Here is a 57671-nt window from a genome sequence, read left to right on the forward strand (position 1 = left end):
CGGGCGACCCAGGTGCTGATCGTCAACATGGGGGTCAATATTGGACGCCGATAGGGGGTTAACTTTCCGCGCCGATTGACAGTCCGGCTCAAGCCGGCGAATTGGGAAACCTGAAGCTGGTTCACCGCCATCGCTTTGGCGGCGGCTTGTTCCGGTGTGTCAGAGCGAGCCGAAGTCGCTATAAGCACAAGCCCTGAGGTGCGATGGGAAGCCATCCTGGCCATTTCTCTTGCGATATAGCCACCCATCGAGAACCCGACCGCGACAAACTTGTCAGGGGCGCTGATCAAGGCCTTCGCGGCCATCTCGGAAATCGAATTTCCTTCACTGAGATCAGCATACGTGACGGCCCCGATTGAGGCGAAATCAGAAACGACATCATCCCAGAGAGAATTGGAAGCCATGAAGCCCGAGATCAAAAGAATGTTCATTGGAAAGTCCTGTCCACGCTCTGGCAGAGCGCCGTGGGTGCTTTGACTTCAATTTCAGGCTTCAACTGAGGACCACGGGGATCAGAGAAGCTAGCAGCAGCAGCGCCATCACAACGTTGAAAATTCTGAGCGCCCGAGTTGATCGTAGCACGTATCGCGCCGACGCACCCATCAGTGCCCAGCTCGCACCGCAAGGCATACTCACCGTCGCAAAAATTATCGCGAAGGCAACACTCATTTCCAAAGCGCTCCATCCATTGGAAACTGCGGCATAGGATAGGATACCGCTCGCCCCGCCCAACCAGACCTTAGGATTGAGAGCCTGAAAAAATACCGCCTGGACAAAGTTCAGCGGTCTGCCGCTGGTTTTAGCACTTGCAGACACTTGAGGACGGCCCGTTGCGATTTTGACAGCGAGCCATGCGAGGTAGAGCACACCTGCCCATTTCAACACGTTCCGGAAGCTTTCGTTCTGCAGCAACTGGCTTCCGAAAAAGGCGAGGCCGAGGAAGATAAGACAGATGCCCACGCCTGTTCCCAGGATGTGGGGCAGCGACCGAGAAAAACCGTAGCTCGCGCCGGTTGCTGTCAACAGCATATTGTTCGGCCCCGGCGATCCCGATGACGCGACAGCGAAAAATATTACGGACAGGATCCAACTCGCTGTCATCACCTAACCTCGTTCCAGTTCGAAGGCAGCCCGCGACGGCAGGCCGATTGGCTAAGCAGCATGCCGGAGGGCAGATCTGCTATCGGTGATCGACTGTCGGTTGGGGCCAGCATTAAACACTCATGTGATCGCCTATCTTCTACGAACTCTGCGGCAGCAATCAAACGAATAGATTTGTTGGTTGCTATTCGATATGCTGATAGCCATGACAAAAATCCTTGACCTTGAGCTTCTTCGCACTTTCATCGCCGTTGCGGAGACCGGCAGCTTCACCAATGCCGCACCCCGAGTCAGCCGCACCCAATCGGCGGTCAGCATGCAGATGCAACGCCTTGAGCAAAGCGTTGGCAAGCAGCTGCTGGTGAGGACACCCAAGGCAGTAATTCCCAATGCCGTCGGACGTGATTTGCTCGTTTACGCACGTCGACTGCTTAAGCTGTCTGACGAAGCCTTGACCAGTATCTCGGGAAAGGAGGAGGCGGGATGCGTTCGTCTCGGCGTTCCGGACGACTATGCTGCCTCACTATTACCGCAGGTTTTAAGACGCTTTGCCAACGAGTATCCGCATATTGACGTCGACCTAGTTTGCGAACCGACGGACAAGCTCAACCTCGCGATCAACGAGAACCGGATTGACCTCGCCATTGTCACCAGGGTCACGAACCAGAAAATCGCGGTACTGAGACGAGAGCGGCTGGTTTGGGTCGCTTCTCCCACACATATGGCCTGGGAGATCGATCCGTTGCCTGTCGCTCTGTTTGAAAGCTGCATGGCGAGAGGCAACACTCTGCGGGCTCTGGCTGAGAGTGAGCGGCCTTATCGGTGCACCTACTCGAGTCCAAGCCTGCTCGGGCTGGTGACAATCGTTCAAACCGGATTGTCGGTCGCCGCTTTGGCGCTTTGCAGCGTACCGGACACGCTTCGCATAATTGGTGAAAGCGAAGGTTTGCCAAAGCTCGATGACTTGGAGATCGGGATTGTTCAAAATCCTTTGTCAGAGGGGCTGGCAGTTGAAGCCTTGCTTGGAGCGCTTTACCGCGATCTATCGCATTGACGGCTGTCGGACTCGGCCGGGGCGATATAGTGCCATTCGACCTTTGTTTCCTGGCACCACTTGAGGATGGCCATGCTGGTCATGTCCGTGCCGTTGTCCGAGACAATCGCCCTCGGCTTCGCATTCTCGTCCTCAAGCGCCTTAGCTTGCCCACGTTGGACACGTCCATGCCGCCATACTTCGCGTTCCCCACTGGACTTGAACCAGTGGCGCTTCCAGTGGCTCCCTATTTGTAGAAGGCACCGGACCGTCGCTCCTCAATGATCTTTGCCAGCATAGATCCACATGGGGACAGTGCTACCAGCTTTGGAAAAGCCGAGGGTCTCATAGAATTGCGTGGAATTACCGTCCGCAGTGAGCATTATTTGATGAAAGTCAGCATATTTCTTTAGCATCGCCATCATCAACTGACGACCAATCCCCAGTCTATGGTAGTCAGGATGTACAAGCAGGTGCGGAAAGTAAACTACCAAGTGCCCATCGGAAATGGAATTTGCTAGACCGAGAAGTCGGTTATTGGAGCGCGCAGTTATCAGCGTGTGCGAATTTTGAAGGGCAGCCAGCAATTCTTTTGGCTTGTGTGCGGACGACCAGTTGTTGGCTTTATAAATCTCCACCACTTCGCCTTCAAAAATCGTATCATCGACTAAAATATCTATTTTCATATTTGCTCCAAGATAGACCGGAGCTCATCATTGCCTCGACGAGGTACTCAAGCGCAAGCCGGTCTGACATTCAAGGTTTGAGTGTAACACGTTGGCACGTTCAAGACTCGATGTCACTTTGGCGCGACAAGCCAACAATCAGGCGGAGGCCCCCTCCTCCGGGTCCTTGCAAACCAATTCGAGTGGGACGCCAATCTTTGGATTGTCATTCATGAAGATCTGCGCGCAACGCCAAATACCGTTTGATATTCAACACGCTGGTAGATCGACTGAAAGGTCCGGAAAATGATTGGCCTGGGGCGCTTGTCCAGCCACCAAGCTTGTCACTCCTTTCTTGCCCGACACCTCTCTCTTTTGAGCGTTCACCCGGCCGAATGCCATCGCTATGTCGTCGGCGCTGAGCATGCTTCGGATTCAGATAAAACGCTTAGCGTTTGGATGCCTTATCGGTCCACGACGGTGGAGCCCCAACGACCCCTGCTAGCGCCCCCGCTATACCCGGCGCTCGTCCGAAGGCCTCGCAAGCAGCATTCTTTGGCTTGCCCCCCAACTGGGACTTCAGCTTCTGTCCTGATGGCAGCGATAGATCAAGACCTGATGGCTTACGGTTCTTCACCAACATGTCCGAGAACTGTGCTGCAAATGAGGATGCAAGGCTGTAGGCGTCGCCGACTTCAGAAACGCGCGCTCCGTTCGTTATAGAGTTCGCGCCACGCGACCAGACGATAGCAGCCCGTTGTATCCCGCTTCCGTCTATGGCCTCCGCTTCGACTGCAAGACCACCAAGACCAACAGGGAGCCGCGGGACACCGACAGGAAGAACGACGGATGTCGCCAAAGTTGCCACTGTAGACAAGCCAGCAGCGGTTTTGCTCGTTGGCACAATGTCAGTGATCACAGCCTGCACCGTGATGTCCGCACGTTCACCCGGGCCAACGACCCGAAATTTATCACTGAGGTCAACGCACAACGCGCGGTCCAGAGCGTTAGAAACGAGCCTATCATTGCCCGCGTCGTGTATCCGCGAATAGGCAAGAGGGGACAACCGGGTGGGTGTGATGGCCACGGAGGTTGCGGTAGCCAGTGCAGACGTATCTAAAAAGCTGCGCGATTTGCTCACGCGTCCTTCGACTGGACCTAGCTTGCTGTAGGATCTTAAGGATCCCGCTTCAGTTAGAGGCACTGAGCTGCAACTGCCCAGACCAACGGCAAAGATAAGTGGCGCAATTCTTAGTGCCACATTGCGGCGTAAAGGGCTCGCTTTCGTTTTAGCTTCGCAGTCCGCAGGAAAAATGTTCATAGCTATCTACCTTTTATCGATTGTCTCGCGACTGTCGTCGCCGGTGGCTGGCACTTGGGCGCGCTTCGCATGGACGTTCAAAGCTGTTCGAGGGGTTGAAGCGAATTTTTGGGGACCGGTCGCCTGGTTTCGGCGGTTAACAGCAACGACATGGCCGCGGGCAGGAGCGTCAATGTCAACACCGTCGCAACAGCCAGGCCGCCGATGATGGCGAAAGCCATAGGTCCCCAAAAGATTTCAGACGCGATCGGGATCATTCCAAGGACTGCGGCACAGGCCGTCAGAACGATTGGACGGGCGCGATGGATTGCAGCGCCTGTGATGGCGTCCTTTATCGATTGTCCCTGCTCGGTGTTCTGATCGATCTCCTGGATCAGAATGACAGCGTTGCGAATGATCATCCCGGACAGAGCGATGACGCCGAGCTGGGCGACAAAGCCCATTGGCGTGCCGGTGGGCAACATGGCCCCGACGACACCTATGAGGCCGAAGGGTGCCATCAGTAGGGCTAATGCCATTCTGGAAAAGCTTTGCAGCTGGACCATCAGGAGAACTGCAATTACGAACAGCATCACGGGAATGACGGCGAAAATAGAAGAATTGCCCTTCTCCGCCTCTTCGGTAATGCCTCCAGCAATGATGGAATATCCTGTAGGAAGCCCCGCTCGCAAGCCGTTGAATTCCTTATTGACCTGTTCTGCAACTGTCGCTGCTAGTGCGCCTTTCTGTACGTCAGCCTGGACGATGATCATCGGTTTCCCCTGCTGGCGCCAAATGATCGGATCTTCCATGCCGTAAGCAATCGTCGCAACCTGGCGAATCGATACGTATTTTCCATCACCGGTTCTCAGCTCGAGGTTGCCGATCGCTGACAGAGACGTGCGGTCGGTTTCGATGCCTTTCACCACCACGTCGACAAGCTTGTCACGATCCCGAGCCGTTGTTACTTTTGAGCCTGAAAAGATCGAGGCGATCTCATTGGCGATGGACTCAGAGCTCATACCCAAGGCGCGCGCCTCGGTCTGGTTGACCATGATTGACACGCTTTTTTGCGGCTCTCCGGCGGTAAGATTGACGTCGCGAGTTTCGGGACTTTTTCCGATAATCGACGAAACTTTCGCTGCCAGCATACGAACCTCCTGGTAGTCAGGGCCAGAGACCCGGAACTTCAGCGGCCAGCCAACAGGCGGCCCGAGTTCGAGAGGTGAAACGCGCGTGACCAGATCCGAGAACCGCTGATTGAGGACGGCTTCAATCTTGCGACGGACGATCTCGCGTTTCTCGACGCTTTTGGCAACCACAACGGTTTCGGTAATGTTGTCATTGTCGAGTTGAAGATCCATCGGTAGGTAGAAGCGAATGGAACCGGACCCCACATAGGTGGTGAAATGATCGATGTTGTGATCGGCCCTTAGGATTGCTTCCAGTTCGCGGGCCCGAAGATCTGTCGCAAAGCGCGATGCGTTTTGAGGGAGCGTCAGGCTCACCAGCAACTCCGGCCTGTCGGAGGCGGGAAAGAATTGCGCATTCAGTCGGCCGAGGCCCGCCATAGACAGGAGCAGCGCCGCGGCCGCACAGAAGATCGTCACTCCGCGGTTCTGGAGGTTCCAATGGAGGATTTTACGATACGCGGAGATGATGATGCCTCTGTCTTTGTGCGCCCGGGCGAGGCTGCGGGGCAGCATCCACGTGCCGAGGATCGGTGAAAATAGCACCGCGACGATCCAAGATGCCGAAAGGGCAATGAGGATCACCATGAAGAGGGAGAAGGTATATTCACCTGCACCAGAAGCAGCAAAGCCGACGGGAATAAACCCGGCGATCATGACCAGAGTGCCGGTAAGCATGGGAAATGCGGTGGTCACATAAGCGTGGGTGGCCGCGACCAGACGGGATTTTCCCTTTTCCAGGCACGAAATCATGCTCTCGACTGTGATCATTGCGTCGTCGACCAGAAGACCTAAGGCGATGATCAAAGCGCCCAGTGAAATGCGTTGAAGCCCGATGCCCGTCAGTTCCATACCCAGGAACGTCAATGCAAGGACGAGAGGAATGGAGGCTGTTACAACCAACCCGGCTCTCATCCCCAATGACACGAAAGAAACCGCAAGGACGATGACAATCGCTTCGATGAGTACTTTCGTAAAGCCGTCGACAGCATCCTCGACAACCGTCGACTGGTCGGCAACCTGAAGCATCTCGATTCCGTGAGGAAGCTTGGAGGAAATTGCGTGCATGCGCGCCTTCAGGGCCTCGCCAAAGGCGACAAGGTTACCATCCTTTGCCATTGACACGGCGAGAGCGATCACGTCCTTGCCGTTGACACGTACCGATGGTGCAGGCGGATCCACGATCTGTCGGGAAATCTTGGCAATCGAGTCGAGCCTGAAGTACCGGCTGCCGAGCTTCAGGGTCAAATCTTTCAGATCGTTTTCAGAGCCAAAGGCGCCGCTGATGCGAACGGAGATTTTTTCTTCGGTGGTTTGAACAGTTCCAACGGGGTTGACGGCGTTCTGCGCGCGCATGGCTTCGATGGCGGCGGACGGATCGATTCCAAGGCTTGCAAGCTTGGCCGGAGAGAATTCAACAACGATCTGCTCTTCCTGGGCACCAAGGATGTTCACCTTGCCGATATCGGGCAGAGACAGAACCTCCTCTCGGATCGCCTCGACTTGGTCACGCAACTCACGTTGGCTAAAACCCTCCGCATGGAACGCGTAAATGCTGCCAAAGGTGTCGCCGAACTCGTCGTCGAAAAAGGGTCCCTGCACACCGTCCGGCAAGGTCGAGGCGATGTCCGATATCTTCTTGCGAACTGTGTACCAAATGCCGTCGACGTCGCCGGGTGGTGTATCATCGCGAAGGTTCACCATGATCACCGACTGGCCAGGCCGCGTGTAGCTTTGTGTGTAGTCGAGATGCGGAGTTTCGGAGAGCTTCTTCTCCAACTTGTCGGTCAGGAAATTGACCGTGTCCGTGGCGCTGGCGCCCGGCCAACGTGCCCCGACGACCATGGTTTTGATCGTGAAGGGTGGATCTTCATTTCGCGAAAGCCTCTCATAGCTCATGAAGCCAGCAACCAGCGTCGCAAGCATCAGGAAGATGACGACGGACTGGTGATCAAGGGCCCACCTGGATAGATTGAAGCGGGCACGGTCATCCTGCTTTTGATCGCTCATGAACGCTCGCCCTCTTCGACAGTAACCGCTTCACCGTCGCGCAACTTGGTGACCCCTGCTGTCGCGACGATATCGCCGTCGTTCAGGCCTCCGGAAATTACCATGGTGTTGTCGGCATATCGGTCGACCTTGACGATGCGAGCCTGAAGCGTCTTCGTTTCAGGTGCATAGACGAAAACGGCCTGGTCCTTGCCCCGACTGGTCAGCGCTGAGGCCGGTACCCGGAAGACCCGCTTGGGCGAAAGGATCACCTTGCCGGTGACCGCAGCCCCAAAAGGGGCTCCATCCACCGCGCCCTCTAGTGCTACCTTGACGCGGTAGCTTCGAGTTGCAGTGTCGGCGGACGGCGTGACCTCGCGCACTCTTCCTTTGGTGACGAGGGCGGGGTTGGAGAGCAGGCTGACCTCGACTTCAGTGTCATCCAGCTTTTCGTTCAGCATTTGCTCGGGCACGTCAAAGACCGCGTCAAGTTCGTCGTTCGAACTAAGGGTCAGGATCGTTTGTCCGGTGGCGATGACCTGACCTACGTTGGCGGACACTGCTGAAACGATGCCGTCTCTGCCAGCCTTAAGATCCGTATAGGACAAGGTCTGCTCTGCGCTTGCAAGCGCTGCCGTGGCGACCTCAAGCTTCGCTTTCGCCGACCGGAGATTGGCGTCGCTTTGCTGGACCTGTGCTCGTGACACCGCATTCTTTGCGAGAAGTTCCCAATTGCGCGCTGCAGTCATATCTGCAAGCGCGACATCCGATTTCGCGGCATCCACTTGCGCGGACGCAGACGAGACGTTGATCAAGGATGGCGTCTTTTCCACTGTTGCGAGGACATCGCCCTTCTTCACGGTCGTGCCTGTTTCGACGCGAAAGGCAAGCAATCCGTCGAGCCTGAAGCTCATCGGTGTTTCATACCGCGGCTGGATCTCGCCGGTCTGGCTAAAGGTCTCTCCGAGCACCTCCGATTTTACCTTTACTCCCTTGATCGGGCGTGGCGCATTATCGGACGGATCTTCATCGGAGCAGCCAGTTAAGAAAATCGCAAGTGCACCTGCGAGGCAGACGAATGTTGGGTGAACCATAAGCACTCCAGTGTTGGCTGGCGCGCCTCTTGGTCGAGAGGCCAGCAGATCGGACCACCGTTCTCTCTCACGCCACTGGCTGGTCACGTGTTGCTTAATGTTAAGTTTTGTTTCAGCCCCGGCGTCTGTTCATCATTCCTGCAACAAAACTTAATGTTATGCCGCCCCTAGCGATGCTCGATTATGATAGGAGGAGCTTCAAAATTCGGGAGATAACCAACCGATGGAGAACGGTGGGCGAGTAATGTCAGATGAGCCGAAGATCCTGATTGTAGAAGATGATGCGCAGATTGCGGATATCGTAAGAGATAGTCTCAGAGAGCAAGGAATGCTCGTCGAAGTCGCGGCCGACGGTATTGGCATGGATGCGAAGATGCGCGCGCTTGACTTCGACCTGATTGTGCTGGACGTCATGTTGCCAGGTGAAGATGGCTTCAGCATCTGTCGGCGGCTCCGCGGCAGCGGCGATATCCCGATCTTGATGCTGACCTCTGTCAGCAGCGATATTGATCGGGTCGTTGGATTGGAAATCGGCGCCGACGACTATGTCACCAAGCCTTTCGTGCTCAGAGAACTGATCGCTCGCATCAAGGGTCTCCTTCGGCGCTCCAGGTTGACTTCCTCACGGGTGGAGAGCCCGCGAAAGCGGCTGTTCCGCTTCGATGGATGGCGGGTCGACCCGATTCGGCGCCAGGTTCACGATCCCAGCCATGCTCGGATTGCGATGACGACCCACGAGTTCGATCTGTTGCTGGCGTTCTGTCAAAATGCCGGCCGCGTGCTCACAAGGGAGCAGCTTCTGGCTGTTACCCATGCGGGTTTAGCAGGCCCGATAGAGCGCAGTATCGATGTTCACATCAGCCGCTTGAGGCAGAAGCTAGAGGTCGATCCTCGAGATCCCGTTCTTTTGAAGACTGTTCGCTTGGGTGGCTACATCTTCACCGCCGTCGTGGAGGAGACAGATGGCTAGAAATATTCTGAGGGGGCCGATCACTCTTAGAGGCCAGATAATGGTCATCATTCTTTTGGCTTTGATCACCGTGATCGTCACCGGTCGGGCCTTGGAAAATTTTGCCAAACGTGATTATGCGATTCCAAATCTTGAGAATGCGGCAGAGCAGATCAAAACCGTCGCGCTTCTTATGAAGCAAGCCTCCCCCTCGGAGCGCGCATCCATTCTTGCGAATGCTCAGCGAGCGGGGCTGGATGTCTCGCTGGCCCCCATATCCTTGGTTGATAAATTCAAGTCGTCCCCTGAGATGCAGAGCGCTGCCGAAACTGTCGTGGACTTTCTGTTTCCACCAGACGGGGAGCCGCCTCTTGGTGGCTGGCGAGCGTTCCTGGACGGCCGGCGTGTCATTGCCGAAAGGGTCGATGCTCAGACGATGGTCGTCTTCTTTGGCTTCCCCGACACCATCCTCACCAGTTCATCCCTGAGTCAGGGTTCGTATTATTTTATCGCGGTCATCGTACTCATCGCCTTCTTCTTTATCTTCGCGATCAGGGCGGTGACCGAGCCGATCAAAAGGATATCGGAAGCCGCAATCGAGGCCGACATCAACAGTAGTTCTCAGATATTCGAGGAGCGCGGTACGATCGAGATCGTCTCCCTTGCACGCGCACTCAATAGCATGCGCAACCGCATTCATCTTATGGTGGAAGGCCGAACCCGCATGCTTCGGGGTATCAGCCACGATGTCCGGACTCCATTGACCAGGCTCAGACTCCGCACGGAGCGCATGGAGGACGAGGCTCTACGGGAGGCGTTGCTTATAGACATTGATCAAATCGACGGCTTGCTTGCTGAGAGCCTGAACTATCTGCGCGACGATTATGCGACCGAAGGACTGGAGCGTGTCGACGTTGCAAGCATTCTGCAAACTGTTTGCAGCGATTTTTCCGATGTGGGGTTCGAGGTGACGTACCACGGACCGAACAAGCTCATCGCAAACTGTCGCCCACTATCGATCACTCGTGCGGTGACCAATCTTTGCGAAAATGCGGTGAAGTTCGGAACAACAATAACGATTGAGCTAAATAACAGTGAAAATGGTTTCTCCATCCTCGTGTCAGACGACGGTCCCGGAATTCCGGAGAACTTGAAACATCGGGTACTCGAGCCCTTCTTCAAGGCTGATCAATCCCGCACCAATAGCCCTGGTTTCGGTCTTGGACTGTCGATTGTCTCAGATATCGCCCATTCACACCGCGGTAGCCTTACATTGCAAGACAACCACCCCCACGGCCTTATAGTGAGACTGGATGTCCCTAGACCAAGAAAATGAATAGTACTTTTGGGACATCAGACGAACTCCGCTCCAAGCTGTAGCAAATGCAGAAGGCTCACGATGCGTTCCGCATAGCCGACGGAACCTATTCAATTTCATCATCCAAGGCTTGAATTTCAATTTTCCGGAAAACCCGGATCAATGTGGTGAGGTATCCAACCGCCTTTGCAGCACCTATGCTTGAGGGCAACTAGTCAGCGCTAGCAACTGTATTTACGTCCGGTCGTCCCTAAGCGCGGCGAAATGGGCCAGTCAGTCGAACCGCTAGTCAGACGTGTACCGGAAGCAGCTGAAAGGGACGTGCGCTTTTACTGATATCTGACACTCTTGAACCACCAGCTCTCTGAATTATATCGTTATTGTTCGATTCCCCAATGGGAATAGGCAGTCCAGGAGGCGCCATGTTCTCTTGGCGTCTCCTTGTATCCATGTTGCTTGTGAGGATATGGCTATGAGGACAAACCTTGATTTTTCTCCCCTGTTTCGGTCGAGCATTGGTTTCGATCGAATGTTGAATGCGCTTGAAGCTGCAAGCCGGATGCCGCGCCAGATCTAGATTATGACCGACATGGCGCTGCCGAAGGTCGAAACCAAACAGATCGCGGCCGAGAAGCAAGCAGCTTAAGGCCCATCAGTAACAGCACAGTCAGCAAAGAGGGCGCCGGACACATCGTCTGGCGCCGCAGGAAAGGCTTTGCTTTTGAAACCAACGGAAAGGAGAAGACTATGAGCGTTCGTGATCTGATTCCCTGGGGCCGCAACAATGGCAACCAGATTCCGAGTGTCCTGCGCGACAATGACCGTGATCCTTTCATGTTGCTGCATCGCGAGGTGAACCGTCTGTTCGACGACGTCTTCCGCGGATCCGGTTACGGCCTGCCGGCCTTCGGTACCGGCACCGCATTCGGCGTCGGTTGGCCGAGTGTCGAAATCTCCGAGACCGACAAGGAGATCAAGGTGACGGCCGAAGTGCCAGGCCTTGAAGAGAAGGATATTGAGGTCCTGCTCAACGACGGCGTCCTGGCACTTAAGGGTGAAAAGCGCTCCGAGGCCGAAGACAAGGATCGTCAATTCTCCGAGCGATATTACGGTCGTTTCGAGCGACGCATCCCGCTCGGTGTCGAGGTCAAGGAAGATCAGGTCGATGCCCGCTTTAAGAACGGCGTCCTGACCGTGACCTTGCCGAAGACCGAGAAGGCGCAGTCTCAGGTCAAACGTATTGCTGTCAAAAGCTGATTGACCCGGCCTGTCTGGTGGTCGGACTTCGCCGGCCGCCAGTATCCTTGCCAATAGGGAGGGGCGAACCATGGAGACTTCAAGAAAGACACACCCTGAAATCTTGACACTGACATCCGTTTCCGACCTTCAAACAACAACCTCCGAAGCCAACTTTCTTTTGCGCGGTCTTGGCTTCCCCAATTACCTCAAGAGGAAGACTCGTGAGATAAAGGGACTAAGTGCTGCCAATCGGAGCCTATCAGCGATGAACTTTTGGCGCGATCAAGAGCGCGTCATTGCTGAAAATCTCAAAGTAGAGATGACCGTTCATGGTGACGCTCTTAATGTCAATCGGCCCGGAATGTTGGCTCTGACACAACTTTGGTGGTCAAAGGCCTATCTGGCTCCGATGACGCGCGCCTGGGGTTGGTTGCAATTCCAATGGCTGCGGCCTGTGCTTCATCCAAGTCGCGGCCTAGTTAGGCGGGTACTACGTGGTCAACGATCCGACGTGCTCTGCGCGCGGACGACATCGCTTGAAGTTTATCTGCCATGACTCGCCGTTGGGCGAGGCTAAGTATAGGCCACGGCGCCCATTCCATTTGTCTAATGCCGTGGAACGCGCGCCTCAGGAATGGGGCGCCAGTAAGCTGCTGACGTCCCAGACTTCATAACTGTGCGAAACCACCATCGACAACGAGTTCCGCACCGAGCATGTATCGGGATGCATCGCTTGCCAGGAACAGGACCGCTTGCGCGATATCTTCCGGCTGCCCCAAATGCTTCAGCGGAATATTCCCCGCAATACGGTCCTTTGTCGCCTGCACCTCTTCGGTGACGGTACGGCCGTGAATTGGCGTGTCGATCGCGCCAGGGCTGACGGCGTTGACGCGGATTTTGCGGTCCAGCAATTCGGCCGACCAAGTCCGGGCCAGTGAACGGACGGCGGCCTTCGATGCCGACAGCATTGAAAGGCCGGGAGTACCAACCTCGTTCAGCCAGGACGTACTCAGGATGACCGAGGCACCTTCCCGCAGGATTGGTGAAACCGCCTGCATGGAGAGGAAGACGCCTTTGACGTTGGTATCCATCAGTTCATCGTAACGTGCTTCATCAGTGGCCGAGAGCGGCGTTCCGAACGCAACGCCGGCATTTGCGAAGAAGATGTCGAGTCCGTCGAATGCTGCCTGGATGCGTCTGCTCATATCTTGCATGTCGGCCGCCGAACGCACATCAACCTTTAGCGCGAGAGCGCCCTGCCCCAACTCGGCCTCAACCTCCTTCAACCGGGCTTTGTCACGACCGGTAACCGCGACACGCGCACCTTCCTTCGCGAGAAGCCTTGCAGTCGCCAGACCGATGCCACTCGTTGCTCCGGTTACCAGTGCTGTTTTACCTTCGAGTCTCATGATCTTACTCCTTGTTAGCGTTGAAACGGGATTGCAATGCGGGCGGTTACGCCCTTGGCAGCCGCGTCGATGGCTCCCGCGACATATCCGGGGTATTCGTCTGACCATTCGCTGGCGATGCCGGTCACCCGGTTCTGCCACGGCCCGGACTTGGGGCTTGGTTGTGGCGCTCCCACCGGATGCGAGGAACCGATTTGATCCGCGCGCGTCGCGGTTAAGGGGTCGGTCGCCCAGTCCTTGAGGAATTCGGCCTTTGGGACGCTTGCCGCCTCTCCGAAGAGGCGGACGAGCTGATTTCGGCAATAAAGTTTAAGGTCCTGCGTCGAAAGCTGTTCGCGAGCGTCTGCAGGAACCCCGATGAACCCAAACAGAGCCGCGTCCCCATTTTCGTCGGAAGCATCGTGAATTTCAGCCATGGGTCCTACCCCGCTTCGTGCGGAACCGGAGAGACCCGCGTCTCTCCAAAATGGCCTTTCAAAAACCGCCAGATACTTCGCATGTGGCGCCATCCACGTCGCTGTCTGCTGCCAAGACCGGGCGAAAGGTTCTGGAAGAGCCGGCTGAAATGTGATGGTTTCCGCGGCAAGCCGCGGCGGGAGTGCAAGAAGAACGTGTTCTGCACGATAGGTGTTCTGCGCTGTCTCCAGTACAACCAACTCGCAGTCCAAGGAAATCTGTTTCACGGTCTCGCCCAGGACCAACTTCGAAAGGCTCAGCCGCAGACGCAGCGCATCGGTCAAGGCAGCCATTCCGCCGGAGATTCTCATGGACGGTGGCGACGACGCAAAACCGCGCATACGCTCAGGCTTGTTATGCATCGACCGCTCGATCATCATGTCGCCGGTGTCAAATTGCGGGGAAACCGGCAGTTCCAGCACACCGAGCAGGCGGCTCAGTTCAGGCTGCATATCGGGCCAGAACCATGTCGGGCCAAGATCGAAGCGGCCGGCAATTCGTTCCTCGCCGATCAGTGCCTCATCGGTCGCAGACGGCAATGATATGATCCGTCCGCCGAACCGCGTCCGTGCCTCGAAAAGAGCGTAGTCGATGCCTTGGCGCTCAAGGAGCCAAGCTGCGTAAAGCCCGCTAAGGCCACCGCCGACGATGGCTACCTGGTGGGCGGTCATGGCAACGGCCTCGGATCCGTGTCTGCGTTCGGCAGATGCCCGGTTTTCAAATAAATGGTGGCGCCAGCGGTGCTCACGACAAATGCGGCACCGCCGCCTCGCGGCAGGCGGATCCAGCTGCCCTTGGCATAGGTTCGTGTGTCTTCCTTGAGGCTGCCGTCGGTTACCAATATTTCGGCGCCGCCTGCCTGCTCAACGAACAAACGTTCGCCGGCTGCTAACCGCACCAGCATGACTTCTTCACCGTTTCCGGCGAAGAGCGGGCAGATTTCGCGTGTCTCTTGGACCACCCAATTTGTGGGATCGTTGGTATCGACCCGCACGAAGTCTGCCTCCGTGGAAGGCATCTGGCATAGCTTTACGAAAATCGCGGCGCCTGGGCCGCTCGACGGCTGATGTTCAGACCCCGGCGGGTTTCGCATGTACCAGCCGGCAGGATAGTCCGTTTCGCCTTCCGAGAAGATACCCTCAAGCACTAGAATTTCTTCGCCGGCGGGATGCGTATGCTCTGGAAAACGGGAGGATTCCGCGTAGCGCACAATACTGGTAGCTCTTGCTTTCTCCGCACCAATCCGGTCGAGCATGACGCGTTCGACACCGCCCTGCGGCGACGGGACCCATTCATATTGCTCCGGTAGGAGCTCTGCTCTCTGTGTAAAGTCCGCATTTATCAGCATCGTGTTTCTCTTCAAGCAGAGGCGGTGCCAGCTCGCCTGGAGCTGGCCACACCCAGTTATTTTGGAAGGGCTGCGATCGTGTCGAAGACGCGTGCGGTATAGGTGAGAGCCGCCCCGGCGTTGAGGGAGATCGCGACACCCAGCGCCTCGGCGATTTCTTCCTGAGACGCGCCGAGCTCGACGGCTTTCTTCGCATGAACGGCAATACAGCCGTCACAACGCGTAGTAATCGCTACCGCCAGCGCGATGAGTTCGTGGATCTTCGGTTCGAGTCTTCCCGTCTTGACGGCACTGCTTTCGATTGTGTGAAGGCCGCGCAAAACATCCGGGCTCAGTTTTGCGAAATCGCCAACGCGACCAAGCAGATTATCGCGGTAGGCATTCCAGTCTTGCATGTGGGACATGTATTCGTTCCTTTGAGGTCGGTGATCAATTGAATGGCGGAAAAGAGCGCGCGTCGTAGACGCGAATGTCGGGGGCGGCATTCCTGAGAGGCTTTATGCCGACAACAACATCGTCGGTTAACAGTTCACGTTCGAGATAAGCCTCAGCCTTCGCGACCATGTCGAAACCATGCAGCACCTGTGCATCTTCGCCACGGATCAGGAGTTTTTTAAATTCGAGCCTTTGCTTGTCTCAAGAACGGTGACTTGAAACGCTTGTAGACATCTGCGACCGGCCGATTGGGCGCGGTGATTTCCAGTGTAATTTGCAGATAAGCCAAAATTGATCCCTTCAGTTACGCTTGCGTCGCTCGCTCAAATTCAGTCAGCGAAGGCGAGGACAATTTTGCGAAAGATGACGTGCAGCAAGGCAAACGGAGCGGCCACGCCGCGCCAATCGGTCGGCTGATTGTCATCTTTCGAGCACGAAAATGGAGCAAAGATTGCCAGCTCGCAAACGCGAAGATCTTGGAGGACGGTAAAGTTATTCTTTACTGAGCAGGCAGAGGCTGAAGGGACGGAACAGCGTGTACGCTATCGTTAGGCCTGTTGCGCCGTTGCCTCGTCAAAAAGCCAGTCGCGAAAGGCGGCGAGCTTAGGAAGCGTCGCGCATTCCTGGCGGTAAACCACGAAATACGCCAGGGAGGATGCGACGGTAATCTGAGGAAAAAGGCGAACGAGTTTGCCTGCTGCGAGATCGTCACGCGCCATGATGCTTCTTGCCAGTGCGACGCCGTGCCCGTCTATAGCTGCTTGCAGCACTCCGGCCGAGTTGTTTATCCGCAAACCGCGTTGGCTCGAAGCCTCAGATGCATCTGCCTTCTGCAACCAACTTTCCCAGGTCGCGAAGCCGGTTTGGGGACCGACAGAAAGATCGTGAATGAGCGTCTGCCCCACGAGATCAGCAGGTTTATCGATCGGGTGCTCCTTCAGAAGCCTTGGGGAACAAACCGGAAAGACTTCCTCATCCATGAGCTTCTCGGCCATGAGGCCGGGCCAGTCCCCCGCTCCATACCGGACCCCGATGTCGATACCTTGAGCAATGTAGTCGACCAGTTTCAGGCTTGTATCGAGGCGGAGATCGGTATCCGGCCACTTCATCTGAAATCGATCAATACGGGGCAACAGCCATTTCGCCGCAAAGGCCGGGCTGACAGTAACAGTCAGCACCCCATTCGATGAGCCTTCCTTCAATCGCTCAAACCCCATGCTTAAACGGTCGAGACCAGACCGGATATCAGGGAGTGCTCTGAGCGCTGTCTCGTTTGCCACGAGCCGTGACTTGCCGGTGGCGCTGCGATGAAACAGCGGCGTGCCGAGCCAGTCCTCAAGGCTGCGCACGAGTTGGCCAACGGCCGCCGGCGTTACGTTCAGCTCCTCCGCAGCAGCAGAAAAACTCTCATGCCTGGCGCTTGCCTCGAAGGCGCGCAGCGCGTTCAGATAAATAGGTGATCGCATGAGATAAAGTTTTTCTTTTAAGGGAAGGAAGATCTTCACATTTGCTAATTTCCGCCCCCCTGTCAATCATGGCGGTTTCTCCGCCCCGGCTTTGGCCCGGGAGGAACTCGTTTCAATCGCTTGCACGGCCAGTTTCACATCCACCCATGAAAGACCTACAGTGTACAATTTCGACGAAATTTTTGATCGACGCCGATCCAATTGCATGAAGTGGTCGCAGAACAACTCCTTCTTGAGTGCCGAACAGCGTCAGGCCGATCCATTACCAATGTGGGTCGCGGATATGGATTTCCGCGTGGCACAGCCAATCCTTGACGCACTGCAGGAAGAGGTGGCGTTCGGTATCTTCGGCTACGGCGAGATTCCGGCCTCCTGTATCGAAGCGGTCGTTGACTGGCAAACTCGGCGGTTCGGATGGCAGCCGAAGGCGGAGTGGGTCGTGCAGACGCCCGGGGTCGTCAGCGCCCTCAGCGCGACGATTCAGGCATTCACACAGCCAGGGGACTTTGTTCTAGTACAGTCGCCAGTCTATTTTCACATTCATCACGACGTCATGGTCAATGGGCGCCGGGTCATCCACGCGCCTTTAACGCTCGAGGGTGATCAATACAGGTTCGACCCGGTGGCATTCGAGGCGGCGATCAAGCCCGGAACCAAACTTTTTATTCTATGCAACCCACATAACCCGACGGGCAAGGTCTTCGGACGGGAAGAGCTGGAAGCCATGGCCGCCATATGCGAGCGTCACGGCATCCTTGTTTTGTCCGACGAGATCCATGAGGATTTAATTTTGGACCCGGAAAAGCGTCACGTCCCGTTTGCCATGGTAAGCGAGGCGGCGGCCGACATTGCGATCATATGCACCGCACCCAGCAAGACGTTCAATATAGCCGGCCTGCAATGCGCCAATGTCTTCATCCCGAATGCAAGGCGGCGGGCGGAGTTCCGCGCACGATGCGAGAAGAACGGTTTAATTGTCATGAATACAATGGGTGTCGCCGCCTGCGAGGCGGCATATCAACATTGCGAGCCCTGGGCCGACGCAATGCTGGACTATGTCCGCGCAAACCAACTACACTTTGCATCTCGCATTCAAGCGCTTGACTTGCCGATCCGCGCCACACCAGCCGACGCGCTCTATCTTGCCTGGATCGATTTTCGCGACCTTGCAAAGCCCACCGACGAGCTTCACGACTTTCTGCTGCGGCAGGCCCGGCTCTGGCTAGACCCCGGAACGAAGTTCGGACCCGGTGGCGAAGGATTCATGCGCATTAATCTCGCCTGCCCGCGCAGCCTGGTGGATGAGGCGATTGAACGACTGTATGTCGCGCTGCGACGATAATCGCATGACAGGTGCGGCGCTCCGACAGGGAGCGCCACACTTACTGTTTACTGACGACCGGCGGTCACGCCGCCGTCGACGGGAAGGACGGTTCCCGTGATCCACGATGCATGCTCGGAAGCTAGAAAGAGGATCGCTTCTGCGACATCGCGGGGCTGGCCGTTACGGCCCAACGGGTGGAAGGCATCAAAGCCCGGCAGCACTTCCTTGACCTGCTCGGCTGACATAAACGTATTGTAAACAGGGGTTTCGACCACCGCCGGAGCGACGGCGTTGATACGGATTTTGTAGGGCGCAAGCTCTATCGCGAGATTGCGGACCATGGCATGAACGCCCGCATTGGCGGCGGAATATGCTGCCGAAGGCGTCGCACCGATTGCCTGAATAGCCCACATCGAGCCGGTCTGAACGATAGCGCCGCCTTTCTCCTTCATTGCTTTAGCGGCAGCCTGGGCGGTGAAGAACTTCCCCTTCAGGATCGTATCGAGGTACCAGTCATAGTCCTTCTCGGTCAGCTCGAGAAAGGGTTTAGGGTTGAAGACACCCGCATTATTGACGAGAACGTCGAGTTTTCCGAATTTTGCTATGGCCGCGTCCACAAGGGCAGCGCCGACCGCCGGATCAGAAATGTCGCCAGCAGAAATGATGACCTTCTGACCGGAAGGGTCTATTTCTCGCGCTGTCGCCTCCAGTTTACCTGCATCCCTACCATTGATGGCTACTTTCGCGCCTTCGGCAACGAAGCGGGCGGCTGTTTCTTTCCCTATCCCGGAACCACCGCCCGTGATGGCAACGACTTTGTCTGCAAAGCGCATATCGGATTTCCTTGTTGAGTTCCCCAAGATCTATACAAACAACGCTTGATACAGAGATTGGAAGATAAACTATCGCGTGGCTTCGGCGACTTTGAAGTTCGAAGCCGCGCTGGGCTTAGATGTGAGGCGTCAAGGCGACCGTCGCAAACGAGAACTTCTTCGCATACGACGAAGAAAACCTTTATCGCGCCTGGGCGCTTAGTGCTGGTCATTTGAAAAAATGATCAGCGGAATACCCGCTTCACTTCAAACAAGAAGTGTCGCATTCGCCGGGGCAGTAGCGCCGTCGTAACGACGATGGATCAAGCCCCTGGGCGTGCTGGCGGCGTGGCCACCATTGGTTCGCCGTCGCCGAGTCGACCACGATCTGTCACTGCATTTCAAAACTACAAGATGAGCAGAGGTGCTCTCAGATGACAAGGCGTCCACTACAGAAGCTCCAGGCCTCGCTCGTTGCCCGCCGCTTCTACGTCGAACAAAAAACGAAATCCCAGATTGCAGACGAATTCGGGATTTCGCGATTCAAGGTGGCGAGGCTGTTGGATACAGCTCTCACGGATGGGATCGTCAAGATCGAAATCAATGACCAGGGGGATATGAATACAGAACTGGCGGAAAAGCTGCGGCTGAAATATGGGCTGAAAGCAGCGCTGGTCCTCGATGGACCCGATCTTCATTCAAGCGAGCTGTTCGAGCCGCTCGGGATACTTGCTGCCGACTATCTTGAGGAAACACTGATAGACGGGCAATTGCTCGGTAATCTCCTGGGGGCGAACATTGCCTAAGGTTACCACAAGCTGCTCGACCACGGCGAGACATCCTGCCCCAACCGGGTTGCCCGCCTGACGCGGATCGCCGGGATAAAGGCTCAGATCGGATACAAACTTCGTCCTGGAATTTACGGCGGCAGGCCTTCCATTGTCATCGACAACACGCTGGATCGGCAATTCGACGTCGCGACCCCGAACAAGGCCTGGGTCACTGATATCACCTACATCTGAACCAACCAAGGCTTCGCCTATATCGCGGTAATGATGGATCTTTATTCCCGCCGGGTCATCGGCTGGTCGATGCAGAGCCGACAGACAGTGGAGGGCGGCGTCCGGTTCACGATCAACAGAGCAGCCGCCGCAGGCGCTGCGGACGATCTGGCCCGCCTGGAGAGTCAAACCTTTGATGCAGAGGAGGTCCTGCCAAACCGCACTTCCAACACACGTCCGCGCCATTTGGCTTCGCCTCAGAGACGACCGCTGACGCTGTCTCCCCAGGCTTGCTCGCGAGGGAGAGGGATCTGTAGCGGTTATAATCATTCCTCAAAAAATGGCGTGGAGCATTCGATTTTAGGAGTTAATGGGGGCGGAAATATTCAATTTGTTGATCCACAGTTAGGCGCTATATTCGAACTAAATCCGAATTTAACAGTGATTCCTGGCTGCAAATAATGCCGCAATAGAGATGTGGCGTGAATACATTTCTGATGTAAATAGCGAATAAATATTCATGTGTGAGTTCCTAAAATACAATAGGGTGTGGATGGTTTTTAAACATGAAAATTTGATATTGCCAAGAAACCGCCCATTTTTAGACGGCGCCGTCGTGGTAAGTATTCTAGGTTAGGTAAGACATACTGTAAGTCACTATCCAGACTACAATGCATGCATGGGATATCTAGCTACTATGTCTGATTATTTTGAAAAAAGGGATTATAGGATTTCTCACACGAGAACACCTCAAATCGCACTTTAACAAGGAAATAATTGGAGATATCGCAATTCCTAGATCCTATCGTTGGTCTGAGAAACTATAGGTCCCGGCCAGCCTGTCACATCAGGCGACGTATTGGTCATTGCAGGAGCCGCAGCTTGCAACACGTTCTCGGCTGGGACATGCGCTATCCTGGTAATCGGCGGTGCCGCGAGCGCCAATCATCTTTACAGCGATGTAAGCCAGATCATCACTGACAAAGACGCCAAGAGCGCGCTCGTCCTAGCGCTTGTGGGAACCGGCATGTCGGAAAGTGACGCCGAGACCTATCAGGCTTATGCCGGTGTCGTCATGGTCACCACCGTCGAGGGCGGCGTCCGTTTCGCGACCCACAGAGCCGACGCCGCAGGCGCTGCGGACGACCTTGCCCGCCTTGAGGGTCAAACCTTTGATGCAGCAGGTGAACCAGGGTCGACAACATTTATTGCGCATCGGGCCGTTGATCTTGATGATTTTGATCGACGCAATACCATTGATAAAGCCGTTGGAAATTAAAGTCCGGTGAGGTCGGATCTGCAGCGAAGCTTGAATATTACGTGGGCGGAGCTCTCGAGAGAGCAACGGAGGGGACATCCGGCGATTATGTATTCATTTCGGGGCCGTACAGCGGCAAAAACTGTCGACTTCATGCTGACGCCAAACACTCTAAAGGAAGCTGAAAAAACGAATCAATTTTTTGAGCAAAACACCGTAAGATTCATAAAACAGCTTGAAGATCACGCAAATGCAGCTGATTTTGTACCATTGCCTCGAGGTTCCTTTCAGAAAATAATAAAGCCCTACTTGAGAAAACAATTAGGAATATTCCTAAAAATACGCAATAAAAGTGTTAACATTTAAGTGATGCAACAGTGGCAGGAATTATAATTATATCAGATGCTTAAATTTTAGCAATAAACAGCGTTACTTTTGAATATTTAGCAGAAAGAGTCGCCGCGCAATTTGTTGAAAACGATATTCACATCAAGGAAGAAGTATATCGATCAATGGAAGAAGGCGCTATGACATTCATAGATGCCGAGCCCTTAAATCCTAAAGACTTTTTATCTTCTCGAGAGCAGTGATAAAAGCAAGCGTCGCAGCTCAAGCTGAACTTTTTTTCCAAGATTCGAAAAGTGTGGACTGAATTGCTAGAAAAGCTACGACGAGATAGCAGATTTCAAATTTAAAGATCGAAACTGTAAACATAATATTGGGAATGCTGCGCTGAGATGAAATTATCTACCAAACAAAAGGTAGAAATTGCGCGCCAATCTTGACGGCTCGATCGGGACCAGCGGCCTGTCGGTGGCACCGCCAGTCAAGGCGGGCGAGCACGAAACCGGTAAGCCGCTCTCGGCCATCGGCGCGAAAGTCGCGCTCGCCATTGCTGATCCCACCCACGAGACCCAGAACATCGGCACGATCCGCGCGTGACAGTGATTAAGCGATCCGCACGCGGATATCATCGTGGCCAGCAGTCAGTGACCGCGCTGATAGCGCCGGACATATGATTGCACCGACCTACGGTCGCTTCACGCTAAAAGTCACATGCTAACCGGCCATTCCACATTTGATTTCAAACTAATTTTGCATGCTGCAAATACATCACTCAGTCGTATCCTAACCAAATTTATGAAAATAATGCACCTCCTTGTCTTGCAAAATTATCAAAAAACGATAATTTAGTTGCACAACATTAGGGAGGACCCAATGACTGACACTGCTGTTCGGGCTGGCGCTTATCTTCATCACATTGCTTTCGAAAGCTCCAATCCGGAGCGCCTTGCGCGCTATTATTCCAATGCCATGGATATGGAGTTGACGCAGGTTGGAGACGAATGGCGTTGTGAAGGCCCGAAGCGCCGCTTTATCGCTGTTGCTGGCACTGACAAGACGTTGGCCTATTCGGGTCTTGCTTGCCGCAATGCCGAAGGGCTTGCTCTTTTGCGCGCTCGGGTCGAGGCAGAAGGAATAGAAATCCTGCCGAGTCCCTCGCCCTATTTCGAAGGCGGTGCATTTGGCGTGCGTGATCCCGATGGTCGGCTGGTCTGCTTTGGTGTCGCCAAAGCTGACAAACCGGGCTTGAACGGAATCCAAGGCCCGACGCAGCATCTGACCTATGCCTCAGAGAATGTCCAAGCTTTCGTCGATTTCTACGTCGGCAAGCTGGGCTTTCAGCTGACGGACCTGGTTTTGCATGAAGACGGACGGTTGGCGACAGCATTTACCACCTCCAACCACGAGCATCACACCATTGCCTGCTTCTATACGCCCGGCCGTGTCGGCGTTGACCACCACTCCTATGAAGCCGGTGAATGGACTTATATCCGCGACTGGTGCGACCATCTCGCCGCCCACGACATCCAGCTGACCTGGGGCCCTGGCCGTCATGGTCCCGGCAACAACATCTTCATCTTCATCACTGACCCCGATGGAAACTGGATTGAAATTTCTGCGGAACTGGAAGTGATCTACGACCGTGACACGGTTGATTGGCCGCAGCATCCGCGCACACTCAATAAATGGGGCGAAGCGATCCTGCGCTCGTAATGTTGCGGCGCGCGCCGCCCACCGTGTGGCGTGCGGTGAACGGTTGCGGTGAAGGGAGCACCGCGATCGCCACTGAAAAGGAAGTCAAATCAAGTTGAGGAGAACCCCATGAACGCCGTCGCACCCGTCCTGCAGGTCGATATAGCCATCGTCGGCGCTGGACCCACGGGTCTTACGCTGGCCAATCTCCTGGGCGGCATGGGAGTTTCGGTCGCGCTTATCGAGCGGAATGTTACGACAGTGCAGGAGCCTAGAGCCGTGTCCATCGACGACGAATCGATGCGCACTATTCAGGCAATTGGCCTGGACAAGGCCGTGGAGAAAATTGTGGCGCGCGGCTATGGCTCACGCTACCTGTCCCCGGACGGTGACCTTTTTCTGACGGTTGAGCCAACCTCGCGTGATTATGGTTTCGATAAGCGCAACGCCTTTCAGCAGCCGGAGCTTGAAGCATTGCTGCGCGATGGCCTTTCTCGCTTCCCCAATGTGATCCAGCTGTTTGGCTGGGACATGCAGTCATTTTCTCAGGACGACCGCGGCGTTCAGGTGGAGTTGGCCAATGCATCGGGCGCAGGCCGCACCGTCACCGCAGGTTATATGGCGGCAGCCGATGGTGGGCGCTCGCCGACCCGAAGCAAGCTCGGTATTTCCCTGGTTGGCTCGACCTTTGCGGAACGGTGGCTGATTGTCGATCTGGTAAGGACAGAAAATCGCTTCCGCCACACCCAGGTTCATTGCGATCCCGCGCGTCCCTGCATTTCCCTGCCCGGCCCCAACAACATTCGCCGGTATGAGTTCATGCTACATGCCGGCGAAGACGACAAGGCCGTGACGGATGAAACCTTTGTGCGAGATCTGCTCGCCCGCGTTGGTCCCGATCGGAATTGCGAATTCAAGCGCGTCAGGGTCTATACATTTCACGCCAGGCTTGCGGATCGCTGGCGGGATGGTCGCATTCTGCTTGCGGGCGACGCTGCCCATCTCACGCCGCCATTTGCAGGACAGGGCATGAACAGTGGACTGCGCGACGCACACAATCTGGCCTGGAAACTGGCCGAAGCCGTCAAGGGCGACACCGTGCCTGAGGATCTGCTTGAGAGCTATGAAATCGAACGTCGGCCGCATGCCTGGGAAATGATCGAACTGGCGCTGAAGATGGGGCAGGTCATGATGCCCACCAATCATCTCACGGCGTCGCTCACCCGTCTCGCGTTTCGTGCTCTTGGCCTCTACGCCCCTGCCCGCGATTATTTCGCCCAGATGCGTTACAAGCCGAAGCCAAGATTCCGCAAGGGGCTGCTCTGGCCGGACGGACGCTCGGAGAAGGAGACCATGGTAGGTCGCCTTGTCCCGCAACCTGTTGTGGAAGACACAAGCCGCAACCGGGTGCTGTTGGATGAAATCCTGCCAGATCGGCCAACAGTTGTCATCTTCGATGAATTCCCCGACCGCGCCCTTGCCAAATCAGAGGTGGAGGCTCTTACGGATGCCGGCTTGCATGTGATTGGCCTGACGCCGGAATGGATGAACCCGATCGACGGAGACATTCCTGTCTATCGCGATAGCAGCCGGCTGTTCAGCACCGAACAGATGCGACCCTATCTTGGTCATGCCCTGCTTTTACGGCGGGATCGCTATATTGCCGCAGCCGTTCCCGTCACGCGGATCGGAGAGTTGATCGACAAAGCTGCTGCCCTCGCGCCGTTCCCCGAGCAATTGGCCGAGGCGTCATTCGCGAATGCCTCATGAGCCGAGCGGACATCACAACTTTGACTCGGCCGTTCTCATTTCAACCGTAAGCGCCTGTGGCAGTGTTTTCATTATTTCCGTTTTGTGGAAAATGCTTTAGGAGGAATAATCCAGCGGGTTCAACGGACACTTTCTAATTTGTTCGTTGAATAGCAAGCTTTGGATGATCGTAAACGCAGATCGCGTTGGTGTTCTCCAACCCTTCAAACCGTTATTGAAGCGAATATCTGAGGCATGAATGGCTGGACTTGAACGGTTTGTCGAAATCTTGCGGCTTTTCGACGAGCGCAAGCCGCATTGGACAATTCAGGAAATGGCGGTAGCCGTGGATGTCCCCGCTAGCACCGTTTATCGCACGGTGCGCGAATTGGTCGGGCAAGGTTTTCTAGACCCATCGTTGGAGGCTCATTATCGACTGGGAGCCGCCTTTATCGAATTCGACCGACGTTTGAGAATATGCGATCCACTGATCCGGGAAGGCGAACCAATCCTTGCCGATGTACTGCAAAAATCCGAGATTGCTGGTGTCGCCATCATTGCGCGGCTTTATCGCGGCCAAGTCATCTGCGTTGCCGAAGCCCGGTCCCCCGGAGCGCATATCGAAACAAGTTACGAGCGCGGCCGTCCGATGCCGATGATGCGTGGTGCAACTTCCAAGGCCATTCTTGCCCAACTGCCACGCGCCCGTCTTAACAAGATTCTCAGCGCGTCGGCTGAAGACCATGCGCTGCAGCAGGATAATATTGCTGCCCTGACCGCCATTCGTCGTCAGGGTTATGCCATCACTCGAGGCGAGGTCGATTCCGGCCTTGTCGGCATTTCAGTTGCGATCTCCTGTCCAGAGGTTGCCATCAACGCCAGCATGAGCCTCATCATCAAGGGGCAAGCCAGCAGCGGAGCCATTGAACGCCGCTTGCTGATGACCCTGATGCCCGCAGCCGATCTGCTGGCGCAAAAGCTGCGTGCCGATCCTACCGGTCTGGCGAACTGAATCGCTTGATTTCAAAAGCGTCGCAGACATCCCTTCGGTCCTGCGACCAGTTAATCCGCATCAACGTCCCGACCATTAATTGCAAAATCCGGGTCGCCGATTACTCCGCCACCACTATTCTTCTTTTAATGCGCAACCCCTTCCAGGGCATGCGTCTTTGCACTTGATATCCGACTTTCTAAAATCTCTCCTGAAGAAAATTTTTGCAGTACAAACTAATCAGATTATCATTTTTTAATAATAATAATTGACTTTTCTCAGGTTGCTCCTGTATCTTGGTTCACCAGAGGAGACTGCTTCATACCGACTTAGCATATTGACCGCGCCCGTTAACGCGACCGCTTAGCCGTGTCTGACAGCAACACAGAGGAGGATGCCTTGCAGCAAAACGTCAATCCACCCGTGCGCTTTGTTCAGACGTACGAAGACTTCTACGGCCAGTACATCGCTGGCCAGTGGATTGCTGGAAGCCAAGGCACCACGCTTCTTGATCGCAATCCTTTTGATGACACTGTCTTGGCCGAAATTGGCCAGGCCAGTCTGGCGGATCTCGATCGGGCGTTCGATGCCGCTAAGAAGGCGCAGCTCGATTGGGCGCGCTCGACTCCGGCAGAGCGGGCAGCGGTGTTTATGCAGGCCGTGTCTATCCTTGAAAACCGCAAGGAAGAGATTATCGACTGGCTGATCCGTGAGAGCGGCAGCACGCGGATTAAGGCTGGCATCGAGTGGAGCGCTGTGCGCTCCGGCATGTTAGAGGCCACAACCATTCCCAACGCGGCCCATGGCTATCTCATGCCTGTCGACAAACCTGGCAAGGAAGCGCGGGTTTACAAAAAGCCGGTCGGCGTTATCGGCGTGATCAGCCCTTGGAATTTCCCTCTGCATCTGTCGAACCGTTCCATTGCACCAGCGCTTGCGCTTGGCAATTCTGTCGTCCTCAAGCCTTCAAACGACACGCCTATTACCGGCGGATTGCTGTTGGCAAAGATTTATGAAGAAGCTGGCCTGCCGCCCGGCGTGTTAAATGTCGTGGTCGGCAGTTCTGCAATCATTGGCGACGCCTTCGTACGCCACGCCGTGCCGCGTGTTTTGACCTTCACCGGCTCCACGCCGGTCGGCCGCCATATTGCGAGGGTTGCAGGCGACTCACCCTTGCTCAAGCGCATCGGCCTTGAACTTGGCGGCAACGCCCCGCTGGTGGTTCTGGACGATGCTGATCTTGAAAAGGCTGTACAATCTGCCTTGATCGGTCGCTTCCTGCATCAAGGCCAGATTTGCATGAGCACCAACCGCATCATCGTTGATGCCTCGCTCTATGACCGCTTCGTAGACGCTTACACGGAAGCAGCGAGAGCGGTGAAATACGGCGATCCCAATGCGCCAGACACCCTGATTGGCCCTCTTTGCAACGACAACCAACTGCGCAGCGTTCAATCATCTATCGAACTCGCCCGAGCCAGCGGCTTCCGCGAATGTGTGTCCGGTGCCATCGAAGGCCGGGTCGTGCCGCCGCACGTGTTTGCGGACGTGACCAACCATTCCGAATTTGCCCGCAATGAGATCTTTGGCCCAGTGGCCCCGCTCATTCGTGCCGCCAATGAGGAAGAGGCGCTCGCCTTTGCCAATGATACCGAATTCGGCCTCTCAAGCGCTGTCTTCACGCAGAACGAGGCCCGCGGCCTGGGCTTCGCCCAGCGCATCGAAGCGGGCATGACACATATAAACGACATCACCGTCCACGATTTTCCCCATGTGATGTTCGGGGGTGAAAAGAACTCTGGCCTCGGCCGTTTCAACGGCAAATGGATCATCGAAGAGTTCACGACGGACCATCTCATTACAGTTCAGCGGTAGGGCTGAGGCCAGCGTTGTCGGGTGTCGCTTGAGGAGAGTGGCACCTGGATCGTCATAACCACCGGGAGCGGCACGGCACGCTGGTCCGGAATGCGATCGTGTGCCGCCAGGAGGAGAATATGCAACAAAGAATAGCAGGAATCCGTCAGGGGCTGCTTTTGGTGGCAATCGCGTGGTTGGCACCCATCGGATCGACGCTTTTCGCGCCAGTCCTGCCGCACATGATCGACCATTTTTCAGCCGTGCCTCATGCGGCTCTGCTGGCGCCGGTGGCACTGGTCACACCTGCGCTGCTCGTCGCTCTGCTGGCTCCAGTCGCAGGCTTATTGGCTGACCGCTTTGGTCGCAGGCGCCTGCTGATGGTGGCGCTCGCCCTTTACGCTGTTGCCGGCGTGTTGCCTTACTGGATCGACAACCTCTATGTCATCATCCTCACACGCATGGTGGTCGGCGTTGCCGAGGCTGGCGTTATGACCGTTAGCACAGCGCTGATCTGCGATTACTTCACCGGCGACCGACGGGCGCATTGGCTCTCCGTTCAATTTGGTTCGGCGTCACTCGTCGCCATTTTCTGTTTCGCGCTGGCCGGTTTTCTGGGATCCTTTGACTGGCGTGCCCCCTTTCTGGTCTACGGCGGCACGGCCCTGTTTATCCCGCTGGCGCTCGCCGTCTTGTTTGAGCCAGCCCGTGCCGCCGAACCGGAACAAAGGGCCGCAGTGGAGACGGTACGGCTCCTGAGCGCGCGCGTTGTCGGTTGCCTTGCGCTTACGCTTATCTGTGGCGCATTGTTCTATGTAACGCCGGTGCACATTTCTTTGGTCCTGAGCGAGCGCGGCATTTCCGATCCGCAAATATTGGGACTTGCCAGCGCCATCGGCGCCATGGGTGCGGTCGCCGGAGCAGCTTTGTTTCGCCTGCTGTCGCGGCGCGCAATCGGCGCGCTCCTGACCGGCGCAATGGCGCTTCAGGCAGCTGGTTACGGCCTGTTGTACACTCAGCCCTCCCTGTCCGGCACGGTCATCGGCATGTTCGTCAACAATATTGGATGCGGCATTTCCCTGCCGTTGGTTCTTGCGTTGACCATGAGCAAGCTGCCTGACGCTTATCGCGGGCGTGCCTCGGGGATCTGGACGTCGATGTTCTTCATCGGTCAGTTTTCCTGCCCGCTGATGATCGGTGTGGCCTCCGCCGCAGCCGGTGGCATGGTCGCAACTATGGGCGTCTTGGCCAGCATTACCGGCGTCGCCGCCCTTCTTCTGCTGGCGACATCGATCTTCGGAAGGTCGCTACGGCAGCCGGTCACGACGGGTGCAGCTCCAATACCAATGCATTAAACGAGAGATAAGGGGGGTACATACAGTGAAGACAACAACCATGGCGAGGCGCCTTGCCGAATATTGTCTACTTTTCGGCCTGTTCGGGGCTGAAGCATCCGCAGCCGAGTTTTATCAGACCTCGACACCTGGCGCGACCTCGGACATCCGCGCAGCCGAACTGCCGCCGGAATCAGGTTTCTACGCCATCGGCGGTGTTTGGGGCAATTGGCGCAACCGGTTGAACGACGGCAGTGGCAATGAAATATTTCCTGATACCAGCGAACGTCTCTTCCAGGGTCAGTTGGGTGGGATGTACGTCTATCCCGGTGAAATATTGGGTGGGCGCGTCGCCTCTTCCTTGATCTTCATCTATGGCGAGCACGACCTGACGATTACCAAAACCACGCCGGCGCGGCTGAGTAACAAAAACACTGGCCTTTTCGATGCCTATTCTGATCTCTTCTTCTGGTCGAAGAGCTGGTATGATGGTCCACCTCCGACAGCCGCGGGTCAACCCCAGCCGAGCCCTGATTTCGTGCCCCCCATGCCTGTTGGTCTAACCCTCGGGTTTGGTCTCGGCGTCACGGCACCGATCGGCAAGTTCGACAACGCGGCCGTCGGCAATCCCGGCTTCCATAATTGGGTTCTCTCCCCAAACGCCGCAGTGACCTATCGCACCAAACCAATCCTGCTCGATGCCACTGAATTTTCGGCGCGGGTCTTTTACAACCACAACTTCGACCGTGACGACTCCACCGGTGGCTTCACCTATCGTGACGGCGACTACATCTCTGCTGATTTCGCCGTCACGGAACGCTATAACCGCTACCAGTTCGGTCTTGCCGGAAACATCAAATGGCAAATTGAAGACGACGAGGGTTCACCCGCAGTCTCGCCCACTGACGGACGACGCCATAAATCAATCCGCCTTGGCCCGATTATTGCAGTCGATTTCCCTGAGTATCGCACGACCGTCAGCTTGAAATATTTGACTGACGTTTACACCCGTAATGCCTTTGAAGGCGACTATCTGCAACTCAGTTTCATTCGTAAGATTTGGTAGGGAGAATTAAAAATGCTCCTTGAAACATCAAAACGAACCGGCAGCAGCGGTCAGGTAGCGAGACCATCTTCAAAAGATACTTCCGCTACACTGAGTGCCAAACTGGCGTCTTCAGGACCGGTTGAAGGTCTCATCAAGCGCGTGCTTGATATCCGCGATTAGGTCCTGCGGGTCCTCAAGGCCAATGGAAAGACGCAGGTGACCATACTTCTGAAAGTTTAGTGGATAGCGTTCGGCCCCGCCGCGGCCGCTTCCTCCAACATGGACAATCAGCGTTTCATCATGACCGAGTGAAACAGCCGAAGTTATAACCTGGAGATTGGCGACAAAGCGGTTCTGAGCGTCTGGATCACCGTCCACGGCGAAGGCCATCACTGCACCATAACCTTTGCCGTGAAACTGCGCCTTTGCCAGCTGATGCTGGTCGTGGCTCTCAAGTCCGGGATAGGTGACATAGGCAACATGCTTCTCACCAGAGAGATAAGTTGCAATGGTCTGTGCGGTGGCGAACTGCTGCTTGAGGCGCAAAGGCAGGGTGACCGACCCACGGGTGATGAGCCAGGCATTGAAGGGCGAAATAGTTCCGCCGAGATCGACGAGGGCATCCGCCTTCACATGATGGATCAGATCCTTGGACGCAATCACCGCCCCACCCATCGCGTCACCATGGCCATTGATGTATTTGGTCAGGGAATGGATGACAAGATCAGCCCCAAGTGCCAGCGGCCGGAAGAACGGTGGAGGGGTAAAGGTTGAATCCACAGACAGAAGGGCACCGGCACTCTTGGCGATGGAAGCAAGCGTCGCGATATCAGCGACCTTTGTGGTCGGGTTCGCAATCGTCTCGGTGTGGATCAGCTTGGTGTTAGGCCGGACGGCGGCCCTGACCGCATCCATATCGCCCATATCGACGAAAGTGGCCTCGATATTGTAGCGTTGCGGCAGGAGTTCGGCAAAAAGCCGCCAAACCGCTTCATAAGTCACGTCGCCGACGATTACATGATCGCCGCTCTTCAGGAATGTGAAGAACACAGCATGAAGCGCGGCGACACCGGTTGCGAAGACGGCTGCGTCCTCGCCGCCTTCCATGGCCGCGAGCTTACGCTGCAAGCAGATCTGATTGTGCCCGGAATTTCGGGTGTAGGAGGGCGCCTCGGTATCTGACCAGTCCATGGTCGAGGGATCGTAGGGAAGAAGATACGAATTCGCCATGACGATGGGCGTGCGTATCGCACCTGACGTCTGGTCAATCTCGTTGCCGCCATGCACCGAAAGCGTTTCGAAGGCGAGCGTTGAAAGCTCATGCTTGTTTGGTCTGGACATGTCGTTGCCTCTGGTTTTGGTCTCAGTCGTGACCGGCTCTATCGACGCGACGGCACGGCATTTTCAAGTTTCTGGAAAGCCCTAGCGATGAAGAAAGTCACTACGACATAGAAGAGGGTGACGAGAAGCATTGGTTTGCAGACAAGCCGAGTATCCTGTCGGATCTTGTAGGCCGCGCCATAAATGTCCATCACCGTCACTGAAAAGACGATCGGTATGGCTTAGAGTTGAAGCACCCCTTCTCCGGCGAAGGTAGGAAGCCGATCCCTATGGCACGCGTAGGTCAGGATGCATTGTTCCTCCTTTGCGACGCGACCAACACCCGTTTCTCCGGGCGAAGCTTCGCTGCTGCCGCGCCGCCACGACGGAAATCGTCGGTTTAATGTCAGGGGTCCGGTTTGTCAGTCGCCCTTCGACGGTGACATCCCTCCATCATGCAATATTGACTTCCACCGCCGAGTCCGGCGTCGTCTCCTATGCCACGACGAGTTTCTGTCTATAGACTTCGCAGCCAGGCGCCAGCTGCTGAAGCCCACTCACCAGCATGTTGGCGGCCTCTTCCAGCGCCTCTTCCGGCATGGTCGCCAAGCTCTCGAGAATGAACCACATCCGGCCCCCGATTGAATCGAGGCGTGTGCGCGTTCCCTGCCTCCAGTTCCAACGACGGCACGTCACACCGATGTCATCGCGCCAGACCACTTCACCTGTAGACGGGTGTTCAACGATCGCGTCGCCGTTTGCAACCGTATCAAAGGCTTCCGTGCCCGCGGCAACTGACAGCCGTGGCCGACCCACATAAGCGTCGAAATTTTCGCCGCCGACCGGAACTGCAAATCTTAAGCTCACAGCGTTATAAAGATCAACGAGTGGGTTGATCGATGGAAGACGACCGTCTTTTTCCACCCGCTTTTTCAGCGCCTGAGCAGAACAGGGCGTCCGGTTGGGCTTTGCGCCAAAGCGGGTATAAACTTCGGCCCAGGAGGCAAGATGTGCATCCGCCCATTGCGGTCCGCCGGTGCGAACGAAATCACAGGCTTCCCCGAGAAAGTCGTTGCTGATTTTGCCGCGCGGGGCATCTTTGGCGTCAACCAGAATGCTGATCGCTCGAAAGTCCGGTGCAATTTTTTTGATATCGGTGTCGATCACCGGAAAATCCAACATGCCCTCTAGCTCCCATTGACCAGTTTAGTCTACAATACCGACCATGAGCAAGAAAGTCAATATATCGACCGAAACGGTCGCTGACGTTGAGCGCGTCAGCGCAACTGTCTCCCAGAACATGAAAACCTTCAGGCGTCAGAGCGGCATGACGCTTGACGAGCTCTCTCGAAAGTCAGGCGTGAGCAAGGGCATGCTGGTCGAAATCGAAAAGGGGACCGCCAATCCAAGTATCGCTACGCTGTGCCGGGCCGCAACGGCGCTTGGCGTATCGGTCGCAGATGTTGTCGGCGTTGCCTCGAACGTTCCCGTTCGTATCGTCCCACCCCAAGATGCATCGACTTTATGGCGAGGACCAAAAGGTGGCAGCGCCACGCTTCTCGTGGGAACCAATGGGCCGGATGAAATCGAACTATGGCGCTGGACGCTGTTCCCAGGCGAGATTTTCGAGTCGCCCGGCCATTCGCCCGGTACACTGGAGCTTCTCAATGTCGAAGCCGGCAAGCTCACCCTGAAGCTTGGCGAAAGTGAATATGTGGTGGAGGCCGGGTCATCCGTCCTGGCGCGAACGGAAGATAAGCATGCCTACATGAATTGCGGAGCCGATGAAGTGCGCTTCGTCATGACGGTGGCGGAACTACATCGCCCACGGGTGCGAACCGGTCTTTAGTTATTGCGAGCCGAAGGTCTTGATGCTCACCATTGCGGCCGCTATTTGATTGAAGTGCATGTCAAAAAAACGAGGGCCTGATGGCAACTGGTATTGTGAAATTCTTCGCTCAGGATAAAGGCTTCGGCTTTATCACCCCGGACAACGGTGGTCCTGACGTATTCGTCCACATTTCGGCCGTTGGATTTGGTGGCGCGTTGCAGGATGGCCAGAAGGTCAGTTACGACGTCGGCCAGGACCGCAAGACCGGCAAGTCCAAGGCAGAAAACGTCACCGTCCTGTAATCGCGGTCCCGGCGTCGAATGTGGCGAGGCTCCCAAGCTAATGACGGGGCCTCGGTCACTTCAGGTGCCTTTCTATAAAGAGAACCGAACCGACACGATCGACAGGTAAAGAATGGAGACGCACAGGGCAAGTGAAGAGCGGCGCGTCTCCGGCATGAGCATCTTAGGAACCGGCCGATCCGTTCCACACCGCGCCATTGCCTCATCCGAGTTTGATGAGCTGCATGGCTTCCCGACCGGCTACGTGCAATCCGTAACCGGTGTGCGCACGCGCCATGTTTGCGACGGTGAGAACCAGATCGATCTCGCCTGTGACGCCGCGCGCAAGGCGCTGGAGGCGGCCGGCCTGCGGCCGCAAGATCTCGATATGATCATCAGCGCCTCGGCGGTCGCATATCAGCCGATACCGGGAACGGCGCCGGCCATCCAGCGGGCTCTGGGCATCGCTGATGGCGGTTGTTTTTCCACCGACATCAACAGCACATGCCTGAGTTTTCCGGTCGCCCTGCATTTTGCATCCAGCCTGTTGCAGGCCGGCACTTACCGCACCATCCTGATCGTTTCCTCGGATATCGCTTCCCGTGCCCTGCCGTGGAAGACGCAGCCCGCGGTGGCGGGTCTTTTCGGGGATGGCGCCGGTGCCGCTATTGTCCGCGCTGACGTTCACGCCGGCATCCTGGCTGCGCATTTCACAACCCTGCCATCGGGCTACAATGCTTGCCAGATCGGCGCTGGCGGCACCCGCTTCGATTTCCAGCGAGAGCCGGAACAGTTTGCCGCACATAGTCTGTTTTCTATGGATGGCAAGGAACTCTTTCGCCTGACCGCACGGGATTTCGGAAGCTTTGTCGACACGCTTCTTGCTGCGGCAAACACCCGCCGTGACGAGATCGTACGGGTCATCGCCCACCAAGCCAGCCCGGGCGCACTTGCGCATATAACACGGATCTGTGAGTTCGAGTCGCAACAGGTGATCGATATTTCCGCACAGTTCGGCAACCAGATCGCAGCCTCCATTCCTTTCGTGCTTGACTATGCGCTTGAGCAAGGGCTGGTTCACCAGGGAGACCGGATCATGATGCTCGGCACATCGGCTGGCGTGTCCTTCGGCGGACTTGTCATGGACCTTTGACCCATGGCCCGCTACCTCGTAACCGGTGCGACAGGCTTTCTCGGCGGCGAACTGGTACGCCGGCTTCATGCTGAAGATTGCAACGTCATCGCTACGGGACGCGACCACACGAAGCTCAGCGCTCTACCGCTTGCCGACAAAAACAAGCTGGCGCTGGACCTGAGCACGATGGAGCCCGGCGATCTGCGTCAGCAGTTCAATGGCGTGACGCACATCATCCATTGTGCAGCGCTGTCCTCCCCCTGGGGACGAAGGACCTGTTTCGAGCGGGCGAATGTCGTGGTGACGAACAATGTCATCGCACTGGCCAAGATGTTGCAGGTGCAGCACCTTGTCCACATCTCGACACCAGCCGTCTATTTCCGCTTTGAGGACCAGTTTAATATCGCAGAGGATATGGCCTTACCCAAACCGGTCAATGATTATGCGCGCACCAAGGCCGTCGCCGACGGACATGTGCTCGCCAGTGGCCTTCCCTATACGATCATCCGGCCACGAGGGATTTATGGGGCGGGAGACAACGCATTGCTTCCCCGACTGCTTCGAGCGGCAAAGACAGGTGCCCTGCCAAGGTTTCGTCGCGGCAGGGCCGTGACCGACGTCACCCATGTCAGTGACGTCGTTGAGGCTATTCTCTCTGTCATGCGGCAACCGGCGCAGGCGATTGGCAGGATCTTCAACATATCGGGCGGCGAGGCCCTGCCGATCTCGCAGATCGTCGACCAGGCGGCGGCGGCAAGCGGTATCGTCCCACGCTGGCGCGATCTTCCGGTCATGCCGGTTCTGGTGGCGGTGCGGGCAGGAGAACTTGCGGCTCGGCTTCACCCGGCCAGACCCGAGCCGAGCGTCACGGCCTACGGCCTCGGCATCTTCGCCTTTTCGCAGACGCTCGATCTCTCCAATGCCCGCCACCACCTCAATTGGCGCCCAAAAGTTTCTTTCCCAGAAGGGCTTAAGCTCACGTTCAGCGCGAACCGGCCAGGAGCGCGATAATGATGGTGGAACCGCGCTTTTTCACAACTTCCATTCTTCCAGTCCGCGAATGGCTTTTGCTCCGGCACGGCAGTTTCAAAAGATTGCCATTGCGCGTGCGCGTCGGTTATTTCCACCATCCGCAGCTCGGCCATACGCTGATCGACACCGGTTATTGCAATGCAGACGCGCTACGGCGCCTGCCGCAGGACCCGCTGCTTGCCGCTTATCGTTTGTTCTTGCGGCCAAGCACACTGAGCAACGATCCACTTGGTGCCGGATTGAGCCTGCTTGACCTGCGCAAGCAGGACATAGAGACGATCATCATCACCCATTTTCATGCCGATCATATCGGTGGCTTGAGGGACCTGCCAGGTGCGCAGCTCCTTTGCGCGCGACAGGCCTGGAACGCCTATCGAAACAACAGCGCCACCAAAAATGCGATGAGCGGTGTCTTCGCCGGGCTAATGCCCGACGATATCGAAAACCGGCTGCACTTTTTCGAGGATTTTCACACGGTCCCGGCACCGGGCGGGCTCGGCACCGGCTGGGACATCGCTGCGGACGGCTCCGTTCTTGCCATTGATCTGCCTGGGCATCTCGATGGCCATGTTGGTCTGTGCTTCCCCGGCACGGACGCACCGCTGCTCTACGCCACGGACGCTCAGTGGCTGATAAGGGCGATCATTGAGGATAGACTTCCAGGATTTCCGGCAGGTCTCGTCTGCCACGATCGCCCGGCCATGCAATCAAGCGCTGAGAAGGTCAGGGCTTTTTTTGAACAGGGAGGCGATATTATGCTTTGCCATGATCCGGAGGGCCACCGGCTGGATATGGATAACGGCGTGAAAGACAGCTCTTGAGCCTTCTGGCCGCCCTTTCATCATATCTGCGCATCCGCACGCTGCCTTACCGGATGCGCGACCGTGCCCGCCTGCAAGATTGGCAGTCGGCGAAACTTTCGGCATGGCTGGAAAACGACGTTCCCAAAGTTGCGGCCTTTAGGGAATGGGCCGGACGCGAGACCGTGCTCACCGATCTGCCGGTCATGGAAAAATCGGACCTGATGGCCGATTTTTCCCGTTTCAATATCGCCGGCATCACCAATGCGATCGGGTGGCGCGCCTTCGAAGGCGAAAAACGCATCGGCGATTTTATTGTTGGTGCCAGCACCGGCACGAGCGGCAATCGCGGCCTTTTCGTCATATCGCAGGCCGAACAATTTGCCTGGCTGGGCGCCATGCTGGCAAAGGCCCTTCCGGATTTTTGGCGGCACAGGGATCGCGTGGCCGTGCTTCTGCCAATCGATACACCGCTTTACGCCAGCGCCAACCGAACTCGTAACCTAAAGGTGCGATTCTTCAACATCACGAACCCGCTCGAAACATACGCGGCTGAATTAACGGCCTTCGATCCAACCGTTGTGATCGCGCCTCCGCGTATCCTGCGCCGGCTGGCCCAGGCACCTCGCCGCCCGATGCTGAGACGGGTCTTTTCCGCGGCAGAAAAGCTGGAAGAGGCAGATCGCTCGATCATCGAAGCGGGGTTCGGTCTGCGCCTTGGCGAAATCTATATGGCAACCGAGGGCCTGCTGGGCGTGACCTGCACCCATGGCCGGCTGCACCTGGCTGAAGACTGCATGCACTTTGCCTTCGAGGAAGCAGGTGAAGGGCTGGTGAGGCCAGTGCTTTCCGATTTCAACCGCCGCACGCAGATTATGGCGCGTTATCGTCTGAACGATCTGTTGCGCCTGGATGACAGGCTCTGTCCCTGCGGTTCTCCCCTGCAGGTGGTCCAGGAGGTCGTCGGACGTGAAGACGACGTATTTCTCCTGCCATCGCGCGATGGAGAAATTGTCGAACTGACACCGGACATTCTGCGCAACGCCATAGTGGACACTGATCGCAGCATTCTGGATTTCGGCTTGGTTCAGACCGATGCAGCAATACTGGAATTGCAGCTGCATGCCGATTGCCCCTTGCCAATTCGCCAGGCGGTGCAGGCAAATCTTGCCGCGCTTATGGCACGGCATGGCGTTTCACCGGATTGCCATGTGAAGAGCGTGGATCTCGCACTACATTCGAAAGGTAAGCTGAGGCGCATAAGACGCGCCTGGCAGCCAAACGATTGAGCAAATCAACTCAGAACGACACATGTCGACAAAGGGGGGATAAGTTGGGTTTCTTTGAGAATTTGAATTTTTCGTCAGCAAACGAGGATGGGGAAAGCGAGCTTGCGGCACTTGCGGGCGCCGCGCGGATCGTCTGCCTGACCGGCTCAGGCACCCGACCGCTCGACATGCTCCTGTCGGACGCTGAGGAGATCATCGCGCTTGATGTAAACCCGACGCAGAACGCGCTGCTGGCGCTGAAAATGGCGGCGATGGAGAGACTGGATCGGGATGCATTTCTGGCATTTGTCGGCATCGCCGAAAGTCATTCGCGTACCGGCATATACCAGCATATCCGCCAGTACTTGTCGCCAGCCGTGCAGGATCACTGGGACAGGCATCTGCGCAAGATCGAGGGCGGCGTATGGCACGCCGGCAAATGGGAAAAGCTGCTGCTGTGGAACGCACGATGTCTGAAACTCTTCCGCGGCCGGCACATCAATGCGCTGCTGGCGGCACCAGACGTTCAGGCGCAGACGAAGATCTGGCAGGACAAGTTCGCCCATAGCGCACTCAGAACCGCCATCGAAATGATAGGGCGCGACTGGATATGGCGCTGGGTGATGCGTGAGCCGGCCGGCGAATTTCTGCCCAAACCGCAGGAAGTGGGCAAACGGCTCGATGACGATTTCGAAGCGACGGCTCGAACCTTCCTGTTTCGCGATAGCGATTTCGCCATGCTCGTCTTTCGCGGACGGCATGATGCGCAAGGGGCGCTGCCCGTCCATCTGCAGCCGCAGAACTATGATCTGGTGAAGAGCCGCCTTGGGCGGCTGCACATCGTCGAAGGCGGGATCAGCGATTTGCCGCGACTTGAACTTGGCGAGATCGATGGCTTTTCGCTCTCCGATTTCGGCTCCTATTGTGGCCCCGAATTCTATGCCGATTGCTGGAAGGGTATCCTGGCTGTCGCGGCAGCCGATGCGAAATTCTGCGAGCGCATCTTCATGAACGATATGGCAGTGCCGTTCGAAACCGTCGACGTTGATGAAGCACTGTCGCAAAAACTCTCGGTCTCGGACAAGGCGATCATCTACCGCGTGCGTGCCGGGGTCATCCGTCGGGCGGCCCATGGATAACGGATGCCGGAACCGGATGGTCGAGGACTTTACCAGCGCCTTCATGCGCGATGGTTCATCGACCTATATCCGCAACCTGCAAACGCAGGTGGATGTGCACCGCTGGGGTGAGCAAGACCTGCCGATGACCATCAACCACGGTAACAAGGCTGCGACCTTCGTCTGTTCGCCATGGGTCGGTTATGTCGATTATACGCGGGAGGAGCTTTCCCGCTTTCCCAACAGGGCACTTACGCCAGCACTGCATGCCGTTGTGAGCGGCGTGGCGGGGGTTTTGCGCTTTTCCGATCTGGACCGGATCGTGCATATCAACAACTGGATGATGTCCACCAATCTTCTGGCCGCCATCGATCCCGGTCTGGTCGCTTCACAAACCGAGGAACTCACCGCGCGGTTTCCCTCGCATATCCTGGCGATGCGCTCGCTCACCTGGCGGCATAACAGCCGGTTGATAGGAGCGCTTGAAGCGGCCGGCTGGGTTTTGTTGCCGAGCAGGCAAGTGTTTCTGGTAGATGATGTCCCCAGCCAGATGACACGGCGCCGTGACCTGAAACGAGACGAGCGTCTCTGGCAAAATACGTCCCTTCGTTACGAAGACTTGCAGACGATGACTTTGCCGGATGCCGAACGCATCGCCGCGCTTTATGCGATGCTCTATCTCGACAAGTATTCGCAGTTGAACCCGAGCTTCACGCCCGCCTTTGTCACCATGACGCATGCGATCGGCATGATCCGCTACCTGGTATTGCGGGACGCGGATGGCATCATCCAGTGTTTTGGTGGCATGCACCATTTCGCTGGTCACGCGACAATTCCGCTGATGGGCTATAACACCGGCATCGATCAGCGCGTGGGGCTATATCGCCTGGGTTTTCATGCCGGCAGCCGGTTTGCAGCCCGCCACAATCTCGCTTTAAACATGTCTTCCGGGGCTTCCAGCTTCAAGATTGCCCGCGGCGCGACCGCCGAGATGGAGTTTTCGGCATTCCATTTTCGACATCTCCCAGCAAGGCGGCGCCTGCCACTCGACGTCCTGCGTACCGTTGCTCATCGGATCGGCATGCCTCTCCTCAGGCGATACAAGCTGTAAATTCAGCAACCGTAAGCACCTGCTAAAAGGTTCATGCGCACTTCGTTACGGATATATGCACATCATTTCTCCTTCAATCGATTCCGATCCAAGGATTTATGCGGTAGGCGTCGAAGATGCTAACGCAGCCTCGCGTTGAAGAATGCGCCCGTCATTTGGTTGGATCATACCTCTCATATAGGTATCCTCGCCGGCCACAGAGCCGCCCTTCGGCATAACACGTTATAGATGTTGAATATTCTGCAGAAACCCGATTCCTGTGGCGGAAATAATAGGGTAAGAAACACGCGCATTCTTCGTTCAGAGTAAACGTCCGGGAGGGACATGTGACGACCGAATCTTTACCCGCCGCAGCCGATCTCACCTGGCTTTCCGATCCGCAAATCTTTGCCATCGGCCGTCTTCCCGCCATCTCAGATCATGTCGTCTTTCCAGATGCCAGCTCAGCCCTGGCCGGCATAGCCTCACCGCTGCGCCAGAGCCTCGACGGAACCTGGCAATTCGTGTCAGCGCTGTCAGCAGCCGAGCGGCCAGAGGGCTTCCATCGCCCAGATTTCGACCGCAGCGGTTTCGGTACGATTGACGTCCCCGGCGCGATGCAGTTGCAGGGCCACGGCCACCCGCAATACGTCAATATCCAATATCCCTGGGACGGCCATGAGGCACTCGATCTTGGCGAAGCCGCGAAAGCCAATCGGGTCGGCTGCTATATCAGGACCTTTACGCTGGCGCCCGAGCTTGCCGGCCATCGGACCATCCTGACCTTCGAAGGTGTAGAAACTGCCTTCTATGTCTGGCTAAACGGCCGCTTTATCGGTTATGCCGAAGACAGCTTTACCCCCTCGCGCTTCGACGTGACCGATGCCCTCGTGAACGGCGAAAACCTGCTTGCCGTCGAAGTCTATCATCGCTCGTCCGGCGCCTGGCTGGAAGATCAGGATTTTTGGCGCCTGTCCGGCATCATGCGGCCAGTACGGCTCGAAGCCTGGCCGGCGCTGCATATCCGCGACCTGTTCGTTACCACGGATCTTGCCGATGACTTCAAAAGCGCCTCGCTGCGCTTGCGCTTGGCACTCGACCTGCCCGAAGCGGCGAAAGCCACTCTCGCCGCCACGCTCTACGCCCCTGATGGGACGGAAGTCGTCTCGGCCACCTTTGATGCCGCCGGTGAGATGGATGTCGCGCTCGCCGTCGATGCGCCGCATCTGTGGAGCGCCGAAGCGCCGCATCTCTACCGCTTGCTGCTGACGCTCAATGACGGCACCGGCAAGACGGTCGAAGCCGTGCCGCAGACCGTCGGCTTCCGCCGGTTCGAAATGCGCGACGGACTGATGCGCCTCAATGGCGAGCGCATCGTGTTCAAGGGCATCAACCGCCACGATTTCCACCCCCGGCGCGGCCGCTCCGTGACCGTGGAAGACATGCTCTGGGACGTGCTGTTCTTCAAGCGCAACAATTTCAATGCAGTTCGCACCAGCCACTACCCGAACCGCAGCGAATTCTACGCGCTCTGCGACGAGCATGGCCTCTATGTGATCGACGAGACGAACCTCGAGACCCACGGCACCTGGGCTGTAGAAGAGCGGGACTTGGACAAGGTTCTGCCTGGCGACCGGGCTGAATGGCGTCCCGCCGTTCTCGACCGTGCCACCAATATGCTGGAGCGCGACAAGAATCATCCGTGTGTGCTGATCTGGTCCTGCGGCAACGAAAGCTTCGGCGGCAGCGTTATTGCCGACATGGCCGACTGGTTCCGCAATCGTGATCCCTCACGCCTCGTGCATTACGAGGGCGTGTTCAATGACCGCCGCTACGATGCGCGCTCAAGCGATATGGAAAGCCGCATGTATGCGCGACCGCAGGCGGTCGAGGACTATCTGCGCAGCAATCCGTCCAAGCCGTTCGTCTCCTGCGAATATACCCATGCCATGGGCAATTCCTGCGGCGGCATGCATCTCTATACCGACCTCACCTACCGTTATGAGCAGTGCCAGGGCGGCTTCATCTGGGAATATATCGAGCAGGCCTTCTATGGCCCCCGACCCGATGGCAGCGAAGGCTTGCTGTTTGGCGGCGATTTCGGCGACCGGCCGACCGATTACAGCTTCTGCTGCGACGGCATCGTTACTGCCGACAGGCAGTTGACGCCGAAAGTGCAGGAAATCAAAGCGCTCTACCAACCGGCCCGACTGCTGCCGGATCGCCACGGCGTCAAGATCCTCAACGACAACCTATTCGTCTCGCTTGAGGCGCTCTACCTCGATTATCAATTACTGAAGGACGGCGTTGTTGTCGCCTCCGGCCGTGAAGATGTGGATGTCGCGCCCCAGGATCAGGCCACGCTGCGCCTGTCGCTGCCGGCAACGGAAGCCGCTGGCGAATATAGCCTGCAATGCTCGCTGCGCGAACGTCACGACCGGGCCTGGGCGCCTGCAGGTCATGAAGTCGCCTTCGGTGAACATGTCTGGACCATCACAGGCGAACAGCCGAAGCCGGTTGCACGACCGCTGACGCGGGTGGAAGGCGGTTACAATCTCGGGATTTCCGATGGCGAGAGCCGTACCCTGTTCTGCCGCCGTTTTGGCGGCCCGGTTTCGCTGGTCAATGCGGCTGGCGTCGAATTCCTTGAACGGCCCCCGCAGCCGACCTTCTGGCGGGCACCAACGGACAACGATCGAGGTGCTGGCTTCGGCGCCAAATTCGGCACATGGCGTCGGGCAAGCCTCGATCATACCCAGGCATCCTACGCCTATCGCGACACCGGCATCGACTATCGCTTTGCCATCCCTGACGGCTCCGAGCAGGTCAGCGTCTCCTATCGATACGAAGCAGATGGCGCCATTCTGGTGACCGCCCATTGGCCAGGCGACAGCAAGCTGCCTTCGCCGCCGCTGTTCGGCCTTGCCATTCCCATGCCGAAGACCTTCGACCGGTTCCGCTATTACGGGCTGGGGCCGGAAGAAAACCATGCCGACCGTCTCCATGGCGCCCGGCTGGGGATTTATGAGCGGGCGGTGGCGGACAATGTCACGCCCTATGTCATCCCGCAGGAATCCGGCAACCGGACCGGCGTGCGCTGGGCAGAGCTGTTCGACGCCCAAGGCAACCGGCTGCGTTTCGAGGCGGTGGATATGCCGTTCGAGCTGGGCGTATCGCCTTACACCGCCTTCCAGCTGGAGGCGGCGGCCCGGCCTTACGACCTGCCGGCCGCAAACCGTACCATCGTGACGCTGATGGCCCGGCAGATGGGCGTCGGCGGCGACGACAGCTGGGGCGCGCTACCACACCCAGCCTATATGATCGAGCCGGGCGAAGCGCTGACGCTGAGCGTAAGGATCAGGTTGATGGAGTGAGCTGCGCGGACGTTAGTTCGATCTCCCGGTAGGAAGGCAGCGCCACATCGCTGATCTTGCCGGCCCGCACAATCGTCCGGTCGGATTGCGGCCGGGCGATGACCTGGTCCATGCTCCAGGCTTCAAAGATCATCAGATCGGCGCGGCATCCCGCGCCGATCGTGCCGGCCTCAAGTCCCGTCATCGCGGCCGGTTCAATCGTCGCCAGCGCGACGGCATCGTCATAGGGATGGTCGAGATGCAGGATGCGCACCGATTGGCGCCAAGTATCGACCATGTCATGATCGCCATAGGCGAAGAACGGATCGCGGCAATTGTCGCCGGCGACAGCGACGCCAACGCCAGCGGCCCGCAGTTCCTTGACCGGCGTTACGCCGCGCCAGCGCGGGGTCACACCCTGTTCCCGGCCCTGGAGATAGAGGTTGACGGTCGGTAGCGTCACGATGCCGATTCCGGCATCTGCGAGCAGCGCGATACGTTCGCGGATTTCGGCGTCACTCATCAGCGCCAGCGAACAGCAATGGCCGCAGGTGACCCTACCCTCGTAGTTGTGGCGGATTGCGGCGCGTGCGACATGGGGCAGCGCATCCGCCCTGGCGGCTTCATCAACATGCAGATCGATATCAAGATCCCGCTCCCGCGCCAACAGAAACAAGGCATCGAGCAGTACATCGATATCCTCGAGCCCACTGCCATGGGTGCCGCCTGATGCACGAGTAACGCCACCAAGCAATCCGCCCTGCTTAGCGATTAGATCGGCCAATTCACGGCCATGATCAGTGCGATAGGCATCAAGCGGCACGAGACCGACCGCCTGCAGCGCGATCCGTTTGGCCCAACGCGCCTGAATTTCAGAAAACGCGGTCCAGGTAGTCTCAGCCTGCCCCGCATGGCTGTCGAGATGGGTGCGGATTGCTGCGACACCATGGGCTTCGGCACATGCCAGGCCAAATTCCATGCGTCGAATGAGATCGTCGTGTCGCCAGTGGGCAAGCCGGTCGGCCGTCGTCGCGGCCCGCGCACTCGGATGGGTGCCACCGGAAACCGGAGCGCGACCGACTGTATGGCCTTTGTCGAGATGGACATGCATGTCGATCAACAGTGGCCACAGATGGCGTCCTTCCAGATCTAGTCCATCATCAGCAGGACCGGACCCGGCCGGTCGCACGCCCGCGATCTGGCCATTGTCTATCAGGAGATCGATCATAGCGCAGCCGTCGCGGTCCAGCGAAGTCCCCTTGGGAAGACCATCCACCAGGCAGACGAGCGGAACACGGGCGCGGCTGAGCCAAGCGCGACCATAACCAGTCAAAACGGAACGCGCCCTGGCGCGAAAGGCTGTGTCACTCATTGCAGATCTCGATTTCGGGGTAAGCACAGGATGGGTCAGGCGGCAGAATCAGCTAATTTCCTCTCCGCCGCTCAGCTTCTCCTGAACATAATGCATAAAGTGGCTGACAGCCGGCGAAAGCGAGCCGCGTGCCCGGTGAAGAACATTCAGCCTTTGTAGGCCTGCCGATCCACTCAAGGGGATGAAAACCAGGTCTCCGCTTTGCAACTCCCTGCCGACATCGACCCTGTTCAAGAACGTCACATGCGGCGCGGTCTGCACCAGCCGCTTCATCAGTTCCATCGAATTGGTTTCGACGACAGGCGTGAGTTCGGCCTGCACGGGCGTCAGGTTTTCAACGACGTCGCGCAGCGACAGGCTCCGATCCGCGAGAACCAGCGGATAGGAAAGGCAATCGGCAATGCGCACGCTCTTGCGAGTGGCAAGCGGATGGTCGGGTGCCACGACCGCACCAAGCGGATGCATGAACTCGGCCGCTCTTTGCAGCCGGTTATCGTCAGGCATGTTATAGGCGACGGCCAAATCAGCGGCACCCGTTGCCACCATGTCGCAGACGGATGCGCGATCACCGACCATAATCCGCAGGCTGACCTGCGGCACGTCTGCCCGATAGCCGGCAAGAATGTCGGCCAGCCGGCCGGCCGCCAGCGTCGCCATGGTGGCAATTACCACATGTCCACGGCTGAGGCCGCGCAGCGACTGAATTTGAAGCCGCATTGCCTCGTGTGCCTTCAGCGTTTCGCGGATATGGGCAATCAGGATTTCGCCGGAACTGGTCAGTTTCAGCCCGCGCGACAGCCGCTCGAAGATCGGCGCATTCAGCTCCTGCTCGAGCTCCAGAATATAGCGGTTGATGGCAGAGGCCGCCACATTCAGCACCTTGGCTGCCTTGCGGATCGAGCCCTGCCGGGCCGTTTCGTCGATATAGCGCAAGGCGCGGCCATGTAGCATCATCGTCCCCGTCGAGGGAAAGGGGCGCTCGCCCCTTTCTCCGATGTCCGGCCGGACGGCATTCTTGCGAACGCCGTGCGGTCGGGGCTGTTCCGGGGCCAGGATGACATTGCGGTTCAGCCGGTTCAACATCATTCGGTCCAAAATTATTTTCGGGCAAAATTGGCGTTGATGCGCTGGGTCAGGTAATCGCCAGCGGTGATCGGCTCATATTTGCCGAGCGGCCCTTGCATGACAGCATCACGGTTGGCCTGGCAGAAGAAGGGCAGCGACAACCGCCGGCCAAGATATTCGCCCGGACGAGGCATGCGCACACGGTGCAGCGTCGATTGCAACTGATCGTCGGACCAGCGCATCAGCATGTCGCCGATATTGCAGGTGATATAGCCGTTCTGCGGCGGCACATCAGTCCATTCGCCCGATGCGGCATCCTTGCCGGGGCAAACCTGCAGGCCGCCTTCACCTTCCTTCTGATGCAGAATGGTCAGGCAGTCGAAGTCCGAATGGGCGCCCGCCCGCCAGAATTCGAAATCCTCCGGCTTGGCATTTTCCATAGACATATAATGGATCAACCGCTGGGTGGACTGATACTGGTCGGAGGCCTGATCATGAGCCTTGGTGAAGAAGTCCTTCGCGAAGCCCATCTTGATTGCAAAGCAGGAGAGGATGCGCATGCCGAGTTCCCAGTTCTGGCGCTCGAACCGCAGCATCTTTTCCTTGAAGTCAGGCAGTTCCGCCTCGCTCGGCCACAGGCCGTCCATCATCGGACGGGTGATCTGATAGCTTTCCTTGTTGTCAGGCGTACCGGTCGAAGGCCGCACCTGCGCCTTGAATTCCCAGCCGGCATTAGTGCCCTTCGGCATCGGGTATTGGCTCTTCACCTCTGCAGGTAATTCGAAGAAGGACCAAGCGGTGTCGAAAGCCGCGTCGATATCGGCCTGGGCAATGCCGTGGTTATAGACCTGGAAAAAGCCGATATCGATGGAAGCCTCCCACAATTGATCAGCAATCTCGCCCTTTCGGTTGTCGAAATCGGCGAGATCGATAACCGGCACTTCGCGCTCGACGGTCTTGCCGACGCCGCCGATGGTGGTTTCCTTGTTCAACTCGGCAAGACTATAGGTCTGCATGGTCATGGCATTCTCCTTGAGGTTGGGCCGTTACGGCCGTTGAGGAGCAATGTCCGGGAACACCCGACTGCTTCTACTCCGGGAAATCATGAGCTCAGCCGCTTTTCAGCAGGCTCATTTCGGTAAACTCCAGGGAAACAGCAGTTTCTGCACCAGCAGAACCGCCTGAAACAGGATGAGCGACAGCGCCGCCAGCACGAACAGCCCGGCCCAGGCCTGCGGCAGTTTGAACAGCGATGTCGAAAACTGGATGAAATAGCCGATACCTGCTTCCGAGGCGCAGAATTCGGCAACGACGGCACCGATCACCGAAAGCGTCACCGAAATCTTCAGGGCCGAGAAGATATAAGGCACGGCGAAGGGCAGCCGGATCTGGGTCATCTCGCGAAAAGCCGGCGCCCTCAGGCTGCGCGACAGCTCGATCAACTCCGGCGGCGTCGCGGCAAGCCCGGTCGCGGTCGACACGACAAGCGGAAAGAAGGTGATGAGACAGGTGATCACCACGCGCGGCGCGTCGCCCGCACCAAGCACGACAATGATGATCGGCGCCACCGCCACGACCGGGGTGGACTGGATGATAACCAGCAGCGGATAGAGCGTCTTCGATAGAAGCGGCGAGCGCATCATCACAATGGCCAAGGGTATGGCGATCAGGATCGACAGGACATAGCCGATCATCGCCACCCGCAGCGTTGCCCAGAGATGCCCGCTCCAGCGTCCCAGCCCGATGCCGGAGAAGGCATTGAAGATCGAAGACGGCGAGGGCAGCAGATAGGACGGGACAGCAAACAGCCGCACCGCCAATTCCCACAGCAGGATGACGACCACCAGCGACAGGATGGCGGCAACACCCGGTACATCCATGAGCCAGCGCAAAAGTGCCCGCAGGCCCACCATCGCGTTAGGCCGCCTGGCGGTTGAGGAGGAGGTCACGGAGATAAGCGGTAAGCTCATGGATGGCTCTCTCATTGGCGGTTTCGGGTCCACGCGGGCGGCAAACTGGCACAGGCACGTCGGTCAGAACAGTGCCTGGCCGGCCGGTCATGACGAGAACACGGTCGGCCAGCAGGGCTGCCTCACTGACGGAATGAGTGATGAAAACAACCGTCTTCGGCCGCTCGGAAAAGATCCGCAGCAGATCGAAACCCATCACTTCCCGGGTGAGGGCGTCGAGCGCCGAAAAGGGCTCGTCCATCAACAGGATATCCGGGTCCATCAACAAAGCACGGGCAATGCCGACCCGCTGCTGCATGCCGCCGGACAATTCGTCCGGCATACGGCGGGCAGAGCTTTCCAGCCCCACCATGGCCAGTAGATCACGCGCCCTCTCCCGCTCCTGCGCACTTACCCTGCCGTGCTTGTGGCGGGCCGGAAACAGCACATTGTCCTCCACATCAGCCCAGGGCAGCAGCGTCGGCTTCTGGAAGACGATGCCGATATCGTCACGCGGTTCGGTAACCGGATGGCCGAAGACCTGAAGCGAGCCAACGGTCGGAGCGAGCAGTCCGGCAATCATCCGCAGAAGCGTCGATTTTCCGCAACCAGATGGCCCGAGAATGGCCAGGAATTCGTGCCGGCCGACCTCGAAGCTGACATTGCGTAACGCTTCGGTCGGTCCGGACCGAGTGATGAAGGTCTGGCCGAGCCGATCGAAGCGAATGGCGGGAACGGTCATCGCCCTTACTCCGTCGGAGTGAAGCTACGGTTGACCACGGTTTCCGCATCAAGCTTGGCCGAGTCAATGCCCTGCGCGGCAGCAACGCGGCGCCAGGTCTCGGCGAGCCGCTTCGGCTCAAACACACCGAGGCCGTCCTTGGTGGTAACGTCATTGAAGATCAGCGGCAGCGTGTCGTTGATCGAGCCTTTGACGTCTTCGGATCCCAGTTCCGGCACCACGGCCGTCACATCTGTCGCGGCGGCGTCCGGATTGCTGCGGGTAAACTCTATCGACTTCTTATAGGCCTCGATAAAGCGCTTTGCGACGTCAGGCCGCTTGGCCAGAAAGTCATCGCCAGCGATCAAGGATGCGGAATAAAGTTCCAGACCAGCCGCTGACCAGGGAAGTGCGACGATTTCCTTTCCAGCCTGCTTGGCCTGATTGGAATAGCGGGTGAAATCGGTCATCCAGGCGATGATGCCATCGGCATTGCCGGTCATCAGCATCGGCCCCAGCGCGCCGGGATCGGCCTTGATCAGCTTGACAGCGGACGGATCGATCGACTGATCCTTCAGCACCAGCGGCAGATAAACGTTGGACGAGGTGAAGGGCGAGGTGGCGATGGTCTTGCCCTTGACGTCGGCGACACTGGCAATCGGCCCACCCTTCAAGACGTAGAAGGCGTGCGGCCCCTTGTTGAACACCGAGAGCACCGCCGTGACCTTGACGCCCTCATTGGCCTTTGCAGCCATCAGGGCACCGATGTCGGAGACGCCGATATCCGAAGAGCCAGCCGCCAGTTTTGAAATCGCCTCGGTGGAACCGCGGCCGGAAGCAACCGTCACATCGAGACCGGCGTCACGACAGAAGCCGTGGTGAATGCAGACATAGATCGGCGCCTTGTCGCCGCCAGGCAACCAGTCCAGCTGGAAGACGACCTTGTCGGCGGCTAGGGCCTGGCCAGAGGCGACAGCCAGGGAAGACAGGCCGACAGTGAACAATGCAGACGCAAGCTTACGACGAAACATGGGACAGGTCTCCTGGGCGTGGTGTTCGATTTTCAAGGACGGGAGAAGTCAGCGGCGGCTCTGGTGACGAGACACGCGAACGGGGCATTTGGCGCAAGGCGAGGGATTGCAGCAGCGCTGTCTGCTCCGCCTGCGAGGAACTGGCGATCCAGAAGAATTGGTGAAAAGGGCGCAGCATGAGGCTTCTCATCGACAGGGTGAACCGTCGAGCAATGCCCAGAGCCACCTGACATCTTATGGGTGAAACCCGCTATGTCTTAAGGCTCAGACCGCTTCTACTCGCTCAGAAATCCTGTCACGGAAGATCACAAGCTGCAAGTAAATTAAACAGTCTATATTTATGATGATATTTTGTGCATTCCACGCAGAAGCTGAAGCGAGAGCATTGACGTCACCCGTCCGAGCCCATGTTTTTCAATGGCCTGCATTAACCACCCTCTATTGGACGGCAGTCAGCGAAGATGAAAATTTGAGCGTAGCAATAAATAGAACACAAGCAGCGGAAAATTCTGATTTGCCGACGGCAACCAATGCCGCCGCCGGCACCGACATCAGATCTCGAAAATCGCCTTAATCACGCCGGCCTCGGGCTTTGCCCATTCGGAAAATAGCGCCACGCCATCCGTCAGCGGCCCGCTGTGGGTGTTGAGCGCGCGGGTAGGCACCTTGCCGGCCTGAATCTGCCGGACGACCTCGGCAAAATCATCAGGTTGAGCATTGCGGCTGGCATAAAGCGTCGCCTCGCGCTTGTGAAACTCAGGATCGGCAAAGGTAATATCCTGGCGCACTACGCTGAGCAGCACATAACGGGCGCCATGGGCAAGGAAATTGAAGCCGCGCTGCATGGGAATGGCATTGCCAGTCGCATCGACCACGACGTCGAAACCATTGCCGCCGGTCTGCTCCAGGGCATTTGTTTCCGCCGCCTCATCGGCCAACAGAATGGCATCGGCACCGAGCCGCTCGATGGCGAAATCCAGACGGTCCCTGCGGGTATCCATGACGGTGACGTGGGCGCCGCGCGCCTTGGCAAAGATGATCGCCGACATGCCGATCGGCCCGGAACCGGTGACCAGCACGCGATCCTGCGCCGCGACATGACCACGCTTGATGCCATGCGCACCGATCGCCAGAAACTCGATCATCGCGGCATCGGCGAGGGCGATATCACCGGTTGGCACCACGTTCTGCTGCGGCACCGAGACATATTCGGCCATGCCGCCATCGCAGTGAACGCCGAGAACTTCAATATTGTAGCAGGCATTGGTCAGGCCCTTGGCACAGGCATGACAACGGCCGCAGGAGAGATAAGGCACGATATAAACAGGCTGGCCGCTCTTGAGAGCACTGCCGGTGGGCGCTTCGACCACGGTGCCCGACAGTTCGTGGCCCATGACCCTGGGATATTGCAGGAAGGGATGCTTGCCGGCGAAAATGTGGAAATCCGTACCGCAGATGCCGACATGGCGAATGCGCACCAGTACGTCGCCTTCGCCACGAACTGGATCGGGACGTGATACCAGGCTCAGACGGCCGGGCTCTTCACACAATAGCGCTTTCATGTCTCTTCCTCCACACAAAGCCGACGGCGGTCTTGCGGAAAGACCAAATGCGGTTTTCGCGGCGCCAGCTTTTCCTCCATCGATAAAAGAGCCATGGCGGCGGCGCAATTTGTTTTTTATGTTAAAAAAGCAGAGGTAAAAAACAGGGATATCAGCGTGGTCGAAAAAGCGTCATGAAGTCCAATGCACTCTATAAACGCAGCTATAATAGCTGCCTTGATCTCATCGGGGCGCTAGCACCAGGCGAGCGGCTCGCGTCCGAGCCGGCCCTGGCCAAAGCACTTGGCATCAGCCGCACCACGCTGCGCGCCGTCCTTGCGGAAATGGACCGGCAGGGGCTGATCCAGATTGAGGCTGGCATCAAGCGACTATTGCGCGCCCCTTGTCCGGAAGACTATCTCGCCGGCATCGATCTCGAACCGCTAAGTGCCATGGTCGAGCGCAAGTTCATGGCCTGGATGGCGGGGCCTGATTGCCATCCGGGCAAACCGATCAACGGTCTCGATCTGGCCCGGCAATTTGCCGTTTCCACGTCAGCCATCCGCGACTGCCTGAACCGCTTCAGCCATTTCGGCCTACTGGAGCGCCAGAGCAATGGCCGCTGGACAGCGCTTGGTCTGACCGTGGATTTCGTCAGCGAGTTGTTCGACATGCGCGAACTGATGGAATTACGGGCCGTCGATCGTTTCGTGACCCTGCCTAAAGAGCATCCGGCCTGGGCAGCTCTTTCCGACATTGAGCAGGCGCATCACGCCTTGCAGCACGATTTCGACCGGCGCTACCGCGATTTCTCAGAACTTGACGACCGCTTGCACCGGCTGGTCAATGGCGTGGCGCCGAACCGCTTTCTCGGCAATATCCAGGGCGTGATGTCAGTCATTTTCCATTATCACTACCAATGGAACAAGCGCGACGAAAAGGAGCGCAATCGCGTCGCCATTGTCGAACATCTCGCCTATATCGCGGGCATGAAGAGCGGCAACGGGGAACAGGCCCGCCAGGCCTGCGCCCTGCATTTGCACACGGCCCGCGCCACCCTGCTCTCGTCGATCAAGGCGTGATGGCGCGTGGCTGAGGCTGGATCAGCGCGGCTCGATCCGCAGTCCGCTTTCAGCGTCGAACAGATGGATATTCGCAGCATCGATCCTGACCCCTAACCGGTCGCCGGAGCGCAAACCGCGACCGCCGGCGGTCACGATGGTCAGTTCCGGTTCACTCACTGTCGCCACGAAGGTGGACGATCCCGTCGATTCCACCAGGGCAATGGTGATGTCGAATGCCCCTTCTCCGGCCGGCATGAGCGACAGGTGCTCGGGCCGCAGTCCGACCGTTACCGACTGGCCGGGCAACAGCCCTTGCCCCAATTCCGGCGGCAGCGCCAGCCTCTCCACCCCGCTTGCAAAATTCAACTCGAGTACTCTTTCGTCCCAACCGACGCGACCGGGAATGAAATTCATGGCCGGCGAACCGATGAAGCCGGCGACGAAGCGATTGGCCGGCCGGTCATAAAGGTCGAGTGGACGGCCCTGCTGTTCGATCACGCCGTCGCGCATGACAACGACATGATCGGCCATGGTCATCGCCTCGACCTGATCGTGGGTGACATAGACGGAGGTCGCCTTCAGCCGGTCGTGCAGCAGCCTGATCTCCTTGCGCATATGCACCCGAAGCGACGCGTCGAGATTGGACAGCGGCTCGTCGAACAGGAAGGCCTTGGGGTTGCGGATGATCGCCCGGCTCATGGCAACGCGCTGACGCTGGCCGCCCGACAGTTCGCGCGGATAGCGCTTCAAGAGCGGCAAGAGGCCGGTGGTCTGCGCCACCTCTTCCGCGGCCTTACGGGCCTCGGCCTTGGCGACCCCGCGGATACGCAGACTATAGGTGAGGTTTTCCTCGACCGTCATATGCGGATAAAGCGCGTAGGACTGAAACACCATGGCGACGTCGCGCTTGCGCGGCGGAACATTGGTCATCAGATCGCCGGCAATCTTGAGTTCACCGGCGGAGATCTTTTCCAATCCGGCCAGCGAACGCAGCAACGTCGACTTGCCGCAGCCGGACGGCCCGACTAGCGCGACGAAACTGCCCTTCTCGATGGCGAGATTGATGTTTTTCAAGGCATGGAAGGCGCCGTAGTGCTTGTTTACGCCGTTGAGTTCGATCTGGATGGTCATTTCAGGGCTCCCGAAGTGAGGCCGGAGACGATACGGCGCTGCAAAAGAACGAAGAGGGCGAGGATTGGCGTCACATAGATCGTCGAATAGGCCATGATCCCGTTCCATTCATTGGTATTGGGACCCATGAAGGTGTAGAGCCCGACGCTGGCCGGCTGGAGGTCAACTGCCTGGATCATCGACTTGGAATAGACGAATTCACCGAAGGCCTGCATGAAGATCAGGATGGCGCTGACGAGAATGCCATTGCGCGCCAGCGGCAGGACGATGCTGAAAAAGGCGCCAATCCGGGAATTGCCGTCGACCATGGCCGCCTCTTCCAACTCGATCGGCACCGTCATGAAACTTGCCCGCACAAGCACGACGAAGAAGGGCATGCTTTTCGCCGCGACCGCCAGCACCACGGCAAGGCGCGGCGTGTCCAGAAGGCCGAGTTGCGAGAAGCCGACGAAAATCGGGGTGATCATCAGCGAAGCCGGCAAGACTTGCAGCATCAGGATCAGGAACAGACCGATGTCGATCCAGACATTGCGGTAGCGCGCCAGCACATAGGCGCAGCCGACGCCGAGCACACAGACCAGACTGACGGCGCCTGAGGCGATCACCAGCGAATTCCAGAGATACTGACCCATGTTCCGGCTTCGCCAGACCTCGGCGTAAACGCCCCATTGCGGTTCGTCCGGCCAGAAATGCGGCGGCGTCGCGAACATCGCAGAGCCGGTCTTCAGCGCCGTGACATACATCCAGTAGAGCGGAAAGAGATAGATGGCCGCCAGAACAAGGGCGATGGCCAACATCAGACGGTTGCGCAAAGTCTCGCTCATCCGCGCACCTCATGACGCGTGGAGCGGACATAGACCACAGCCGCGAAAATCACGAAAACGATCATGATGACAGACACCGTCGCGCCCTTGGCGAAGTCATATTGCCGGAAGGACAGATCCCAGGCCCAATATTGCGCGACATTCGACGAATTGGCCGGCCCACCCGAGGTAATGGCGGCGAAAAGGTCGAATTGCTGCAGCGTGAAGATCAGACCGAGCGAGATCAGCGCACCGATGGAGGAACGCATCATCGGCAGGGTGATCGTGAAGAAGCGTTGCAGCACAGTTGCCCCGTCCAGTTCGGCAGCCTCGTAGAGATCCTTGGGAATGCCGGACAGGCCGACGGAGAGCAGGATCATGTTGAAGGACGTGCCGAGCCAGATATTGGCAATGATAACCGCCCAAAGCGAATGGGCCGGATCCGAGCGCCAGAAGATATTGGCGTTGGTCAGCCCGATCTCGCGCAGCACGTAATTGAATATTCCGAAATCCCCTGAAAGGATCCAGTTCCAGGTGGCGCCGACGACAAGGCCAGGCATGATCCAGGAGACGAGAAACAGGCCTCGGAACCAGGAGGCGCCGGGAAAATTGACGCCGAAGAACAGCGCGAGGCCAAATCCCAGCAGAAACTGACCGGCAATCGAAGCAATCACGAAAATTGCCGTGTTGCGAAACACCGGCAGGGTCTCCGGCTGCGAGAACAGTTCGATGTAATTATGGAAACCGACAAAGGGCCGCGAAAAGGTTCCCAGGCTGAACATGTCGACTTCCTGGAAGCTCATCACGACGTTGTAAATCAGCGGCAAGCCCGAAAGGACCAGAAGAAAGGCGAGCGGCACGCCGGCAAGCGTCAGGTCGAAACCGCGCCCGTCGACAAAGCTGGAGACTATCCGTTTCATGAGACCTCTTGTGCGCTATCCGAAGTGGGGCTGCATCCTTAAAGCCACCGGATGCAGCCCCTTCCGGGAGGAAGGATGGGCCGGCCAGTGCCCGTCGCGATTGCGGGGATGATGGCCGGCGATCTTCACGCAGAGCATGGGACCGAAAAGGGCGAAGCGGTTTTCGGTCGATGCTTTAGCCGAGAACGGCCTTGATCTTCTGGGCGGCCTGATCGAGGGCATCCTTCGGGGCCATCTGCCCGGTCAGCGCCGCTTGGATGGCATCCTGGATTGCCTTGGAGATCTTCGGCCAGGCGGGGTGTGGCCCGCGCGGCTTTGCATATTTCATCTGCTCGAGAAACACCTGCAGCGCCGCATCCTTCAAGGGCGAGCCTGTCGCCGGAATTGTGATGTCGGAGCGGGCCGGCAACTGACCGAAATTCTTGAACATGTCCTTGTCCTGCGAGGCGAAGAATTCGATCGCCTTGAAGGCTTCAGCTGGATGTTTGCTGCTGGAGAAGATCGCCCAGTTGTAATCGCCCATTGCCGAAGACCTTTCGGCTCCAACCGCAGGCACAGGCAACAGGGCAACACCCCAGTCGAATTTCGCCTCCGCCATCATGCGGTCCAGCTCCCAGGGACCGGAAATCGCCATGGCGGCATTGCCGGAATTGAAGGTGCCGGTCGAATCCCATTGCCCGCGGGTCAGACTGTCGGGAGAGGCCAGCTTCTCGTCGAGAATGGTCTTCCAGATTTCCAGTGCCTTTACCGCGCCCGGAGCATTGATATGGTCATAGCCGCCGCCCCCCATCTGCGCCCAGGGCAGGAACTGGAAGGTCCCCTCCTCGTTGCCCTTGGCAGAGAAAGCGAGGCCGTAGACGTTCTTGGCAGGATCTGTCAGCTTGCGCGCATCCGCCACCAATTCGTCCCAGGTCTGCGGCGGCTTGAGCGGATCGAGGCCTTTGGCCTTGAACATGTCTCGATTATAGAAGAGCGCGATCGTGTTGGTAGCCTTCGGCACACCGTAATAGTGCCCCTTCCACGTTGCGGACGCCAACGGCCCCGGGAAATAATTCTTCGGCTTGATGACATCAGATTTGGCAATCATGTCTGTCAGATCGAGAAAGGCGCCACGCGAGGCAAACAACGCATGTTCGGGATTGTCGACAGCGATAATGTCAGGCGCCTGTCCTGTGGAATAGGCCCGCATCGCCTCGGTCACGACGTCGTCGAACTGCAGCAACCGATATTCGATCTTGATGCCATTGTTCAGCGCGTTGAACTGTTTGACCAGATTGGGCGCCGGCTGATTTTCCTTATCGAGCGACCAGAGCGTCAGGGTCACGTCGGCCGCCTTCGCGGCCAATGCGGTGATGGATGCGCCACCGAGGGCGAGCAGGCCAATAAATGCCAGTCTCTTGATAGTCATGGGTTTCCTCCTCCATAAATCCCATATCAGAGCCGCCGGCACCTCCATGCCGGGCGGCACTTCTACCCCTATTCAGGCTGCTGTCTGGTTCAACGAGGGATCGCCGCCGCCATAGGCCGCGGCCTCATCGATGAAATCGCCACCACGAGCCTGTTTCAGATAGTTGAGCGCATGCACCTGGCCGGTCATTTCCAGCGCATCCCGATAGACCGGATCGTGCCAGCCCTCGATGTCGATGGCGCCGCTATAGCCGGCAAGCCTGAGTTCGCTGATAATGTTGGTCCAGTTGCTATCGCCGAAACCAGGCGTGCGCATGAAGACGAAGGGCTCCTTGCCAAAAATGCCGTGCTCGCGGATTACATCCCAACGGATCGTTGCATCCTTGCCGTGCACATGGAAAATCTTCTGCGCCCATTTGCGGATCTGCGGCAGCGGATCGATCAGATAGACCATCTGATGGCACGGCTCCCATTCGAGGCCGATATTGTCGTCAGGGGTTTCGTTGAACATCAACTCCCAAGCGTCGGGATTATGGGCAATGTTCCAGTCACCGCTCTGCCAATTGCCATCCATGGCGCAGTTTTCAAAGGCGATACGAATGCCCTTATCGGCGGCGCGCTTGGCAAGTTCGCTCCAGATCTGCCGATAGCGCGGCAGGCTGTCGGTCAAGGTCTTGCCGCGCAGCCGACCGGTAAAGCCGGCAACGCAGGTGGCGCCGAAGTGATGGGCATTGTCGATACACTGTTTCCAGCCCTCGAGCGTCTCCAGGTCGATATCGCTCTCCTCGAGCGGATTGCCGAACATGCCAAGTGTCGAAATGGTGATGTCGCGGTCGCCGATCGCGTCCAGGCAACGCTTGCCCAGTTCCGCCAGATTCTGACCCTGGGTAGTCTGCCAGAAGAAAGGCTCGAAGCTCTCGAAACCGAGGCCGGCGATTTCGCGAATGCGGGCGGCGGCATCGCCCTTGTTGCCGCTGATCATGGTGCCGATACGAATGGATTTTGCGGGATTGCTCACGATGACTATCCTTATAGCGAA

Annotated in this window: 54 protein-coding genes and 3 pseudogenes (1 of these 57 running past the window's edge); 29 read left to right on the forward strand and 28 right to left on the reverse strand. The window is 57.4% G+C overall.

Translation table 11 applies throughout. From position 1 onward, the window contains the following. On the reverse strand, positions 1-431 hold a 431-nt coding region (locus BJF91_RS03505; protein ID WP_139310573.1), incomplete at its 3' end, for an alpha/beta fold hydrolase. 61 nt (positions 432-492) lie between these two features. Then, the gene (locus BJF91_RS03510; protein ID WP_075613117.1) at positions 493-1101 is read right to left on the reverse strand and encodes a LysE family translocator; all 609 of its coding nucleotides are present in this window, start codon (positions 1099-1101) and stop codon (positions 493-495) included. Positions 1102-1306: 205 nt separating this feature from the next. Here BJF91_RS03510 and BJF91_RS03515 point away from each other — a divergent pair, with 205 nt between their 5' ends. After that, entirely contained in the window at positions 1307-2155 is an 849-nt protein-coding gene (locus BJF91_RS03515) for a LysR substrate-binding domain-containing protein (protein WP_075613397.1), read from the forward strand. A 257-nt stretch (positions 2156-2412) separates the two neighbouring features. Here the strand turns inward: BJF91_RS03515 and BJF91_RS03520 are convergent, their stop codons facing one another. The 4 genes from BJF91_RS03520 to BJF91_RS03535 all read right to left on the reverse strand — a co-directional run bounded on the left by BJF91_RS03520 (position 2413) and on the right by BJF91_RS03535 (position 8372). Further along, a complete protein-coding gene (locus BJF91_RS03520) occupies positions 2413-2820 on the reverse strand; it encodes a GNAT family N-acetyltransferase (protein ID WP_075613118.1) in 408 nt (135 codons plus the stop codon). Positions 2821-3247: 427 nt separating this feature from the next. Beyond that, a complete protein-coding gene (locus tag BJF91_RS03525) occupies positions 3248-4120 on the reverse strand; it encodes a DUF3313 domain-containing protein (protein ID WP_075613119.1) in 873 nt (290 codons plus the stop codon). A gap of 77 nt (positions 4121-4197) precedes the next feature. Next, a complete protein-coding gene (locus BJF91_RS03530) occupies positions 4198-7299 on the reverse strand; it encodes an efflux RND transporter permease subunit (RefSeq protein WP_075613120.1) in 3102 nt (1033 codons plus the stop codon). Beyond that, positions 7296-8372 (reverse strand): efflux RND transporter periplasmic adaptor subunit, encoded by a 1077-nt coding sequence (locus BJF91_RS03535; protein ID WP_075613121.1) that lies wholly within the window; start codon positions 8370-8372, stop codon positions 7296-7298. The genes BJF91_RS03530 and BJF91_RS03535 overlap by 4 nt, the downstream gene beginning before the upstream one ends. Positions 8373-8616: 244 nt before the next feature. On the opposite strand from BJF91_RS03535, the gene BJF91_RS03540 reads away from it, so the two are divergent. From BJF91_RS03540 to BJF91_RS24710, 5 genes and pseudogenes are all read left to right on the forward strand, one after another. Then, entirely contained in the window at positions 8617-9342 is a 726-nt protein-coding gene (locus BJF91_RS03540; RefSeq protein ID WP_234801534.1) for a response regulator transcription factor, read from the forward strand. After that, positions 9335-10657 carry an ATP-binding protein gene (locus BJF91_RS03545; protein WP_075613123.1) on the forward strand — a complete coding sequence of 441 codons (1323 nt, stop codon included), beginning with the start codon at positions 9335-9337 and terminating at the stop codon, positions 10655-10657. The genes BJF91_RS03540 and BJF91_RS03545 overlap by 8 nt, the downstream gene beginning before the upstream one ends. Positions 10658-11111: 454 nt before the next feature. After that, a pseudogene (locus tag BJF91_RS25255) lies at positions 11112-11201 on the forward strand (Hsp20 family protein); the annotation flags it as partial. 185 nt (positions 11202-11386) lie between these two features. Then, a complete protein-coding gene (locus BJF91_RS03555; protein WP_075613124.1) occupies positions 11387-11896 on the forward strand; it encodes an Hsp20/alpha crystallin family protein in 510 nt (169 codons plus the stop codon). Between the two features lie 70 nt (positions 11897-11966). Beyond that, a complete protein-coding gene (locus tag BJF91_RS24710; protein WP_139310574.1) occupies positions 11967-12434 on the forward strand; it encodes a hypothetical protein in 468 nt (155 codons plus the stop codon). Positions 12435-12546: 112 nt separating this feature from the next. On the opposite strand, the gene BJF91_RS03560 is transcribed toward BJF91_RS24710, so the two are convergent. From BJF91_RS03560 to gcvA, 6 genes are all read right to left on the reverse strand, one after another. Next, positions 12547-13287, reverse strand: a complete 741-nt coding sequence (locus BJF91_RS03560) for an SDR family oxidoreductase (protein ID WP_075613125.1) — start codon at positions 13285-13287, stop codon at positions 12547-12549. 14 nt (positions 13288-13301) lie between these two features. Continuing rightward, entirely contained in the window at positions 13302-14414 is a 1113-nt protein-coding gene (locus BJF91_RS03565; RefSeq protein WP_075613126.1) for a flavin monoamine oxidase family protein, read from the reverse strand. Next, positions 14411-15091 (reverse strand): cupin domain-containing protein, encoded by a 681-nt coding sequence (locus tag BJF91_RS03570; RefSeq protein WP_075613127.1) that lies wholly within the window; start codon positions 15089-15091, stop codon positions 14411-14413. The genes BJF91_RS03565 and BJF91_RS03570 overlap by 4 nt, the downstream gene beginning before the upstream one ends. Before the next feature lie 56 nt (positions 15092-15147). Continuing rightward, the gene (locus BJF91_RS03575) at positions 15148-15495 is read right to left on the reverse strand and encodes a carboxymuconolactone decarboxylase family protein (RefSeq protein WP_407639856.1); all 348 of its coding nucleotides are present in this window, start codon (positions 15493-15495) and stop codon (positions 15148-15150) included. Between the two features lie 25 nt (positions 15496-15520). After that, the gene (locus BJF91_RS25165) at positions 15521-15673 is read right to left on the reverse strand and encodes a hypothetical protein (protein WP_208610932.1); all 153 of its coding nucleotides are present in this window, start codon (positions 15671-15673) and stop codon (positions 15521-15523) included. Positions 15674-16074: 401 nt separating this feature from the next. Further along, the gene (gene gcvA, locus BJF91_RS03585) at positions 16075-17031 is read right to left on the reverse strand and encodes a transcriptional regulator GcvA (RefSeq protein WP_234801535.1); all 957 of its coding nucleotides are present in this window, start codon (positions 17029-17031) and stop codon (positions 16075-16077) included. Positions 17032-17152: 121 nt separating this feature from the next. Here gcvA and BJF91_RS03590 point away from each other — a divergent pair, with 121 nt between their 5' ends. After that, the gene (locus BJF91_RS03590; RefSeq protein ID WP_075613128.1) at positions 17153-18334 is read left to right on the forward strand and encodes a MalY/PatB family protein; all 1182 of its coding nucleotides are present in this window, start codon (positions 17153-17155) and stop codon (positions 18332-18334) included. Positions 18335-18381: 47 nt separating this feature from the next. On the opposite strand, the gene BJF91_RS03595 is transcribed toward BJF91_RS03590, so the two are convergent. After that, positions 18382-19149: an SDR family NAD(P)-dependent oxidoreductase gene (locus BJF91_RS03595; protein ID WP_075613129.1), complete on the reverse strand. Its 768-nt coding sequence runs from the start codon at positions 19147-19149 to the stop codon at positions 18382-18384. Positions 19150-19562: 413 nt separating this feature from the next. Here BJF91_RS03595 and BJF91_RS03600 point away from each other — a divergent pair, with 413 nt between their 5' ends. From BJF91_RS03600 to BJF91_RS03640, 12 genes and pseudogenes are all read left to right on the forward strand, one after another. Further along, positions 19563-19934: a sugar-binding transcriptional regulator gene (locus BJF91_RS03600; protein WP_075613130.1), complete on the forward strand. Its 372-nt coding sequence runs from the start codon at positions 19563-19565 to the stop codon at positions 19932-19934. A gap of 12 nt (positions 19935-19946) precedes the next feature. Then, positions 19947-20243, forward strand: a pseudogene (locus BJF91_RS03605) (DDE-type integrase/transposase/recombinase); the annotation flags it as partial. Between the two features lie 745 nt (positions 20244-20988). Further along, positions 20989-21408, forward strand: coding sequence for a hypothetical protein (locus BJF91_RS03610; protein WP_075613131.1), 420 nt, complete (start codon positions 20989-20991; stop codon positions 21406-21408). Positions 21409-21425: 17 nt separating this feature from the next. Continuing rightward, a pseudogene (locus BJF91_RS25540) lies at positions 21426-21494 on the forward strand (hypothetical protein); the annotation flags it as partial. Between the two features lies 1 nt (position 21495). After that, a complete protein-coding gene (locus BJF91_RS25545) occupies positions 21496-21753 on the forward strand; it encodes a hypothetical protein (RefSeq protein ID WP_210289097.1) in 258 nt (85 codons plus the stop codon). A 402-nt stretch (positions 21754-22155) separates the two neighbouring features. Then, a complete protein-coding gene (locus BJF91_RS24960) occupies positions 22156-22329 on the forward strand; it encodes a hypothetical protein (protein WP_162843829.1) in 174 nt (57 codons plus the stop codon). A 276-nt stretch (positions 22330-22605) separates the two neighbouring features. Next, positions 22606-23445 (forward strand): VOC family protein, encoded by an 840-nt coding sequence (locus tag BJF91_RS03615; protein ID WP_075613132.1) that lies wholly within the window; start codon positions 22606-22608, stop codon positions 23443-23445. A gap of 108 nt (positions 23446-23553) precedes the next feature. Next, complete coding sequence (locus BJF91_RS03620; protein ID WP_083943107.1) at positions 23554-25194, forward strand: bifunctional 3-(3-hydroxy-phenyl)propionate/3-hydroxycinnamic acid hydroxylase; 1641 nt, start codon at positions 23554-23556, stop codon at positions 25192-25194. A 238-nt stretch (positions 25195-25432) separates the two neighbouring features. Next, positions 25433-26185, forward strand: a complete 753-nt coding sequence (locus BJF91_RS03625) for an IclR family transcriptional regulator (protein ID WP_075613133.1) — start codon at positions 25433-25435, stop codon at positions 26183-26185. Between the two features lie 378 nt (positions 26186-26563). After that, positions 26564-28039 carry an aldehyde dehydrogenase family protein gene (locus BJF91_RS03630; protein WP_210289098.1) on the forward strand — a complete coding sequence of 492 codons (1476 nt, stop codon included), beginning with the start codon at positions 26564-26566 and terminating at the stop codon, positions 28037-28039. 119 nt (positions 28040-28158) lie between these two features. After that, positions 28159-29373, forward strand: coding sequence for an MFS transporter (locus tag BJF91_RS03635; RefSeq protein ID WP_075613134.1), 1215 nt, complete (start codon positions 28159-28161; stop codon positions 29371-29373). A 25-nt stretch (positions 29374-29398) separates the two neighbouring features. Further along, positions 29399-30418, forward strand: a complete 1020-nt coding sequence (locus tag BJF91_RS03640) for a SphA family protein (RefSeq protein ID WP_139310575.1) — start codon at positions 29399-29401, stop codon at positions 30416-30418. A gap of 111 nt (positions 30419-30529) precedes the next feature. Here BJF91_RS03640 and BJF91_RS03645 read toward each other — a convergent pair whose 3' ends face one another. Beyond that, complete coding sequence (locus BJF91_RS03645) at positions 30530-31741, reverse strand: trans-sulfuration enzyme family protein (protein WP_075613136.1); 1212 nt, start codon at positions 31739-31741, stop codon at positions 30530-30532. A 474-nt stretch (positions 31742-32215) separates the two neighbouring features. Next, complete coding sequence (locus BJF91_RS03655) at positions 32216-32902, reverse strand: B3/B4 domain-containing protein (protein WP_184412863.1); 687 nt, start codon at positions 32900-32902, stop codon at positions 32216-32218. A gap of 43 nt (positions 32903-32945) precedes the next feature. Here BJF91_RS03655 and BJF91_RS03660 point away from each other — a divergent pair, with 43 nt between their 5' ends. From BJF91_RS03660 to BJF91_RS03700, 9 genes are all read left to right on the forward strand, one after another. After that, on the forward strand, positions 32946-33569 hold the full coding sequence (locus tag BJF91_RS03660) for a helix-turn-helix domain-containing protein (protein WP_075613137.1): 624 nt from the start codon (positions 32946-32948) through the stop codon (positions 33567-33569). Between the two features lie 80 nt (positions 33570-33649). Continuing rightward, positions 33650-33853, forward strand: a complete 204-nt coding sequence (locus BJF91_RS03665; protein ID WP_075613138.1) for a cold-shock protein — start codon at positions 33650-33652, stop codon at positions 33851-33853. Between the two features lie 154 nt (positions 33854-34007). Then, positions 34008-34985 carry a 3-oxoacyl-ACP synthase III family protein gene (locus tag BJF91_RS03670; protein WP_083943111.1) on the forward strand — a complete coding sequence of 326 codons (978 nt, stop codon included), beginning with the start codon at positions 34008-34010 and terminating at the stop codon, positions 34983-34985. 3 nt (positions 34986-34988) lie between these two features. Then, on the forward strand, positions 34989-35978 hold the full coding sequence (locus BJF91_RS03675; protein WP_075613140.1) for an NAD-dependent epimerase/dehydratase family protein: 990 nt from the start codon (positions 34989-34991) through the stop codon (positions 35976-35978). Next, entirely contained in the window at positions 35978-36820 is an 843-nt protein-coding gene (locus tag BJF91_RS03680) for an MBL fold metallo-hydrolase (RefSeq protein WP_083943113.1), read from the forward strand. The genes BJF91_RS03675 and BJF91_RS03680 overlap by 1 nt, the downstream gene beginning before the upstream one ends. Further along, a complete protein-coding gene (locus BJF91_RS03685) occupies positions 36817-38088 on the forward strand; it encodes a F390 synthetase-related protein (RefSeq protein WP_075613141.1) in 1272 nt (423 codons plus the stop codon). Before BJF91_RS03680 ends, BJF91_RS03685 begins: the two co-directional genes overlap by 4 nt. A 44-nt stretch (positions 38089-38132) precedes the next feature. Next, positions 38133-39206 (forward strand): DUF3419 family protein, encoded by a 1074-nt coding sequence (locus BJF91_RS03690; protein WP_075613142.1) that lies wholly within the window; start codon positions 38133-38135, stop codon positions 39204-39206. Between the two features lie 16 nt (positions 39207-39222). Beyond that, on the forward strand, positions 39223-40296 hold the full coding sequence (locus BJF91_RS03695) for a hypothetical protein (protein WP_075613143.1): 1074 nt from the start codon (positions 39223-39225) through the stop codon (positions 40294-40296). Positions 40297-40622: 326 nt separating this feature from the next. Next, positions 40623-43649, forward strand: a complete 3027-nt coding sequence (locus BJF91_RS03700; RefSeq protein ID WP_075613144.1) for a glycoside hydrolase family 2 — start codon at positions 40623-40625, stop codon at positions 43647-43649. Here the strand turns inward: BJF91_RS03700 and BJF91_RS03705 are convergent. The 7 genes from BJF91_RS03705 to BJF91_RS03735 all read right to left on the reverse strand — a co-directional run bounded on the left by BJF91_RS03705 (position 43633) and on the right by BJF91_RS03735 (position 51328). Continuing rightward, positions 43633-45000 carry a cytosine deaminase gene (locus tag BJF91_RS03705; RefSeq protein ID WP_075613145.1) on the reverse strand — a complete coding sequence of 456 codons (1368 nt, stop codon included), beginning with the start codon at positions 44998-45000 and terminating at the stop codon, positions 43633-43635. The two genes, BJF91_RS03700 and BJF91_RS03705, sit on opposite strands and share 17 nt — an antisense overlap. A 48-nt stretch (positions 45001-45048) precedes the next feature. After that, positions 45049-45951, reverse strand: a complete 903-nt coding sequence (locus BJF91_RS03710) for a LysR family transcriptional regulator (protein ID WP_083943151.1) — start codon at positions 45949-45951, stop codon at positions 45049-45051. A gap of 146 nt (positions 45952-46097) precedes the next feature. Beyond that, on the reverse strand, positions 46098-47087 hold the full coding sequence (locus BJF91_RS03715; RefSeq protein ID WP_075613146.1) for an isopenicillin N synthase family dioxygenase: 990 nt from the start codon (positions 47085-47087) through the stop codon (positions 46098-46100). A gap of 108 nt (positions 47088-47195) precedes the next feature. After that, on the reverse strand, positions 47196-47945 hold the full coding sequence (locus BJF91_RS03720) for an ABC transporter permease (protein ID WP_407639857.1): 750 nt from the start codon (positions 47943-47945) through the stop codon (positions 47196-47198). Positions 47946-47982: 37 nt separating this feature from the next. Next, complete coding sequence (locus tag BJF91_RS03725; protein WP_075613148.1) at positions 47983-48756, reverse strand: ABC transporter ATP-binding protein; 774 nt, start codon at positions 48754-48756, stop codon at positions 47983-47985. A 5-nt stretch (positions 48757-48761) separates the two neighbouring features. Continuing rightward, positions 48762-49766 carry an ABC transporter substrate-binding protein gene (locus tag BJF91_RS03730; RefSeq protein WP_075613149.1) on the reverse strand — a complete coding sequence of 335 codons (1005 nt, stop codon included), beginning with the start codon at positions 49764-49766 and terminating at the stop codon, positions 48762-48764. A 551-nt stretch (positions 49767-50317) separates the two neighbouring features. Then, complete coding sequence (locus BJF91_RS03735; protein WP_075613150.1) at positions 50318-51328, reverse strand: zinc-binding alcohol dehydrogenase family protein; 1011 nt, start codon at positions 51326-51328, stop codon at positions 50318-50320. 173 nt (positions 51329-51501) lie between these two features. On the opposite strand from BJF91_RS03735, the gene BJF91_RS03740 reads away from it, so the two are divergent. Then, complete coding sequence (locus BJF91_RS03740; protein WP_075613151.1) at positions 51502-52389, forward strand: GntR family transcriptional regulator; 888 nt, start codon at positions 51502-51504, stop codon at positions 52387-52389. A gap of 21 nt (positions 52390-52410) precedes the next feature. On the opposite strand, the gene BJF91_RS03745 is transcribed toward BJF91_RS03740, so the two are convergent. From BJF91_RS03745 to BJF91_RS03770, 6 genes are all read right to left on the reverse strand, one after another. Continuing rightward, a complete protein-coding gene (locus BJF91_RS03745; RefSeq protein WP_075613152.1) occupies positions 52411-53502 on the reverse strand; it encodes an ABC transporter ATP-binding protein in 1092 nt (363 codons plus the stop codon). Next, positions 53499-54326 (reverse strand): carbohydrate ABC transporter permease, encoded by an 828-nt coding sequence (locus tag BJF91_RS03750; protein ID WP_075613153.1) that lies wholly within the window; start codon positions 54324-54326, stop codon positions 53499-53501. The genes BJF91_RS03745 and BJF91_RS03750 overlap by 4 nt, the downstream gene beginning before the upstream one ends. Continuing rightward, entirely contained in the window at positions 54323-55225 is a 903-nt protein-coding gene (locus BJF91_RS03755; RefSeq protein ID WP_075613154.1) for a carbohydrate ABC transporter permease, read from the reverse strand. The genes BJF91_RS03750 and BJF91_RS03755 overlap by 4 nt, the downstream gene beginning before the upstream one ends. 175 nt (positions 55226-55400) lie before the next feature. Beyond that, positions 55401-56633: an ABC transporter substrate-binding protein gene (locus tag BJF91_RS03760; RefSeq protein ID WP_075613155.1), complete on the reverse strand. Its 1233-nt coding sequence runs from the start codon at positions 56631-56633 to the stop codon at positions 55401-55403. A gap of 72 nt (positions 56634-56705) precedes the next feature. After that, positions 56706-57650, reverse strand: a complete 945-nt coding sequence (locus tag BJF91_RS03765; protein WP_075613156.1) for a sugar phosphate isomerase/epimerase family protein — start codon at positions 57648-57650, stop codon at positions 56706-56708. A gap of 11 nt (positions 57651-57661) precedes the next feature. Next, positions 57662-57671, reverse strand: the end of a protein-coding gene (locus BJF91_RS03770; protein WP_075613157.1) for a Gfo/Idh/MocA family protein. Its footprint extends 1031 nt past the window's final position; the window shows 10 of its 1041 coding nt (coding positions 1032-1041); its start codon lies off the right edge, out of view — the gene reads right to left on this strand; the stop codon is at positions 57662-57664.

This window comes from Gillisella taibaishanensis (assembly GCF_001938985.1).
In the GTDB taxonomy this organism is placed as follows: Bacteria; Pseudomonadota; Alphaproteobacteria; order Rhizobiales; family Rhizobiaceae; genus Allorhizobium; species Allorhizobium taibaishanense.

What these genes read in the sequence shown, in the direction of transcription:
- BJF91_RS03760 (WP_075613155.1), bottom strand. Translation starts at nt 56,633, where the DNA reads ATGACTATCAAGAGACTGGCATTTATTGGCCTGCTCGCCCTCGGTGGC.
- BJF91_RS03705 (WP_075613145.1), bottom strand. Translation starts at nt 45,000, where the DNA reads ATGAGTGACACAGCCTTTCGCGCCAGGGCGCGTTCCGTTTTGACTGGT.
- BJF91_RS03670 (WP_083943111.1), top strand. Translation starts at nt 34,008, where the DNA reads ATGAGCATCTTAGGAACCGGCCGATCCGTTCCACACCGCGCCATTGCC.
- BJF91_RS03545 (WP_075613123.1), top strand. Translation starts at nt 9,335, where the DNA reads ATGGCTAGAAATATTCTGAGGGGGCCGATCACTCTTAGAGGCCAGATA.
- BJF91_RS03675 (WP_075613140.1), top strand. Translation starts at nt 34,989, where the DNA reads ATGGCCCGCTACCTCGTAACCGGTGCGACAGGCTTTCTCGGCGGCGAA.
- BJF91_RS03745 (WP_075613152.1), bottom strand. Translation starts at nt 53,502, where the DNA reads ATGACCATCCAGATCGAACTCAACGGCGTAAACAAGCACTACGGCGCC.
- BJF91_RS03660 (WP_075613137.1), top strand. Translation starts at nt 32,946, where the DNA reads ATGAGCAAGAAAGTCAATATATCGACCGAAACGGTCGCTGACGTTGAG.
- BJF91_RS03535 (WP_075613121.1), bottom strand. Translation starts at nt 8,372, where the DNA reads ATGGTTCACCCAACATTCGTCTGCCTCGCAGGTGCACTTGCGATTTTC.
- BJF91_RS03540 (WP_234801534.1), top strand. Translation starts at nt 8,617, where the DNA reads ATGTCAGATGAGCCGAAGATCCTGATTGTAGAAGATGATGCGCAGATT.
- BJF91_RS03525 (WP_075613119.1), bottom strand. Translation starts at nt 4,120, where the DNA reads ATGAACATTTTTCCTGCGGACTGCGAAGCTAAAACGAAAGCGAGCCCT.
- BJF91_RS03755 (WP_075613154.1), bottom strand. Translation starts at nt 55,225, where the DNA reads ATGAAACGGATAGTCTCCAGCTTTGTCGACGGGCGCGGTTTCGACCTG.
- BJF91_RS25545 (WP_210289097.1), top strand. Translation starts at nt 21,496, where the DNA reads ATGTATTCATTTCGGGGCCGTACAGCGGCAAAAACTGTCGACTTCATG.
- BJF91_RS03665 (WP_075613138.1), top strand. Translation starts at nt 33,650, where the DNA reads ATGGCAACTGGTATTGTGAAATTCTTCGCTCAGGATAAAGGCTTCGGC.
- BJF91_RS03730 (WP_075613149.1), bottom strand. Translation starts at nt 49,766, where the DNA reads ATGTTTCGTCGTAAGCTTGCGTCTGCATTGTTCACTGTCGGCCTGTCT.
- BJF91_RS03715 (WP_075613146.1), bottom strand. Translation starts at nt 47,087, where the DNA reads ATGACCATGCAGACCTATAGTCTTGCCGAGTTGAACAAGGAAACCACC.
- BJF91_RS03720 (WP_407639857.1), bottom strand. Translation starts at nt 47,945, where the DNA reads ATGGATGTACCGGGTGTTGCCGCCATCCTGTCGCTGGTGGTCGTCATC.
- BJF91_RS03620 (WP_083943107.1), top strand. Translation starts at nt 23,554, where the DNA reads ATGAACGCCGTCGCACCCGTCCTGCAGGTCGATATAGCCATCGTCGGC.
- BJF91_RS03515 (WP_075613397.1), top strand. Translation starts at nt 1,307, where the DNA reads ATGACAAAAATCCTTGACCTTGAGCTTCTTCGCACTTTCATCGCCGTT.
- BJF91_RS03710 (WP_083943151.1), bottom strand. Translation starts at nt 45,951, where the DNA reads ATGCTACATGGCCGCGCCTTGCGCTATATCGACGAAACGGCCCGGCAG.
- BJF91_RS03510 (WP_075613117.1), bottom strand. Translation starts at nt 1,101, where the DNA reads ATGACAGCGAGTTGGATCCTGTCCGTAATATTTTTCGCTGTCGCGTCA.
- BJF91_RS03600 (WP_075613130.1), top strand. Translation starts at nt 19,563, where the DNA reads ATGACAAGGCGTCCACTACAGAAGCTCCAGGCCTCGCTCGTTGCCCGC.
- BJF91_RS03680 (WP_083943113.1), top strand. Translation starts at nt 35,978, where the DNA reads ATGATGGTGGAACCGCGCTTTTTCACAACTTCCATTCTTCCAGTCCGC.
- BJF91_RS03735 (WP_075613150.1), bottom strand. Translation starts at nt 51,328, where the DNA reads ATGAAAGCGCTATTGTGTGAAGAGCCCGGCCGTCTGAGCCTGGTATCA.
- BJF91_RS03740 (WP_075613151.1), top strand. Translation starts at nt 51,502, where the DNA reads ATGAAGTCCAATGCACTCTATAAACGCAGCTATAATAGCTGCCTTGAT.
- BJF91_RS24710 (WP_139310574.1), top strand. Translation starts at nt 11,967, where the DNA reads ATGGAGACTTCAAGAAAGACACACCCTGAAATCTTGACACTGACATCC.
- BJF91_RS03635 (WP_075613134.1), top strand. Translation starts at nt 28,159, where the DNA reads ATGCAACAAAGAATAGCAGGAATCCGTCAGGGGCTGCTTTTGGTGGCA.
- BJF91_RS03520 (WP_075613118.1), bottom strand. Translation starts at nt 2,820, where the DNA reads ATGAAAATAGATATTTTAGTCGATGATACGATTTTTGAAGGCGAAGTG.
- BJF91_RS03695 (WP_075613143.1), top strand. Translation starts at nt 39,223, where the DNA reads ATGGTCGAGGACTTTACCAGCGCCTTCATGCGCGATGGTTCATCGACC.
- BJF91_RS03565 (WP_075613126.1), bottom strand. Translation starts at nt 14,414, where the DNA reads ATGACCGCCCACCAGGTAGCCATCGTCGGCGGTGGCCTTAGCGGGCTT.
- BJF91_RS03595 (WP_075613129.1), bottom strand. Translation starts at nt 19,149, where the DNA reads ATGCGCTTTGCAGACAAAGTCGTTGCCATCACGGGCGGTGGTTCCGGG.
- BJF91_RS03655 (WP_184412863.1), bottom strand. Translation starts at nt 32,902, where the DNA reads ATGTTGGATTTTCCGGTGATCGACACCGATATCAAAAAAATTGCACCG.
- BJF91_RS03555 (WP_075613124.1), top strand. Translation starts at nt 11,387, where the DNA reads ATGAGCGTTCGTGATCTGATTCCCTGGGGCCGCAACAATGGCAACCAG.
- BJF91_RS03625 (WP_075613133.1), top strand. Translation starts at nt 25,433, where the DNA reads ATGGCTGGACTTGAACGGTTTGTCGAAATCTTGCGGCTTTTCGACGAG.
- BJF91_RS03615 (WP_075613132.1), top strand. Translation starts at nt 22,606, where the DNA reads ATGACTGACACTGCTGTTCGGGCTGGCGCTTATCTTCATCACATTGCT.
- BJF91_RS03570 (WP_075613127.1), bottom strand. Translation starts at nt 15,091, where the DNA reads ATGCTGATAAATGCGGACTTTACACAGAGAGCAGAGCTCCTACCGGAG.
- BJF91_RS03645 (WP_075613136.1), bottom strand. Translation starts at nt 31,741, where the DNA reads ATGTCCAGACCAAACAAGCATGAGCTTTCAACGCTCGCCTTCGAAACG.
- BJF91_RS03575 (WP_407639856.1), bottom strand. Translation starts at nt 15,495, where the DNA reads ATGTCCCACATGCAAGACTGGAATGCCTACCGCGATAATCTGCTTGGT.
- BJF91_RS03530 (WP_075613120.1), bottom strand. Translation starts at nt 7,299, where the DNA reads ATGAGCGATCAAAAGCAGGATGACCGTGCCCGCTTCAATCTATCCAGG.
- BJF91_RS03725 (WP_075613148.1), bottom strand. Translation starts at nt 48,756, where the DNA reads ATGACCGTTCCCGCCATTCGCTTCGATCGGCTCGGCCAGACCTTCATC.
- BJF91_RS03560 (WP_075613125.1), bottom strand. Translation starts at nt 13,287, where the DNA reads ATGAGACTCGAAGGTAAAACAGCACTGGTAACCGGAGCAACGAGTGGC.
- BJF91_RS03750 (WP_075613153.1), bottom strand. Translation starts at nt 54,326, where the DNA reads ATGAGCGAGACTTTGCGCAACCGTCTGATGTTGGCCATCGCCCTTGTT.